Source organism: Streptomyces sp. NPDC044061, from assembly GCF_056434305.1.
This window is the reverse complement of the sequence record NZ_JBWKFL010000048.1, coordinates 12,350-56,140: the sequence shown is the minus strand read 5'-3', so window position 1 is coordinate 56,140 and position 43,791 is coordinate 12,350. Positions and strand designations below refer to the sequence as shown.

Genomic DNA, 43,791 nt, shown 5'->3' with positions numbered 1-43,791 from the left:
CCCCCACCCCCCCCCCCCCCCCCCCCCCCCCCCCCCCCCCCCCCCCCCCCCCCCCCCCCCCCCCCCCCCCCCCCCCCCCCCCCCCCCCCCCCCCCGCCGCATGTCCGCTCAGAGCGCGGTCAGATGCCCGGGCTGCTCCGGTCGCCGTGGCACCAGCGCCGGTTCGGCCGTGGCCGTGCCCGGCTCCAGGGCCAGCACCGCGGCCACGGGGTGGGCGTCGTCCTGGCCGGCGTCGTGCGCCGGCCGCGCCGTGCCCCGGGTCAGCAGGAACACGCCCCGGGCGGCCAGACCCGCCCCGGCGAGCGCCAGCAGCACGCCGCCGGCACCACCCTGCAGGCCCTGCCCGAGCAGCGTGAGCCCGATGACCGCGGCGGCCACCGGGTTGGCCAGGGTGACCACGGCCAGCGGAGCGCCGAGACCGCCGCGGTAGGCGGTCTGCGACAGCAGCAGCCCACCGGTGGCGAACCCGGCGACGAGGACGGCGACCACGACCACCTCGGCGCTCACCCCCGGCCTCCCGGGGTCCGTGGCCGCCACCGTCACCGTCTGGGTGAGCGCGGAGGCGACACCCGAGGCGAAGCCCGAGGCGGTCGCGTGCCTCAGGCCCGGCCGGGCGCCGGGCCGGGACAGCATGCCGATCAGGGCGGCGGTCGCACCGGCGACCGCCAGCGCCTCGGTCAGGCTGAGCACCCGGTGGGGCGCCGGGCCGGACGCGGTCACCAGCAGCGCGGCGAGTCCGAGCAGCGTGAGGGCCGTTCCCCGCCACTCCGCCGCGCTGACCCGCCGGCCCGCCGCCCGCGCCCCGAGCGGCACGGCCGCGACGAGGGTGAGCGCGCCCAGCGGCTGCACGACCGTCAGCGGGCCGTACTTGAGGGCGACGACGTGCAGCAGCGCGGCGGCCGCGTTCAGGCCGACCGCCGACCACCAGGCGCCGGTGCCCAGCAGCCGTACGAGGCTCGCGCCGGAGCCGCGGGAGGCGAGGCGTTCCTGGGCGACGGCGGCCGTGGCGTAGGCGACGGCCGAGACCAGGGACAGGCCTACGGCGATCAGGGCTGCGATGCTCATCGGGCCGCTCCCACCAGGACGGTCTCCTTCGCGGCGAGCCGCTCGGTGCCCCGTCCCGCCGTGCTCGACGTCCGTCCCGGCGGCGGGACGAGGGCGAGGGCGGCGCCGAGCATGGCGGTCGCCACGACCGCGTCGAGCCAGTAGTGGTTCGCCGTGCCCACGATCACCAGCAGGGTGATCAGCGGGTGCAGCAGCCACAGCGGGCGCCACCGTGAGCGGGTGGCCGCGATCAGGCCGATCGCCACCATCAGGGCCCAGCCGAAGTGCAGCGAGGGCATCGCCGCGAACTGGTTGGAGAGGTGGTCGCTGGAGGGCGGACCGTAGACGGAGGGGCCGTAGACCCGTGCGGTGTCGATCAGGCCGGTGCCGGTCAGCATCCGCGGCGGGGCCAGCGGGAACGTGAACGGCAGCACCAGGGCGGCGGTGGTCACCGCGGCCAGGACCCGGCGGGCCCACACGTAGTGCGCGGGGCGCCTGAGGTACAGCCAGACCAGAAAAGCGAGGGTGGCCGGGAAGTGGACGGTCGCGTAGTAGGTGTTCGCCAGGTGAACGAGGGTGTCGCCGTGCAGCAGTGCGGACTGCACGGCGGTCTCGTGGGGTAGGTGCACGGCCCGTTCGAGGTCCCACACGCGGTGGGCGTTGTGGAAGGCGTCCCCGGTGTGGCCGACGGCCAGCTGCCGCCCGAGCTTGTAGACGAGGAAGAGCCCCGCGACGAGCAGGAACTCACGGAGGAGCGGCGGGCGCGCTGTCGCTATCGCGTCCGGCTCCGCTTCTGCAGGCTCGGTTCGGGCATTCATCCCCCGGCCCCTTCGCTGACGGTCGTGCGTGTGGTGGTGCGTGCGAGCCCGGGCCGGAGCCCGCGCATTCATCGGTACGTCTCCGTACCGATACGCCAGTGTACCGATACGGGAGTGTACCGATACGGGAGTGTACCGATACGCTCAAGTACCGGTACACTGGCGTATCGATTGATGTGCGACACACTGGAGACAGGGTCCGCACTCGTCCTTGAGCGAAGCTGTAGCGGGCCGTAGACGAGAGGAGAGGCAACGCATGACGTCGCAGGCCGCGGACGGACCGGAGACGGTCGCCGCCTCGCGCCGCTCCAAACTCACGCCCGAGCGTGAGCGGGAGTTCTTCGACGCCGTGCTGGAGCAGATCCGCGAATGCGGATACGACTCGGTGACCATGGAGGGTGTCGCCGCCAGCACCCGCTGCAGCAAGTCCACGCTCTACCGGCAGTGGAAGACCAAGCCCCAGTTCGTCGCGGCGGCACTGCGCGCCAGCCGCAAGGTGCGCTTCGCCGGCATCGACACCGGCTCACTCGCCGAGGACCTGCGGGAGGCCGCACGGGTCGCGGGCGACTGGTCCAACAAGGACGCGCGGCTCATGCAGGCGCTCGGCCACGCGGTCACTGCCGACCAGGAACTGGCGCAGGCGCTGCGCGAGGCGCTCGTGCTGCCCGAGATCGCCGCGCTGCAGGAGATGCTGGGGCGGGGCGTGGAGCGGGGCGAGGTGCCCGCCGACCACCCCGCGCTGGAGTACATCCCCGCGATGATGTTCGGCGTCCTGCGGGTGCGCCCGGTGCTGAGCGGCCAGTACGCCGACGGCGACTATCTCGTCCGCTTCGTGGAGGCCACCGTGCTGCCGGCACTCGGACTGACCTGAAGACTCAGGCCGCCGTTCACGGGATGACTGAACGGCGACCTGTCCGCGCCGCACCGTGGGGACGGGGGCGGCGCGCACCCCCCGGCCGGGTGGGGCTCCTCTTGAGCGGAGGGGCGCCCCACCCGGCCGCTTTCCGTCTCAGACGTTCTGGCCGTTCCCGCCGCCCGACGAGACCTTGATGCCCTTGAGGATCTCGTCGATGACGGACACCTTCTGGCCGACGTCCACGCCGAAGCGCACCACGACCATCTGCCCCGCGTCGTTGGGCGAGGGGAAGGCGACGGACTCGACATAGCCGTCGGCGCCCTTGCTGGTGACCGCCTTCCAGCGCACCAGATAGCCCTTCTGCCCGGCCACCGTCACCGCCTTGGCGGCCAGCACCTCGTGCGAGGTGATGCTGCCGTAGGTGGTACCGCCGTACGAGTCCTTGGCGTTGGCCGCGATGTCGGCCTTGGCGACCGCCTCGGCCGTGTCGCCCTTCGCGCCGAGCGAGGCGGCGGGCGCGGTGTAGGCGCCACCCGGGGTGCAGGTCTGGGCGCTGTTGCCGGGGCACTTGTAGGAGTCGTCCGACGTCACCTGCGCGCCGACACTGATCGTCTGCCCGGTCCAGCCGTCCGGCACCGGCAGGCTGATCCCGTTCACCGGATCCGGCACCGTGCCGCCGCCCTTGACCTTGGGCGCCGCGGACTGCCCAGGGGACGGCGACTCGGAACCGCCCGAGCCACCGCCGGGGCCGCCCTGTCCGCCGTTCTGGCCGCCGCTCTGTCCGCCGGGCGCCTGCTGAGAGCCGGCGCGGTCGCCCTCACCGCTCCCGCCGCTGGAGAGGGCGTACACGCCGACCCCGATGCAGGTCAGCACCGCGACCGCCGCCGCGACGGCTATGCCAGTGCGCAGCCCACGCCGGGGCGCGGTCGGCGGCTGGGCGGGATAGCCCGGGTAACCCGAATAACCCGAATAACCCGAATGACCCGGCTGACCCGGATACGCCGCGTACCCCGGCGGAACCGGTTGCGCGCCGCCGACGGGCTGCTGTGGCGGGGGACCCCACGTGGCGGCCGTCCCGGCGGGGCGGGTCTGGTCCGTCCAGGCCTTGCCGTCCCACCAGCGCTCGGTGGGCGGACCGTCATTCGTCTGCCCGGGGTCGGGGTACCACCCGGGAGGAGTCACCTGCGTCATGCCCCCACCGTAAGAGGCATCGGTGAAAGTCGGATGAGAAGATCCGGCCCCAAATCGACGGAACGGAACATTTCACCCCGGATTTCTGTACGGTGCCCTGCGGCGGGTGCCTGTTCCGGCCGGCCGGCGCGCGTCCGGCCGGCGTCTCATGTCTCCACCACCAGTCGCGTCGGACCGCCCCCCGCCCCTCGCAGCGGGGGCGAGCCGGCGCGTCCCGGTGTCACCGAGCCCAGGACGCTCGGATGCCGGGCGCCCGTGCTGCGCGGGTCGGTGCCGGGGAGGCCGTGGGCGGTGAGGAAGCCGAGGACGGCGAAGGCGTACGCCTCCTTCGCGGCGGCGGGCAGGCCCAGTTCGTCCGAGGTGCGCACCGCCGTCTTCGAAAGCAGCCGCCGGAGCAGGGACATGAGGACCGGGTTGCGGGTGCCCCCGCCGGAGGCGATCAACTCCGTCGCGCCGACGGACCGTACCGCGTCGGCGACCGTCCGGGCCGTCAGCAGGGTCAGCGTCGCCAGCACGTCCTCGGCGGACAGGCCGTCCGGCCCGGCCGCCCCCAGGTACCCGGGGTGGAACAGTTCCTTGCCGGTCGTCTTGGGCGGCCGAAGCGCGTAGTACGGCTCCGCGAGCAGCCGGTCGAGCAGCGGCCGGTGCGGCCGGCCCCGGGCGGCCAGCGCCCCGTCGGCGTCGAAGGCCAGGCGCCCGCCGCTGTACTCGCGGGCCGCCGCGTCGAGCAGCGCGCAGCCCGGCCCGGTGTCGAAGGCGGTCCCGTCCGGCGCGGTCAGGTTGGCGATGCCGCCGATGTTCAGCGCGACCGGTGTACCCGGCCTGCCCCGCAGCCACAGCAGGTCCACCAGGCTCACCAGAGGCGCGCCCTGGCCGCCGGCCGCGACGTCCCGGGCGCGGAAGTCGGCGACCACCGGCAGCCCGGTCTCCTCGGCGATCCACGCGGGCTGCCCCAGCTGGAGCGTTCCGTGCACCCGGCCGCCGTCGGCCCAGTGGTAGACGGTCTGGCCGTGCGAGGCCACCAACTCTCCGCGGCCCGCGAAGAGTTCCCGGTCGGCCCGCAGCGCCGCGGCGGCGAACGCCTGCCCGATCCGGGTGTCGAGCCGGCACACCTCGGCGAGCGGGACACGGGCCGGCGGCAGCGCCGCCGCGAGGGCCGCGCGCAGCCCGTCGTCGTACGGTGTGCTCACCATGCCCAGTGGCTTCAGCACCAGCGTCCTGCCGTCCAGGCGCAGTTCGGCGGCCGCCGCGTCCACCGCGTCGTGCGACGTCCCTGACATCAGCCCGATCACCCGCATCGGCCGTACCGCCTTCTGTGTGGAGTTCCCAGCAGCACGAGCGCGCTGACCGCGCACGCGGACGCCGCGTAATAGGCGGGCACGTCCATGTCCCCGGTGCGCCGCACCGCCTCCGTGATGATCAGCCCGGCGCATCCGGAGAACACCGCGTTCGACAGGGAGTAGGCCAGCCCGAGTCCCGTCCAGCGCACCCGCGCCGGGAACATCTCGGCGAGCAGCGCGGGCCCGGGGCCGGCCATGAGGCCCACCACCGCGCCCGCGGCGAACGTGGCCACGCCCCTGGCCACGGCCGAAGTCCCCTCGTTCTGGAGGAGGTTGAGCACAGGCACCGCCAGTCCTACGACCAGCAGTGCCCCCGTCAGCATCACCGGCCGCCGTCCGATCCGGTCGCTGAGCAGGCCCGCCGGGAGGATCGACGCGGCGAATCCCACGTTGGCCGGCACGGTGGCGAGCAGCGCCTGCCGGACGTCGGCGTGCAGCGCGGTCTGCAGATACGACGGGAGGACGACGAGGAACGTGTATCCGGCCGCCGACCACCCCATGACCCGCCCGGCGGCCGACAGTACCGCCGCCGCGACCGCCCCGGCGCCGGCCGGTCGGACGGGACGCCCTCCCCGGAACTCCGGTGTCTCCTCCAGCCCCGTCCGCAGCCACAGCGCCACCAGCCCCAGCGGCAGAGCCAGCAGGAAAGGCAACCGCCATCCCCAGTCGGCCAGTTGCGCCCCGGTGAGCACCGTGGCCGTCGTCGCCGCAACCCCCGCCCCGCCCAGCAGGCCCAGCGCGACCGTGAACGACTGCCACGCGCCGTACAGACCACGCCGGCCCGGCGGGGCGAACTCCGTCAGCAGCGTCACCGAACCGCCGAACTCGCCGCCCGCCGACAGTCCCTGAAGGGCCCTCAGAAAGGTGAGCAGCCAGGGCGCCACGGCACCCGCCGAGGCGTATGTCGGCAGCGCGCCGATCAGCGTCGTCGCGGCCGTCATCAGCGCGATCACCCCGATCAGCACCGGCCGCCGGCCGATCCGGTCGCCCAGCGCGCCGAACAGGGCCGCCCCGAGGGGCCGGAAGAAGAACGCCAGCGCGAAGGAGGCGTAAGTCCGCACCAGACCCTCGGCCGCGCTCCCGCCCGCCGGGGTGAAGAACCGGTCGGCCAGGACGGTGGCGAGATAGCCGTAGACGCCGAACTCGTACCACTCGACGAGGTTGCCCACCGACCCCGCCGCCACCGCCCGCACCGCCGGAGCGCGGGCCGCGGCACCGTCGCGGGTCCCGCGCTCGCCGTGACCTTCCTCGTACTCGAAAATCAGCTTCATTCCCAGCCCTGTTGACGGTCCGTCCGCTGCTCACCGGCTGGTCGGGCGGGGTGCGCGTCGTCCAGCCGCATCCTCTTTCACGCGGCGGGGCAACACGTGCACCGACCAGCCACCACACATCCCACCGGACGGCTAGGCTCGTGGTCTGTACGTCATTCGGGCGACCTGGGGAGGTAACGGGATGACGGAGGGACGGCCGTCGGCGGCCGGCTCGGCTCCCCTGTGGGAGCGGGACGCGGAGATAGCCACGGTCACCCGGGCGCTCGACGTCCTGTGCGCCGATCGGTCCTCCGCGGGGAACCTGCTGGTCTTCCGGGGCGAGGCCGGACTCGGCAAGACCGCGCTGCTGGCCGAGACGCGCCGCATCGCCGAGCGCCGGGGCTGCGCCGTGTGGTGGGCACGCGGTGGCGAGACCCTGAAGTCCGTGCCGTTCAACGTCGTACGGCAGCTGCTGCAGCCCGCCCTGGTCGCCCTGCTGCCGGAGGAGGCCCGGGAGTACCTCGGCGACTGGTACGACATCGCGGGACCCGCCCTCGGCATAGTGGACCCCGGAGAGGGCAGCGTGGACCCGCAGTACGTCTGCGACGGACTCGTCGCGGCCGTGCGCCGGCTCGCCCGCCGCGAATGGCCGCTGGTGCTGCTCGTCGACGACGCGCACTGGGCCGACCAGGAGACCCTGCGCTGGCTCGCCGCGTTCGCCGAACGCCTCGACGACCTCCCCGTGCTGGTCGTGGTCGCCCGCCGCCCCGGTGAGGTGAGCGGCGACAGCGCCCGTCACCTGGACGCGGTCGCGGACGCCGCAGGCCGCCCCGTCAGCAACCTCAGCGCCCTCACCCCGGACGCCGCCGCCGGACTCACCCGCGCCACCGTCGGCCGGCAGGCCGACGACCCCTTCTGCCGCGAGGTCTGGGCCGTCACCGGCGGCAACCCGTACGAGACCGTCGAACTCCTCGCCAAGGTGCAGGACAGCGAACTCCAGCCGGTCGAGGCCCGGGCCGGCGAACTGCGCGCCCTGAACCGCGCCGCGCGCGGCGGCGGCCTCGTCGACCGCCTGAAGGGACTCGGCATCGAGGCCACCCGGTTCGCCTGGGCGGCCGCCATCCTCGGCACCGGCATCTCCGTCGACCTGGTCGCACAGCTCGCCGGGATGCCCACCGACATCGCCGAGCGCTGCGCCGACCTGCTGCGCGGCGCCCGCATCCTCACCGAACCCGACCCGGCGGCCGCCACCGAGATTCCGGACGAGCTGGAGTTCGTCCACCCGCTGATCGCCTCCGCCGTCTACAACTCCATCCCGCCCGGCGTGTGTACCGCCATGCACGGCATCGCCGCGCAGATCGTGACCGAGACCGGGCGCGGCGCCGCCGAGGCCTCCCGGCACCTGCTGAAGGTGCACCCGGACGACGACGAGGAACTCGTCGAGCAGCTGCGCGACGCGGCCCGTGAACACCTCGCCGTCGGCGCGCCCGACGCGGCCCGCCGCTGCCTGGAACGCGCCCTCGCGGAGCCGCCCCGGGCCGAGGTCCACGCCCAGGTGCTCTACGAACTCGGCCAGGCCACCCTGCTCACCGCACCCGCCGTCACCGTGGAGCACCTGCAGAGCGCGCTCGGCATGCCCGGCCTCGACGGCGACCAGCGGGTCGACGCCGTGGTCCGGCTCTCTCAGGCGCTGCTCCACAACGACCAGCTGGAGGAGGCCGTCCGCACGGTCGAGGCCGAGGCCGCCCGGCACGAGGCGGGTCCGGTCCGACTGCGGCTGCAGGCCGTGCAGTTCATGTGGGAGGGCATCCACGGGGAGACCGGCTCCCAGGAACGCTCCCAGCGCCTGGCCGAACTGGCAGCCACCTGCACCGGCCGGGACAACTCCGAACGCGCCCTGCTGATCCTGCGCGGCTTCGACGCGATGACCCACGGCGAGAGCGCCGAGGAGGTCCTCCAGATGTGCGACCGCGCCCTCGTCAACGGCCGTCTCGCGCCCGGTCTCGGCTGGACCGACGAGTGGGGCATCGAACTGCTGATGATGCTCGGCAGCGCGTACACCTACGCCGACCGGCTGGACCGCGCCGAGAGCCTCTTCGCCGAGGCGCTGCGCACCTACACCAGTGCCGGCTGGCGCGGCGGCCACCTCTCCCTGGCCAACGCCTTCCTCGGCCTCGCCTACCGCAGGCAGGGCCGGCTGAAGGACGCCGAGTCCACCCTGCGCGAGGCGCTGGTCCTGGCGGAGCGGGTCGGCCGCGGCCTGCCGCTGTACTGGTCGGCGACCTGCGGACTCGTCGACACCCTGCTGGCCCGCGGGCAGGTCGGCGAGGCCTGGGCGACAGCCGAGCAGTACGGCTTCGCCCCGCCCTACCCGTCCACGATCGTGCTGCCCGACATCCGCTCCGTACGCGGCCGGCTGCTGCTCGCGGTGGGCCGCACCGAGGAGGGCGTCAACGAACTGGAGGCCGCGGAGAAGACCGCCGCCTCCCGCGGTGGCCACAACCCCGTCCTCGCACCCTGGTCCATCGACCTCGCCAAGGCCCTCGCCACCCAGGAGCCCGCCCGCGCGGCCCAGCTCGCGGCGGACGCCCGCGGGCGGGCCGAGCGGTTCGGCACGGACACCGCGATCGGCGAGGCCCTGCGATGCGCCGCCGCCCTGGAGACCGGGCAGCGCGCGGTCGGCCTGGCCGCCCAGGCCGTCGCCTGTCTGGAAGCCTCGCCCTGCCAGTACGAGCACGCGGCGGCCCGGGTCGAGTACGGCATCGCGACCCGCTCGGTCGCCGAACTCAACCGCGGCCTGGCGCTGGCCCGTTCGTGCGGCGCGGACGGGCTGGCGGCGCAGGCACGGGAGATCCTGGAGACGGGCCGGGGGCTGCGGTAGGAGCACGGTCGGCGCACGACGGTGTGCGGCCGCGGGGCTACCGCACGCCGTCTTCCGCCGACCGTGACGGCGGACGGCCGCACTCCGTACGCCTCACACGGCGAGCAGCTGACCGGTGACGGTCTCCAGCCGCTCGCGCACCTCGGCGTCGTACGCCGCCCGGTGCGCCCGCGCCGGCCGGGTCCCGTCGAAGTAGCCACCCGAGCCCGTCTCCCGCGTGGCCAGCGCCAGCACACCGGGCGCACCGTCGGCGACCGAGTTCCACGGGGTGATCCCGCCCTCGCGGACCATCGCCGTGTCCATATAGGTGGCGGGGTGCAGCACGTTCACCACGACGTCCGTGCCCGCCAGCTCCTCCACCAGGGTGAACGTGTGCGCGGCGAGGGCGAACTTGCTGCGGCAGTACGCCGAGACGCCGCTGTAGGCGCGGGTGAGTTCCGGATCGGCGAAGTCCAGCGGCTCCTGGCCGGCCGAGCCGACGTTCACGATCCGGGCGGGCGGGTTGGCGCGCAGGACCGGCAGCAGAGCGCGGGTCAGCACCACGGGTGCCAGATAGTTCACCGCGAGCCGCAGCTCGTGTCCGTCGGCGCTCAGCTCGCGCCCGGAGCCGGGCGAACCGCTGCCGACGCCCGCGTTGTTGATCAGCACGTCCAGCTCGGGACGCGCCTCGGTGACCCGGACGCCCAGCTCACGCACCTCGGCGAGCGAGGCCAGGTCGGCGACGAACCCCTCCGCCCGGCCCTCGGCGCGCAACTCCTCGACGAGCTGTGCGGTGCGCGTCCGGTCGCGACCGTGAGCGAGGACGAAATGGCCGTCCCGGACCAGTTCGAAGGCGAGGTACCGGCCCAGACCTGAGGTGGCGCCGGTGATCAGAACAGTGGACATGCTCCCACCCTAGGCACGGCCCGCCGGCCGGAGGAGGTACTGCCGAAGCTACGACCAGCAGGGTCACCCTCGGCCGGAGCGACCCTGCTCCTCCTCGGCGAGCACTCGCTGGGCCGTCGCGAACGCCGAGTTGGCCGCGGGCACCCCGCAGTACACGGCGGTCTGCAGCAGCACCGCCCCGATCTCCTCCGGGGTCAGCCCGTTGCGCCGCGCCGCCCGGAGGTGCATGGCCAGCTCCTCGTAGTGGCCGTGCGCGACCAGCGCGGTCAGGGTGATCATGCTGCGCTCGCGGCGCGAGAGGGTGGGGTCGGTCCAGATCTCGCCCCAGGCGTAGCGGGAGATGAAGTCCTGGAACCGCGCGGTGAACGGGGTCTGCCGGGCCTGCGCCCGGTCGACGTGCGCCTCGCCCAGCACCTCCCGGCGCACCGCCATCCCGCTGGCCGGGGCCCCGTTCAGCTGGGTCTTCAGGGCGGTCAGGACGGCCTGCGGGCACTGCGCGGGCGCCAGGTGGGAGGCGCCGGGCAGCTCCACCAGCGCGGCCCCGGGCACCGCGTCCGCGATCTCCCGCAGATGCGCGGGCGGCGTCGCGGGATCCTGCCGTCCCGCCACCAGCAGGGTCGGTACGGCGATGTCGGCGAGCCGGTCGCGCAGGTCGAAGGAGGCCAGCGCGTCGCAGCAGGCGGCGTACGCCTCCGGGTCGGCCTCCCGGTGGTCCCGGAGCAGCCGCGGCACGGTGAAGCCGGGCGTGAACCAGCGCGCGTCGGCAGTCTCCAGCAACCACTCCATGCCCTCCCGGCGCACCCGTTCGGCTCGTTCCCGCCAGGCGGCGGCGCCGCCGAAATGGGCGGAGGAGCAGATGACGGCCAGGGAGGTGAGCCGTTCGGGGTGGTGCACGGCCAGGTGCAGGCCGACCGCGCCGCCCAGGGACACGCCCGCGTAGGCGAACCGGTCGATGCCGAGCGCGTCGGCGAGCGCCAGCACCCGCGCGGCGAGGTCGCCGACGGTGGCGCCGGGTCCGATCAGGTCGGCCGCCGATCCGCCGTGTCCCGGCAGGTCCCAGCGCACCACCCGGTGGGTGATCGACAGCTCGGGCGCGACCCCGTCCCACAGGGCGTACGAGGTGCCGAGCGACGGGCCGAGCAGCAGCGGAGAAGCAGAGGCCGGGCCTTCTTCCAGGTGGTTGAGGAGTTTCACGGTCAACGTCGCTCCAGGGCACGGTCGGTGAGGGAACCGGCGAAGCCGGTGTAGTGGGCGGGGTCGGTCAGGTCGTCCAGGTCGATTTCCTTCAACACCGGTTCCTCGGCCAGGAGTTCATGCAGCGTGCGATCCTCGGCGTGGGCGCGGCGGGCCAGCCGGGTCAGCAGCTCCTTCGCCCGGGCCCGGCCGAGCAGGGGCGCCAGTTCGGCCGACAGCCGCTCGGAGACGATCAGACCCCGGGTGAGGTCGAGGTCGCGGCGCATCGCGGCGGGGTGCACCCGCAGGCCCTCGGCCAGCTCGGCCGCGTGGGCGGCCGCACCGCCCACCAGCCGGAGCAGGTCGCGCAGCGGCTCCCACTCGGCGTGCCAGGCACCGGCCGGCCGCTCGTCCTCGGCGACGAGTGAGCCGTACAGGGTGGCCGCCAGCTGCGGGGCGCGCCGGGCGGCGGCCGCGAGCAGCGTGGACCGGACCGGGTTCGCCTTGTGCGGCATGGCCGACGAGCCGCCGCCGCTGCCCTCGCTCACCTCGCCGAACTCGGTGCGTGACAGCGTCAGTACGTCCACGGCGAGCTTGCCCAGCGCGCCGGCCGTGAAGGCCAGGCACCCGGCCAGGTCCGCGATCGGCGTGCGGAGCGTGTGCCACGGCAACGCCGGTGCGGCGAGCCCGACCTCGCGGGCGTACGCCCGCGTCAGCGCCTGCGCGTCCTCGGCGCCGTACGCCCGGAAGGCCGCCAGGGTCCCGGCCGCACCGCCGAGTTGGGCGGGGAGCGAGTCCCGCACCCGGGCCACGCGGTCGCGGGCGTCCAGGACCAGGGATCGCCAGCCGGCCGCCTTCAGGCCGAACGTGGTCGGCACGGCGTGCTGGGTGAGCGTCCGCCCGGGCATCGCCGTGTCGCGGTGCCCGGCGGCGAGCCCGGCCAGCGCCCGCTCGGTCCGGTCGAGGTCGGCGAGGACCGGCTCCAGGGTGTGTACGGCGACCAGCATTGTCGCCGTGTCCATGATGTCCTGGCTGGTCGCACCCCGGTGGACGTAGGGGCCGTACTCCGCACCGACCGCCTCGGTGAGGTCGGCGACCAGCGGGATGACGGGGTTGCCGCCGGCCGCGGTACGCGCAGCGAGGGAGCGGATGCCGAAGTTCGCCGGTACGGCCGCCTCGGTCACCGCCGCCGCCGCCTCGGCCGGGGCGAGGCCCAGCACGGCCTGCGCCCTCGTCAGCGCGGCCTCGGCGTCCAGCAGCGCCCGCAGGTACGCGTGGTCGCCGGTCGCGGAGGCGGCACCTGTCTGTGCCCACTCGGGAGCGAGCAGGCCGGTGTCGGCGTACGGAGGGGACGCAGATGTCACTGGAACTCCAGGAAGACCGTCTCGCCTTCGCCCTGAAGGCGGATGTCGAAACGGTAGGTGCCGGCGCCCTCGTCCCCGGCGATCAGCGTGTCGCGCCGGTCGCCCACCTGGGCGAGCAGCGGATCGGCGGCGAGCGCTGCGGCGTCGCCCGGCAGGTAGATCCGGGTGAACAGATGCACCAGCAGGCCGCGCGCGAAGACGCAGACGCTCAGGTAGGGCGCGCTGTTCCCGCGTGCGCCGGGCCGCAGCGTCCGCGCGTACCAGTGGCCGTTCGTGTCCGTCTGGATGCGGCCCCAGCCGGTGAACTCCACGCCGTTGCGGCCCAGACAGCCGCCGGTCGCCGGGTCTCGCCGGATGGATCCGTCCACCTGCGGGACGGTGCCGTCGGGGCGCGGCCCCCACACCTCGACGAGGGCGTCCGGCAGCGGCCTGCCCTCGCCGTCCAGGACGTACCCGTGCACGGTGATCGTGTCGGGGTGTCCCAGGGGCGCGATCTCCTCGCCGCCGCGGAACGGCAGCGCGTACCCGTAGAAGGGGCCGACCGTGTGGGAGGGGGTGGGCAGCACGTTCTCCGGGCTGCTCGTGTCGATCTTCGTCATGGCCTGCGTCAGCGTCCTTCCTCGATCCAGGTGGCGGCCGGGCCGTCCAGCACGATGTCCCAGTGGTAGCCGAGGGAGAACTCCGGCACCGACAGGCCGTGGTCGTAGGTGGCGACCAGCCGCTGCCGGGCCGCGTCGTCCGTCACGGACTGCAGGATCGGGTCGTACGGGAAGAGCGGGTCGTTCGGGAAGTACATCTGCGTCACCAGCCGCTGGGTGAACGCCGAACCGAAGACCGAGAAGTGGATGTGGGCCGGCCGCCAGGCGTTGACGTGGTTGCGCCACGGGTAGGGGCCCGGCTGGATGGTGGTGAACCGGTAGCGGCCCTCGGCGTCCGTGAGGGTGCGGCCCACGCCGGTGAAGTTCGGGTCCAGCGGGGCGTCGTGCTGCTCGCGCTGGTGGGCGTAGCGGCCGGCCGAGTTGGCCTGCCAGATCTCGACCAGCTGGCCGCGGACCGGGCGCCCGGACCCGTCCAGCAGCCGTCCGGACACGGTGATCCGCTCGCCGACCGGCTCGCCGGTGTGCTGCCGGGTGAGGTCGTTGTCGATCTCGGTGATGTCGCGCTCCCCGAAGGCGGGGGAGTGCAGTTCCACCAGTTCGGGGTCCTTGGCGGTGTCGATGGCGACCAGGGGCTGCTTCGGGTGGCGGAGCACCGAGGAGCGGTACGGCGCGTAGTCGCGGCGCGGGTGGTGCTCGACGGGAGCGCCGTCGGCGAGCCGCTTCTCGTACGCCGCGTGCTCGGCCGCGATCTCCTGGTCGATGTCCTGCTGCGTGAGAGTCATGGGGTGTACCTGCCGCTTCCTTATCGTTCGAGGACCAAGGCGAGGCCCTGGCCCACGCCGATGCAGAGGGTGGCCACGCCGGTGCCGGAGCCACGGCGGGCGAGCTGGTGGGCGACGGTTCCGGCGAGCCGCGCGCCGGAGGCGCCGAGCGGGTGGCCGAGCGCGATCGCGCCGCCCTGGGGGTTGAGGACCGCCGGGTCGAACTCGGGCCATTCGGCCAGACAGCCGAGCACCTGCGCGGCGAACGCCTCGTTCAGCTCCAGCACCGACAGATCGGCGAAGTCCTTGCCCGCCTTGGCCAGTGCGCGGTTGACGGCCTCGACGGGAGCGAGCCCGAAGTACTGCGGATCGATCGCGGACACGCCGGTCGCGCTGATCCGGGCGAGGGGTTCACGGCCGATGGCCCGCAGGCCCTCCTCGTCGGTGAGGAGCACGGCCGCGGCGCCGTCGTTGAGCGGGGAGGCGTTGCCCGCGGTGACCGTCCCGCCGTCACGCCGGAACGAGGGCTTGAGCTTCGCCATCGCTTCGAGGGAGGCGTCGGGCCGTACACACTCGTCGGCGGCGAAGTCGACCGGGTCACCCTTGCGCCGAGGCACCGGTACGGGCGCCAGCTCGGCGTCGAACAGGCCCTGTTCCTGTGCGGCGGCCGCCTTGCGGTGCGAGGCGAGCGCGAACTCGTCCTGCTGCTCGCGGCCGATCTTGTGCTTGTCGGCGATCAGTTCCGCACTCTCCCCGAGCGGGATGGTCCACTGCGGGTCCATCCGCGGGTTGACCATGCGCCAGCCCAGCGTCGTCGAGTACAGCTCGGTGTGGGCGGCGGGGAAGGGCCGGTCCGACTTCGGCAGGACGTACGGCGCCCGGGTCATCGACTCCACACCGCCGGCCACGGCGATGGACGCGTCGCCCACCGCGATGGCGCGGGCCGCCTGGATCACCGCCTCGAGGCCGGAGGCGCACAGCCGGTTGACGGTCACGCCCGGTACCGAGGTCGGCAGGCCCGCGAGCAGCGCGGCCATGCGGGCGACGTTGCGGTTCTCCTCACCGGCACCGTTGGCGTTGCCGAAGTAGACGTCCGCGACCCGTGCCGGGTCCAGCCCGGGGGTGCGGGCGAGGAGTTCACGGATCGCGTGGGCGGCGAGGTCGTCGGGGCGCACGGCGGACAGTCCGCCGTTGTAGCGGCCGATCGGGGTGCGTACGGCGTCGACGAGGTACACAGGGTTCACAGCACGTTCTCCCCGATGGTCAGTTCGGCGTCGGTCCCGGCGACGACGTCCTCGACGGTCACGCCCGGCGCGGTCTCCACCAGGACGAGCCCCTCGTCCGCGACGTCCAGCACCGCCAGATCCGTGATGATCCGGTTCACACACGCCTTGCCCGTGAGCGGCAGCGTGCACTGCTTCAGGATCTTCGGCGAGCCGTCCTTGGCGGTGTGCGTCATGACGACGACGACCGTACGGGCGCCGTGCACCAGGTCCATCGCGCCGCCGATCCCGGTGACCAGCTTGCCCGGCACGGCCCAGTTGGCGAGGTCGCCGCCCGCGGACACCTGCATCGCGCCGAGTACGGCGACGTCGATGTGGCCGCCCCGGATCATCGCGAAGGACAGCGCCGAGTCGAAGAAGGAAGCGCCCGGCAGGACCGTCACGGTCTCCTTGCCGGCGTTGATGAGGTCCGGGTCGACCTCGTCGTCGAGGGGGTAGGGGCCGGTGCCCAGGATGCCGTTCTCCGACTCCAGGACCACCTCGACGCCCGGCGGCAGATGGTTCGGGATCAGCGTCGGCAGGCCGATGCCGAGGTTGACGTACTGCCCGTCCCTCAGTTCGCGGGCCGCGCGGGCGGCCATCTCCTCGCGTGTCCGGGCCATCAGGACCTCACCGTCCGCTGCTCGATCTTCTTGTCCGCCGCCTGCTCCGGGGTCAGCGCCACCACGCACTGCACGAAGACGCCGGGCAGGTGCACCGCGTCCGGGTCCAGCTCGCCGGGCTCGACGAGCTCCTCCACCTCGGCGATCGTGATCCGCCCGGCCATGGCGGCCAGGGGGTTGAAGTTCCGGGAGGACTTGTTGAAGACGAGGTTGCCGTGCCGGTCGCCCCTGGCGGCGCGGACCAGCGCGAAGTCGGTGCGGATGCCCCGCTCCAGGACGTACTCGGTGCCGTCGAACTCCCGCACCTCCTTCGGCGGAGAGGCCAGCGCGACCCCGCCCGAGCCGTCGTAGCGCCACGGCAGCCCGCCCTCGGCGACCTGAGTGCCCACGCCCGCCGGGGTGTAGAACGCGGGGATCCCGGCGCCGCCCGCGCGCAGCCGCTCGGCCAGCGTGCCCTGCGGGATCAGCTCCACCTCCAGCTCGCCGGCCAGGTACTGGCGGGCGAACTCCTTGTTCGCGCCGATGTAGGAGCCGGTCACCCGGGCGATGCGGCCGGATGCCAGCAGCACCGCGAGCCCGGACTCCATCGCACCGCAGTTGTTCGACACCACGCTCAGACCGGTCGTCCCGCGCTCGTACAGCGCCTGGATCAGTACGTTCGGCACACCGCTCAGCCCGAAGCCGCCGACCGCGAGCGACGCGCCGTCCGGCACATCGGCCACCGCCTCGACGGCCGTGGCGACCACCTTGTCCATTCGTGAAGCCTCATCTCTGCAATTAATCAGCACACTGAGTATTTGGGCGAGGTGTTCCTCACGCTGCCACTGGACATCGAAACCGTCAAGACCTCGGATTACTCGTGCCCCAGCAGGCAGACAGTCGGCCTGCGGCCCAGGTAATGTTCAGTACACCAACGATTTCATCAAGGGAGCGCACATGGCCGCCGTGGACCTCGCCACCCATCCCGGGCACCTGGCCCGGCGGCTCCAGCAGGCGCACTACCTGCTGTGGAACACCATGGTCTCGGAGGAGATCACCTCGCCTCAGTTCGCCGTCCTGAACGCGCTCGTCGCCGAGCCGGGTCTCGACCAGCGGACCGTGGGGGAGCGGGTGGGCCTGGACCGGTCGACCATCGCCGAGGTCATCAGCCGGCTCGGCCGGCGCGGGCTGCTGGACAAGGTGCGCGACCCGCAGGACGGCCGCCGCTTCCTGCTTCGCCTCACCGACGAGGGGACGCGTACCCACCGCAAGCTGACCGTGCGCACCGCCCGGATGAACCAGGTCTTCCTCGCCCCGCTCTCCACCGAGGAGCAGACCGTCTTCTTCGACCTGATCCGCCGGGTCGCGGACGGCGCCGAGGGCCTGCGCAACCCTGCCGAGCCACTGGCCGCCCAGCAGGGCTGAACGGGCCGGATCAGGCAGACCGAGCCGCGTCCCGGTCAGGACGGCGCCGCGGCGAACACCACCCACACCTGGCCGTCGGCGAAGTTCATCCGGCCGCCGTCCACTGCCGTGAACGTCGTACCGCCCGTAGCGGCCGGCCGGGACCAGGTGGCGTCGTAGGACCGCCCGTCCCGCAGCACCTCGGCCTTTCCCGAGCCGACCGTCTCGGTGTACGGCGTGTGGTTGCCGAGCTTGTCGTGGTACCGGGACGAGCGGATCTTCACGTACTGCACGACGACCGTCGCCGCCGTCACCCGCTCGCCGTCGGTCGTCACCGTGGGCGTGCCGTCCATCGTGACCAGCCAGCCGCCCTGCCGTGCGGACCAGGTGAAGGTGAAGCGCGCCGAGGGGTAGCGCACCGTGCGCGAGGACTCGGGGTCGCCGCCGGAGGGTGCCGGGCCGTAGCGGAAACCTGTGGTCAGCGCGCCCTTGCCGGGAGCGGAGGGCAGCAGCCGGGCGGGGTGCAGATAGAGGTTGTGCGGTGCGGACCGGTCGGTTCCGCGGTAGTAGGCGTCGGCGGCCTCGTCGGGGGACTCCGCCCGCAGGGGAGCCCGGTGGATCAGCGGCAGCAGCTTGCTCTGTGCTCCGGAGAAGGCCAGCGTCGGCTCCTGGAACTGGCGCAGCAGTTCCAGGTCGGACTCACGGGCGCTGCGCACCGGCCCGACCGACTTCGGGAGCTTGCCGGCGTACACCGCCATCAGACGGCTCAGGCCGCCCTCGACCTGCTCGGCGTAGACGACGTCCGCCGCGTCGAGCCCCGTCTGCGGACGGGCCGCGGGCACGTTGTCGATCTTCACGGCGAGCGGTGAGCCGGGTGCGGCCGAACTGGTCGGCGTCGGTGTGGGGGTCCGGTGCGGCGCGCGGGCGTCGTCGGGCGGGCCGTGCCGGGTGCAGCCCGCGATGAGGGAGACCGTCATCATGGCGGCGACCAGTGCCGCCGCCGGCGCCGCGCGTCGCGTGCGCGCTCTGTGTGCCATGCCCACCGTTGTCACCCCGTTCGTATATGTCGATTGTGTGCTCATTCAGTGACCTCGGGCCATACCTCGTCGGCCATACCCGGTCGGTTCCTGTCGCGCGCGTTCAGTGGGCCGATCGGACCCCACCGCGGTGGGACGCGCGGCAGAGGGGGGCGGGGTTCGCCGGGGGTGTGCGCGGGTACCCGGGCGCCACCGCAAACCGGACGCGCCAGGGCGAACCGGCGCGCACATGACCGAGGGAGCGCGACCCCATGAAGGCAGTCACCTGGCAGGGCAGGCGCGATGTGCGGGTGGAGGACATGCCCGACCCGCGGATCGAGGAGCCCACCGACGCCGTCATCCGCATCACGTCCACCGGACTGTGCGGTTCGGACCTGCATCTCTACGAGGTACTCACGCCGTTCATGACCCCGGGTGACATCCTCGGCCACGAACCGATGGGCATCGTCGAGGAAGTCGGCCCCGGAGTGCCGGACCTCGCGGCGGGCGACCGGGTCGTGGTGCCGTTCCAGATCGCCTGCGGAAACTGCTGGATGTGCCTGACCGGACTGCCCACCCAGTGCGAGACCACCCAGGTCACCGGCGAGGGCATGGGCGCCGCCCTGTTCGGCTACACCCGCCTGTACGGTGCCGTGCCCGGCGCCCAGGCCGAGTACCTGCGCGTCCCGCAGGCGCAGTTCGGTCCGATCAAGGTGCCCGAGGGCCCGCCCGACGACCGCTTCGTCTACCTCTCCGACGTGCTCCCCACCGCCTGGCAGGCCGTCGAGTACGCCTCCGTCCCGCCCGGCGGCAGCCTCGCCGTCCTCGGCCTCGGACCGATCGGCGACATGGCCTGCCGCATCGCGCTGGCCCGGGGCGCCGAACAGGTGTTCGGCGTCGACCTGGTGCCCGAGCGGCTCGCCCGGGCGAACCGGCGCGGTGTGCGGACGTACGACCTCAGGGCCTTCGACGACGAGAAGGAGCTGGTCAGGGCGATCCACGACGAGACCAGCGGGCGAGGTCCGGACGCCGTGATCGACGCCGTCGGCACCGAGGCGCACGGCAGCCACGCCGCCAAGCTCGCCCAGCAGGCCACCGCGCTCATGCCCCGCAAGATCAGCGGCCCGCTCGCCGAACGCTTCAGCATCGACCGGATGGGCGCTCTCTACATGGCCATCGACCTGGTCCGCCGCGGCGGCACGATCTCGCTCAGCGGCGTGTACGGCGGCATGGCCGACCCGATGCCCATGCTCACCCTCTTCGACAAGCAGATCCAGCTGCGGATGGGCCAGGCGAACGTCCGCCGGTGGAGCGACGAGATCATCCCCTACCTCACGGACGAGGACCCCCTCGGCGTCGAGGACTTCGCCACCCACCGCCTCCCGCTCGCCGAGGCGCCGCACGCGTACGACATGTTCCAGCACAAGCAGGACGGCGCGATCAAGGTCCTGATGCGGCCCTAGGTTCTCGCGAGCAAGGCCCCCGTGCGGCACCGGGGTCCGGTGGGCCGGTGGCCCACGCGGCCGACCGGGTGCGGGCCGTCCGGGCGAGGCGCCGGGGGGCCTACGGCATGGTGCCCGGGGCCGCCGCGCCCCGCGGCGGATGCTGATGCCTCCCGCGCAGGAGAGGCCCGTGACTGATCCCAGCCCCCGAGTGACCCCGCGGCCGGCATCCGTCGCAGCAGGCGACGACGCTCCCGCCCCCGGGGTCATCGGCATCGGACTCGCCGCGGTGCTGACGTTCGCGCTCGCAGAGGGTTCGTGGCAGTGGTTCGCCACGTTCATCGGGGTGACGCTGCTCGCGGTGATGCTCGCCTTCCAACGACGGGCGCGGTGGACCCCGGACATGCGCTCGCCGTACATGCGCGGCCTGGTCGCGTACGCGCTGGTCGTCGGCCTGTGCGTGGCGATCGCACTCGCACCCCTGCTGCAGCGCCGGGCCTGGCTGTTCCCGATGCCGGGCACGCGCAGTGAGTGCCTGCTGATGGGCAGGTACGAGGCCCTCCAGGTGAAGGCCACGCTGGGGGACCTGGCCGGCAGTGACGCCGCCGCCCTGGCTTTCGCGCAGGACACCCAGGCCCGCAAGGCCGTTGCCGAGTGCCTTTCGGCCACGACGACTCTGTGGCTGCCCCTGTACGGGATCGGGGCGGCAGTGCTGGTGGGGACGGTGGTGTGGTTCCGCGACCGGGCCCGGGCCCGGCTCGGCCCCGTCGGGTACTGAGGTTCCCGCCGACTGTTCTTCAGCTGCTCCGGCCCTGGCCCTCCTTGGCGCCCAGGATCTCCCCGAGGTCGTAGCGCACCGGTTCCTCCAGCTGGGCGTAGGTGCAGCTGTCCGGAGTCCGGTCCGGGCGCCAGCGGCGGAAGCGGGCCGTGTGCCGGAAGCGGGCGCCGTTCTCCATGTGGTCGTAGGCCACCTCGGCCACCCGCTCCGGCCGCAGCGGCACCCAGGACAGGTCCTTCTTCCCCGACCAACGGCTCGGCGCCCCCGGCAGCCGGGCCGTCTCGTGCGCCGCCTCGTCGCCCCAGGCCGCCCACGGATGCCCGCTCACATCCTCCATCCGCAGCGGCTCCAGCTCCTCGACCAGCTCGGCGCGGCGCTTCATCGCGAAGGCCGCCGACACGCCCACGTGCTGCAGGGCGCCCCGGTCGTCGTACAGGCCGAGCAGCAGCGAGCCGACCACCGGACCGCTCTTGTGGAACCGGTAGCCCGCCACCACGACGTCCGCCGTCCGCTCGTGCTTGATCTTGAACATGGCCCGCTCGTCCTGCAGATAGCGCAGGGTGAGCGGCTTGGCGACGACACCGTCCAGACCGGCTCCCTCGTACTGCTCGAACCACTGGTGCGCGACTTCCACATCGGTCGTCGCCGGCGCCAGATGAACCGGCGCGCCCACCCCGGACAGCGCGCCCTCCAGCAGGGCCCGCCGGTCCGTCAGCGGCATCTCCACCAGGGAGCGGTCGTCCAGCGCCAGCAGGTCGAACGCGACGAAGGAGGCAGGGGTCCGCTCGGCCAGGGTCCGCACCCGGGAGTCGGCGGGATGGATCCGCTCGGTCAGTGCGTCGAAGTCCAGCCGCCCGGCACGCGCGATCACGATCTCACCGTCCAGCACGCACCGCGTCGGCACCCGCTCCTTCAGCGCCGCGACCAGCTCCGGGAAGTAACGGGTCAACGGCTTGCCGGTGCGGCTGCCCAGCTCGACCTCGTCCCCGTCGCGGAACACGATCGCCCGGAACCCGTCCCACTTCGCCTCGTAGTGCATGCCCGGCGGGATCTTCGCCACCGACTTGGCGAGCATCGGCTTCACGGGCGGCATCACCGGCAGATCCATGCGTCCGATTCTGCGCGCATACCCCGGCTGCCGCCCGGTGTGCGGGCTGTGCGGGGTGCGCCTACCGTGGCCGCATGGGTGATGCGGTGCAACTGGAGGTGGCCGGCCGGACCGTACGGCTGTCCAGCCCGGACAAGGTCTTCTTCCCGGAACGCGGATTCACCAAGCTGGACCTCGCCCAGTACTACGCCGCCGTCGGCCCCGGCATCCTGCGCGCCCTGCGCGACCGCCCCACCACCCTCGAACGCTACCCGGACGGCGTCGGCGGCGAGTGGTTCTACCAGAAGCGCGCCCCCAAGGGCATGCCCGACTGGATTCCCACCGCCCACATCACCTTCCCCAGCGGCCGCAGCGCCGACGAGATGTGCCCCACGGAGGAGGCCGCCGTCGTGTGGGCCGCCCAGTACGGCACGCTCACCTTCCACCCCTGGCCCGTGCGCCGCGCCCTCGTCGACCAGCCCGACGAACTCCGCATCGACCTCGACCCGCAGCCCGGCACCGACTACGACGACGCCGTCCGCGCCGCCCACGAACTGCGCGCCGTCCTCGAAGAGTTCGGCGGCCTGCGCGGCTGGCCCAAGACCTCCGGCGGCCGCGGCCTGCACGTCTTCGTCCCCATCGAACCGCGCTGGACCTTCACCCAGGTGCGGCGCGCGGCGATCGCGGTCGGCCGGGAGATGGAACGCCGGATGCCCGAGCAGGTCACCATCAAGTGGTGGAAGGAGGAGCGCGGCGAGCGCATCTTCCTGGACTACAACCAGACCGCGCGCGACCGCACCATCGCCTCCGCCTACTCCGTACGACCCCGCGCGCACGCCCCCGTCTCCGCACCCCTGCGGTGGGAGGAGGTAGGCGTGGCCCACCCCAGGGACTTCGACCTCGCCACCATGCCGCCCCGCTTCGCCGAACTCGGCGACGTCCATGCCGACATGGACGAGCAGGCCTACTCCCTCGAGGCCCTCCTGGAACTCGCCCGTCGCGACGAACACGACCACGGCCTCGGTGACCTGCCCTATCCCCCGGAGTACCCGAAGATGCCGGGCGAGCCGAAACGGGTCCAGCCGAGCAGGGCGCGGCGGGACGGGACGGCCTGACGGTCGCCGGATCCAGGTGTGTCGAAAGGCTCTAGCCGACGGCGGCACCGGCGTGCTCGCCGAACCCCGCCAATATCCGGCCGCAGTCCGCCAGAAGACCCACGTCCGCGGCGACGTCGTAGCGCATGTTGCCTCTGGAGCCGTTGTTGTTGTGGCGGCGGGGGGAGTTCAGTTCCGTGCGTATCAGCGGGAGGGCCGGGGCCGCGGCGGGGCCCATGGCGGCCAGGCAGGCGGCCATGGCGGGGCGTTCCGTAGGGATGGCCGACCACTGGCCGAGGAGCACGGGCAGCACCTCCTCCGGGTCTCCGGTGACCCGCCACAGGGCGACGGCCGCCCGGGCGGGGGTGTGATCGGCCGCGATCAGCTCGCGCAACCGGGCTGCGAGCGCAGCGCCCGACCGGCCGAGCGCTTCGGTCACGCGTATCGCGGCGGACCACTGCCACCAGGTCGGCGCACGCAGGCTGTCGTCGACCACCGGCAGCACCGCCGCGGCGTCCCCGGTCAGCGACCACAGGGCCTCGGCGACATGAATCCGGTGCTCGTCCGCGACAGCGCCGTCCTCCCACAACCGGCGGACCAGGGGCGTAGCTTCGGCCGCTCGTGAGCCGTATCGGGACAGGGCCCGCAGCACTTCCTCCGTCGTGCGGAAGTGCTCGGCGTCGCCCAGGACGCTGGTGAGCAGGGGCAGCGAGTCGGCGTGCCCGAGGACGGCCAGGGCCTGGACGAGACGGTCCAGGCCGGCACCTGGTGTGCGGTGGTCCAGCTCGGCCAGCCGGTCGTGCAGTACCGGGACGAGCGGAGCCGCCGCCTCCGGGCCGAGCGCCTCGAGCCAGCGTGGCAGTCTCTCGGGGATCTCGACCACTTCCAGGATGTGTGCGAGCGCCGGCACGATCCGGTCGTCGCCCTGCAGGGCCAGCACCTCGAAGGCCATGCCGACGGCCAGGTCCCGGAACGGTGTGCCGGTCTCCAGCGGCCGCTGCTCCCAGCTCTCCAGGTAGGCCGCCACTCCCTCGGAGATCCGGTGTGCGGCAGGTGCCAGATACCGCAGTTCGGACAGCACCGCTTTCTGCAGGCGCAGATCGTCGTCGGCGAGCAGCCGGGCCAGTGCGAGCAGCGGCTCGTCGTCGGGGGCCCGCCAACCGGTCAGCAGCCGCCCCGCCGTGCCGACGGCATGCCGGCGCTGTCGAGGGCTCGGGCTGCCCAACTGTCCGACGAGGAGCGGAAAGCGTATGTCGACGCGGTCGCGCAGCTCCGTGTGCAGCTCTTCGAGCAGGTCCGCCGCGTCGTCCAGGTCGAGGTTGCGGCGGTGCTCCGCGTGCAGCTCGCGCACGCGGGAGATGAGGGTGTCGGTGCGGGGCCGGTCCGGGGCGGCCGGCGGCGGGCCCAGTTCGTCCGTCTCCCGAGCCAGCCGCATCACGTCCAGCGCGATCTCGGCCGTGTCCGGGGGCAGTTCGCCGGGTGCGCAGCGCCCCAGCCGGGCCAGTGCCGTCATCCGCAGCTGGGGATCGGGGGTGCCGGACACCAGATCCCGCAGCACCCGGACCGCCTCGGCGCCCGGGTCGGCCGGGTGCCGCACGGCCAGCGTGCCGAGGGCACGCGCCAGCGACCGGGCGGCCTCGGGGTCGGTCTCCGCGGGCACGCGGTCGCGCAGGACGTCGAACACCCGTACGGGGTCCGGGTGCAGCCGGGCGAGCGCACCCGGTACGGCGGCGCGCACCCCGGGATCCGGATCGCCGAGCAGCCCGAGGAAGGCCCCGGCGCGCTCGCGGACCATGTCCCGCGCCACGAAGAAGTGCCTCAGCCACTCCTCGTGCTGGTCCGCGTCGAACTCCGCGAAGTCCTCCTCCTCGGTGTCCTCGGTGTCTTCGTCCTCCTCCGAGGCGTGGGCGATGCTGCACAGCAGCCCGATCACGGCACCCCGGTCGGCGACCGACGGGTTCGCGATCAGCTCGAAGAGGAAGGGGACGCAGGCGACCGTGCTGTCGTAGACATCCCCCTGGTGGTGCACCGCGCCGTACATGCCGTCCAGCGCGATCTCCCGGCGCTCCGGGTCGTTTGACGCCAGCCCCCACAGCAGCTCCGGCACATCGGTCGCCGACTCCGTGTACGCATGTCCCATCGACGCCCAGTCGACGTCGTCGATCCCCCTGAACACCTTGCCTCCCCGTGGTCCATGGCGCGTGTTCCGCCACTGATCACAGGATGCAGCACGCCACTGACAACGGGCCGGGCCTGTGGATGACCGGCCTGTGGATGACCGGCTGTGCACAATCCTCACGCGAGGTCGAGCACGTTCCACTCGGTGAGTGGTTCGGTCTGGACGTAGATCCGGGAGCCACGGGAGACGACCCGGCGCCGGCCGATCCGGCCGCCGCCGGGGCGGACCAGGCGGCCCTCGCCCACCGGCTCCACGGACGTCCCCGTCAGTCGGCAGTCGACCAACCGGTCGCGGTCGTCGCCGTACCCACCGAAGAACACGGTCCGTTCACCGTGCACGGCCAGGCCGCCGGCGCCCCGCACCGGGTTCTGCCGCACCCGTACGGTCCGGTCCTCGCCGACCTCGAGAAGCGGGAAGTCCATGTAGGGGCACGCCCACGCGGTACGGCCGGCCACGTTCAGGGCATAGCAGTCGTCGATCCAGCGCGCGCCGGGCACCGGACCGTAGGCCCACAGGGGTTCGCCCGTGACGCTCCAGCGGCGCAGGCCCGCCGCGCTCAGCTCGTCGTCGCCGTAGATGCCCTCGTCGAAGTAGGCGAGCCAGAGTTCTCCCACGCGATCCGCCAGGAGGTGTTCGATCCCGTCTCCCACACGGAACGTACGGGTCGCCCGTCCCAGTGCGTCGAACACCTGGACCTGCTGCCCGTCGTCCTTGGCCGCGCGGGCTGCCGCCAGCACGAACCCGCCGTCGGGCAGCGCCTCCAGGCGGGGACGCCAGGGCAGCACCGCGCTCAGCCAGGTCTCGTGGCACGCGCCGTCGTCCAGGGTCACCACCAGCGCGTCGTACGGATCGGCTCCCTGCCGCTCGGGCGGGAGTTCGGTGAGCAGCCAGTGCGCCCGGCCGAAGGCGTCGACCGAGCTGTGGACGATCGACCGGTCGTGGTAGCTGCGCGGCAGCCGTGCGTAGGGCGCGAGCCGCGTCTCGGGGCGCTCAGCCGGCATGAGCCTTTCTCGTCGTCATGCGGCGATGGTCACCGGGCCGCACGCTCCGGCGCAACCCCTTTTCCGAGCCCCTACGACCCGGCCCGGCACGGTTATCCTGATCGCCAGCCGCCGATGAGGAGTCCCGAAGTGACCGAGGCAGTGTCGCGTCCCACGCTGGAGGCCGTGGCAGCGCGGGCCGGGGTGTCCCGGGCCACCGTTTCACGGGTCGTCAACGGCGGGGACGGCGTCAGGGAGCCCCTGGTCGAACGGGTCCGGCAGGCGGTCGAGGAACTCGGGTACGTACCCAACCAGGCCGCCCGCAGCCTGGTGACCAAGCGGCACGACGCCGTCGCCGTCGTCATCGCCGAACCAGAGGCCCGGGTCTTCGCCGACCCCTTCTTCGCGCTGCAGCTGCGCGGCATCAGCAAGGAGCTGACCGCACACGACAACCAGCTCGTGCTGCTGCTGACCGAGGGCCGCGCCGACCACGCCCGTGTGGCCCGCTACCTCGCCGGAGGCCATGTCGACGGCGCGCTCGTCTTCTCCCTCCACCTCGACGACCCGCTGCCCGGCCTGATCCGCAACGCGGGCGTGCCCACCGTGTTCGGCGGCCGCCCCGACTGGAACGACGGCACTCCCGGCCCGGTCTACGTCGACAGCGACAACCGGGGCGGCGCCCGCGAGGCCGTACGCCATCTCGTGGGCCTCGGCCGGCGGCGGATCGCCCACATCACCGGCGCGCTGGACCAGACCTCGGCGGTGGACCGGCTCGACGGCTACCGGGACGTCATGGGCGACGCCGATCCCCGGCTCGTCGTGGAGAGCGACTTCACCCCGGGCGGCGGTGAACGCGCCATGCGGGAGCTGCTCGACCGCTGCCCGGACGTGGACGCGGTGTTCGCGGCCAACGACCTCACCGCGCTCGGCGCCCTGCGCGTGCTGCGCGAGCGGGGCCGCCGCGTGCCCGAGGACGTGGCCGTGATCGGCTTCGACGACGTACTGCCCGTCGCGGAACAGTCCGACCCGCCCCTCACCACGGTCCGTCAGGACATCGAGGAGATGGGCCGGCTGATGGCCCGCCTGCTGCTGCGCGGCCAGGCCGGCCGGGCGCGTGACGCGGCGCCGTCGGACGCGGCCGCCTCCGGCGTCGTCCTGCCGACGACCCTGATACGACGCGCGTCCGCCTAGGCGTCCCGCGGCGGGTGACGGTTCAGCCCTGCGGCGGCTCGCTCCTGATCACCGCGAAACGGACCCCGTACGGGTCGGCGAGCTTGGCCATGCGGCCCACGCCCTCCAGCGTCGTCGCAGGCATACGCACCGTGCCGCCCAGCCGTTGTGCCTTCTCGACCACGGCGTCGGTGTCCTCGACCTCGAAGTACGGCAGCCAGTACGGGCCGGCCTCCGCCTCCTTCGGGTCGTCGGCCAGCGGCACCATGCCGCCGAACATCGCGTCCTCGCCCGCGCCGCTCGGGTTGACACACGTGTACGTGCCGCCCGGGAACGGCACGCCCGAGGTCTCGAGGCCCAGGACCTGGTGGTAGAACGCCGCGGCCGCCGCGATGTCCGGCGTGTACAGCTCCACCCAGCACAGCGCGCCCGGTTCGTTCGCCACGTCCACGCCCTTGGTCTGCCCGGGTTGCCAGAGCCCGAACGGAACGCCCGCCGGGTCGGCGAGGACCGCCATGTGCCCCTGGCCCATCACGTCCATGGGCTGGAACAGCACGCGGCCGTGCGCCTGTTCGGCCGCCTTGGCGGTGGCCTGTGCGTCCTCGCTCTGGAAGTACACCGTCCAGGCCGGCGGTCCCTGCTCCGGGCCGGTCTGCATGCCGCCGGCGACGGTCCTGCCGTCCAGCTGGAAGAAGCCGTAGCCGCCGGCGTCCGGTCCCGCCGACTGGAACTGCCAGCCGAAGAGACCGCCGTAGAAGGAAAGGGCGCCGTCGAGGTCGGGGGTGCCGACGTCGATCCAGTTGGGCGCGCCGTTGACGAAACGGGTGGTGAGCATCTTCGCCCTCCTTGAAAGGGGGCCCGTGAAAGGGGTCCGGTCCTCTGCACTGCCGAGTCTGGCACCGCCCACTGACAACCGCTGCCGGGACACGGCCGCGCGCCGGAACCACGCCTGCCGTCACCCTGGGTGCCCCGCCGGGTTCTCCGGGTCTTCACACCGCTGCCGCGCGCCGCCGTGCGCGGGCATGTCCGGGGGGAGCATCATCGGGGCGGACCGCAGCTCCGGAGGGAGCGTCGACGGGCGGAAGGGGCCCCGGCCGCGCCGTTGACCGCGCGTTGATCGAACGTTTTTCGCCGCACGGCACGATCCTGGCCATGCACATCGAAACGATCACCCCGGCCGACACCGCCTGGCAGTCGCAGGCCCTGTGCGCGCAGACCGGGGCGGACTTCTTCTTCCCCGAGCCCGGCAGCTCGGTGCGCGAGGCGAAGCGCATCTGCGGCATGTGCGAGATGCGTTCCGCCTGCCTCGACTACGCGCTCGACAACGACGAACGCTTCGGCGTCTGGGGCGGCCTCTCCGAGAAGGAGCGGCTCGCCCTGCGGCGCACGTCCCGCTGACAGCGGCCACCGGGGAGCCGCCGGGCTCGGCCCGGCACGGGGTGTGACCGCTCCCTGCCGAGGGCGTGCGCGCGCGTGCGCCCTCGGCGCCACAGAGGCGGCTCGGACCGACGGCCCACGCCGCGTCGCGCGGGTGGGCCGTTCCGGTTCAGCGGGCAAGGCCCGTTCAGGCTCCTGCCCGCGCCGCCATCCGCGCCCTGCGGGCCGCCAGCCTCTCGTCGAACTTGGCGGCCTCCGTGTCCAGGCCGCCCATGAACAGGCCCAGTTCCTCCTGCGCCTGGCGGCCCTCCGGGCCGAGGCCGTCGATCTCCATGATCTTCAGGAAGCGCAGCACGGGCTGCAGGACGTCGTCGTGGTGGATGCGCAGGTTGTAGACCTCGCCGATCGCCATCTGCGCGGCGGCACGCTCGAAGCCGGGGATTCCGTGGCCGGGCATACGGAAGTTGACCACGACGTCGCGGACCGCCTGCATCGTCAGGTCGGGGGCGAGTTCGAAGGCGGCCTTCAGGAGGTTGCGGTAGAAGACCATGTGCAGGTTCTCGTCGGTCGCGATGCGGGCCAGCATGCGGTCGCAGACCGGGTCACCGGACTGGTGGCCGGTGTTGCGGTGCGAGATCCGCGTCGCCAGCTCCTGGAAGGCGACGTAGGCGATCGAGTGCAGCATCGAGTGCCGGTTGTCGGACTCGAACCCCTCGCTCATGTGCGCCATGCGGAACTGCTCCAGCTTGTCCGGGTCCACCGCGCGCGAGGTGAGCAGGTAGTCGCGCATCACGATGCCGTGCCGGCCCTCCTCGGCGGTCCAGCGGTGCACCCAGGTGCCCCATGCCCCGTCGCGGCCGAAGAGCGAGGCGATCTCGTGGTGGTAGCTGGGCAGGTTGTCCTCGGTCAGCAGGTTGACCACGAGGGCGATGCGGCCGATCTCCGTCACCTTGGACTGTTCCTTGTCCCAGGCCTCGCCGTCCTCGAACTGGCCGGGGAAGTTGCGGCCGTCGCTCCACGGCACGAACTCGTGCGGCATCCAGTCCTTGGCGACCTTCAGATGCCGGTTCAGCTCCTTCTCGACCACTTCCTCCAGCGCGTACAGCAGCCGCGCGTCGGTCCACACGGACGGGCTGCCGAGGTGAGGGGAGGTGATCGTCACGGGAACTCCAGGGGGACGCCGAACAGAAGGGGGAGAGAAAGGGGACGGTCCGGCGAGCGGTGCCGGGAAACCTACGAGATCGTAGGCTACGAAGCCGTAGGTTACGAAGCCGTAGGTTAAGGCCGCTGTAAAGATCGCTGATCAGCGGGTACGGACCGGCTTCTGGACAGCATGCCGAACAGCCCCGGGACCCGCAGGTCCCGGGGCTGTCGGAGGGACGGGACCACCCGGTCAGGCGTACAACTCCCGCAGGCGCACCGAGAGACACGTCACACAACCCTCGAGCTTCTCGAACTCGCCGATGTCCACCGTGACCACCTCGTGGCCGAGGTCGGTCAGCAGCTCCGCCGTCTTCGGGGCGCTCGCCGCCATGAGCAGCTTGTGGCCGCCGAGCAGCACCACGTGCGCGCCCGACTCCTCCGGCACCGCCAGGAAGCCCGGGAACAGCGACGGCCGGTCGACCTGCGGAATGTGCCCGATGACGGTTCCGTCCGGCAGCGCGGTGACCGCCGACTTCAGGTGCAGCACCTTGCTCACCGGAACGGCCACGACGCGCGCGCCCAGAGGCTCGAAGGCGGCCCGCAGCTGCTGCACGCCGGCCGCGTTGGTGCGCCCGCCCCGGCCGACGTAGACGGTGTCGCCCACCTTCAGGACGTCACCGCCGTCCAGGGTGCCCGGCTCCCATATCCAGTTCACCGAGCAGCCGAGCCGCGCGACCGCCTCCTCGACACCGGCGGTCTCCGCGCGCCGGGACTCGGCACCGGGCCGGGTGATCAACGCCACGTTCTTGTACATCACGACGGTGTCCTCGACGAACACCGAGTCCGGGCAGTCGTCCTCCGGGTCGACCTCGATCGTGTCCCAGCCGTGCGCGCCGAGCGCCTCGACATAGGCCTCCCACTGCTCGACGGCGAGGTCCGCGTCGACCTTCTCCCGCTCGATGTGCGTCACCAGGCCTTCGGCGAGGCGCGGGCTGGGGCGGCGGACGAGGGCCTTCTTGCTGGGCACGAGGGGCCTTTCGAATCGGCGGTGCGGTTCCGGCGCCCGTGAAGGGCGCCGGTCCGCCATCATGCAGGGCGCTCCGGCCTGGACAAAACCCTCGTTGTCAGGCTGTGCCCCTCCTGAGACTCCCCGTCGCGCCGGTCAGGCCGGATCCGCGAAAGCCTCGGGCGTGGTCTCCTTCAGTCCTCCGTCCTCCATCAGCAGCCACCGGGTGATGCCGATCGACTCCAGGAACGGCAGGTCGTGGCTGGCGACGAGCAGGGCACCCTCGTACGACTCCAGGGCCGAGGTCAGCTGCCGGACGCTCGCCATGTCCAGGTTGTTGGTCGGCTCGTCCAGCAGGAGCAACTGGGGTGCGGGCTCGGCGAGCATCAGAGCGGCCAGGGCCGCCCGGAAGCGTTCGCCGCCGGAGAGCGTCCCTGCCTTCTGGTCGGCCCGTGCGCCCCGGAACAGGAAGCGGGCCAGCCGCGCCCGGATCCGGTTGTTGGTGGCGCCGGGCGCGAACCGGGCCACGTTCTCGGCGACCGTCAGCTCGTCGTCCAGCACGTCCAGGCGCTGCGGCAGGAATCGCAGCGGGACGTGCGCCCGCGCCTCGCCGGCCACCGCCGCCAGATCCCCGGCGACGGTCCGCAGCAGGGTCGTCTTGCCGGCGCCGTTGCGTCCGACGAGCGCGATCCGCTCCGGGCCGCGCAGGTCGAGGATCCCCTCGACGCGCGCCCCGTAGGCCGTCTCCAGGTTCTCCAGGGTGAGCACCTCCCGGCCGGGCGGCACGGCCGTGTACGGCAGGTCGACACGGATCTCGTCGTCGTCGCGCACGGCGTCCACCGCGTCGTCCAGACGCTCCCTCGCCCCGGCGAGCCGCTCCTCGTGCATGAGGCGGTGCTTGCCCGCGGACTCCTGGGCGGCGCGCCTGCGAGCCCCCATGACGATCTTCGGTTCGCGCTTCTGCTCGAACATCTTCTGCCCGTACCGCCTGCGGCGGGCCAGCTTGACCTGGGCGTCGGCGAGTTCACGCTTCTGCTTGCGCACGTCCGCCTCGGCGACGCGCACCATCCGTTCGGCCGCCTCCTGCTCCACGGCGAGTGCCTCCTCGTAGGCCGAGAAGTTGCCGCCGTACCAGGCGACCTCACCGGAGCGCAGCTCGGCGATCTGGTCGACGAGGTCCAGGAGTTCGCGGTCGTGACTGACCACGACGAGCACGCCGGGCCAGGAGGCGACGGCCGCGTACAGCCGCCGGCGCGCGTACACGTCGAGGTTGTTGGTGGGCTCGTCCAGGAGCAGGACGTCCGGGCGGTGCAGCAGCAGCGCGGCCAGGCGCAGCAGCACCGACTCGCCGCCGGACACCTCGCCGACGGTACGGTCCAGGCCGATGTGGCCGAGGCCGAGTTCGCCGAGGGTGACCAGGGCCCGCTCCTCGACGTCCCAGTCGTCGCCGACGGTCTCGAAGTGCTCCTCGGACACGTCGCCCGCCTCGATGGCGTGCAGGGCGACCCGCCGGGCGGCGATGCCGAGGGCCTCGTCGACCCGGAGCGTGGTGTCGAGCGTGACGTTCTGCGGCAGGTGGCCGACCTCGCCGGTCACCCTGACGGTGCCGTCGGCCGGAGTGAGCTCGCCTGCGAGCAGCTTCAACAGGGTGGACTTCCCCGATCCGTTGACGCCGACGAGGCCGGTCCGGCCGGGGCCGAACGCGATGTCGAGGCCGTCGAACACGGGGGTGCCGTCGGGCCAGGCGAAGGACAGGGACGTGCAGGTGAGAGAAGTAGACATGAGGCCTCGCGGTTGCTGGGTGCGGTCTGGGCGGGCGCTTGTCGAGACACCGCGAGGCGGAAGCCGAAGGGCCTGGGGCACGGGGGGCCATGAAAAAAGGCCTGTGCCGGAGGACGGCTCGGACGCCGAGGTCGAACGCCACGCACACCTCACCGGTGTGAGCGCGGTGTCTCAGGACCTCAGACGAGCAACGTCCTTCTCCAATCGACGGCAACAGGACCTCGTACACCGTAAGAGCGGCGCGGAAAGGGTGTCAACGCAATTAGTCGCGAGCCGCCGGACCGGGCCCACGTTCGCGTCGGATTCCTGCCAGCGGCCGCCCCGCCCCGGCTGGTTGGCTTGCCCCCATGACACTTCGGTACCCGCTGCACGACCTCGCCCTGTCCTTCCGCGCCCTGCACGTGCCCGGCCGTCCGCTCGTCCTGCCGAACGCCTGGGACCCGGTGAGCGCCGCCGTCGTCGTGGAGGCCGGCGCGCCCGCCGTGGCGACCACCAGCGCGGGGCTCGCCTGGGCGCTCGGCACGGCCGACGGGGACCGGCTCGACCGGGACCGCGCTATCGAGGCCGTCGCCCGGATCGCGGACGCCGTACGCGGAGTCCCGGTCACCGCCGACATCGAGGGCGGCTACGCCGAGGACGCCGCAGGGGTGGCCGAAACCGTGCGGGCGGCGATCGTCGCGGGGGCGGTCGGCGTCAACATCGAGGACGGCCGCCACGAGGCGGGCGGTGAGCCCCTGAGGCCGGTCGCCGAACAGGCGGAGCGGATCGCCGCCGCCCGAGCGACCGCCGACAGCGCGCGCGTGCCGCTGTTCGTCAACGCGCGGATCGACACCTTCCTGCGCGGTGCCGGGGGAGTGGACGTCACCCTGGAGCGGGCCGCGGCCTTCCTGGCCGCAGGCGCAGACGGGATCTTCGTCCCCGGGGCCGTCGACCCGGAGACGGTCGAGGCTCTCGTCGCGGGCATCGACGGACCCGTCAATGTGCTGGTGGGCCCCGGCGCGCCGACGGTCGCCGAGCTGGCCGCGCTCGGCGTCGCCCGGATCAGCGCCGGCTCGGGCATCGCCGAGGCCGCCCACGCCCTGGTCCGCCGCGCCGCGCGGGAGCTGCTGCGGGAGGGGACGTACGGGACGCTGGCCGGCGGGTTCGACTACGGCGAACTGAACGCGCTCCTCACGCGCGCGTAGAGCGTCGCGGGTGGGTCAGCAGGCGTCCCGCATCAGCTCGTCCAGGTCGTTGTCGAGGTCCAGCTGGAGGTGCTCGAGACCGACCGGCACCAGGTCGCCGGTCGCCTCGAGGAACCGCCGGATCTCTCCGGACCGCACGTGCACGATCGCGGTGCCCTCGGGCGCGTGGAACTCCAGGACGGTGCGGTCGTAGCCGTACGGCCGCACCCGCACGTCCCCGAAGCCCTCCGCGCCGTGCAGCCCGGCCGCGAGGAGTTCGCGGGAGAAGGTCCAGCAGACCTCTACACCCTCCAGCGTGGCCGGGGCTGGGAAGGTCATGCGGACGGCGAACGGATCGCGCCGGTCGTAGCACAGCGTCGCGGGGATGCTCGGCATGCGTGGTGCGGCGGCGACGAGGCGTGCCTCTACGGGCTGCTCGATGACGGTGGACAACGCCTTGCTCCCTCGTGACGGCTGGATGTACTTCCGGGTGTGTGACCTGGCACTGGAAGAGACGATGGAATCGGCCGATCCGTGCACACCGGGAACGAGTGACCTCGGTCACCGCGTTCATGCATGGTCACGCGGCCGCGAAGGTCCTCTGGACGGCGGCGGGCCGGTGGGCTAGCTTCGCCCGCCATGAGGCGCTTGGGGAGCACGCGACGCAGGGGACGGACGGCCCGGCTGGTGGCGGCGGGGGTGGCGTGCGGAGCGGCGCTGGCCGCGCTGACGGCACCGGTCGCGGAGGCGGGGCAGCGCGGGCACGGGGCCGTGCACTGGGAGGCGAAGAACAGCGGCGCCCCGCAGACGCGCTTCCGCGGGCTGGCAGCCGTGAACCGCGACACCGCCTGGCTGGCCGGTACCGGAGGCACCGTACTGCGCACCACCGACGGCGGGGCGAGCTGGCGGAACGTCTCTCCGCCCGGCGCGGCCGACCTGCAGTTCCGGGACGTCGAGGCGTTCGACGCGCGGCGCGCCGTGGTGCTCGCCATCGGCGAGGGCGAGGCCTCCCGTGTCTACCGCACCGACGACGGCGGCGCGACCTGGACCGAGTCCTTCCGCAACTCCGACCCGAAGGCGTTCTACGACTGCCTCGCCTTCTTCGACCGCCGGCACGGTCTCGCCATGAGCGACCCGGTGGACGGCAGGTTCCGCATCCTGTCCACCGGTGACGGCGGCCGCTCCTGGCGGGTGCTGCCCGCCGACGGCATGCCGGCCGCCCTCGACGGCGAGGCCGGCTTCGCGGCGAGCGGCCAGTGCCTGGTCACCTCCGGGCCGAAGGACGTCTGGCTGGCGACCGGCGGCGGCGCGCACGCGCGCGTGCTGCACTCCGCCGACCGCGGACTGACCTGGACGGCCGCCGACACCCCTGTTCCCGCGGGCGATTCGGCCAAGGGCGTCTTCGCGCTGGCCTTCCGCGACCGCACCCACGGCATCGCGGTCGGCGGCGACTACCGCGCGGACCAGCCCTCGCCGCAGGCCGCCGCGGTCACCGCCGACGGCGGCCGCACCTGGCGCCCCGCCGCCACCCCGCCGCCCGCCTACCGCTCCGGCGCCGCCTGGCTGCCGCACAGCCGTGGCGCCGCGCTCGCCGTGGGGCCCACCGGCACCGACCTGACCACCGACGGCGGCCGGACCTGGCGGACCATCGACACCGGCTCGTACGACACCGTGGACTGCACCCCGGACCTGAGCTGCTGGGCGGCCGGGGAACACGGACGGGTGGCCCGGCTGGAGCACTGACGTAAACGCGTGGAACCCGGGTACTCGTCCGCCACCAGAAGGAGGAAGGGAGCGATCATGCCTGCCGGTTCAAGCTCCAAGCGGGAGCGACAGTACGAGCACATCAAGGAAAGCGCGCAGGACCGGGGCGAGAGCACCAAGCGCGCCGAGGAGATCGCCGCCCGGACCGTGAACAAGGAACGCGCCCGCTCCGGCGAGTCCAAGTCCGCGAGCCGCAGTTCGACGCAGGACATGTCGTCCAGCAAGCGCGGTGGACAGCGCTCCGGCAACCGGACCGGCTCCCAGGGCCCGACCCGTGACCAGCTGTACAACGAGGCCAAGCAGCGCGGCATCGAGGGCCGTTCGAACATGAACAAGGACCAGCTGCAGCGCGCGCTGAACGCCAAGAAGAGCTGACCCCGACGGGTCAGCTCAGGGTCTGCCGGTGCTGTGCCAGCTCGGGGACCGTCTTCGTGGCGACGAACTCCGTGATGCGGTAGGCGCACACCCCGGCGGCGACGAACGGGTCGCCCGCGGCGACCTCCTCGATACGGGCGCGGTCCTCCGCGACGGCCAGGATCACTCCTCCGTCGCGGGGGTTCTTGCGTCCGGAGGCGAGGAAGAAACCCTTCTCGTACTGCTCGTCGAGCCATGCCGAGTGCGCCGGAAGCACGGCGTCCACGGCGTCGAGCGGGGCGGTGTAGGACAGCTCCAGTACGAACATGATCACGAGCCTACCCCCGCGGACCGACAGGGCGTCCGCTGACCGTACAGTCTTGGCCATCATGACGACCGTAGGCGTACCCGCGGGCTGGCCCGCGACCGAGGACGAGGCCCGCGCCGTACAGGACGAACTGCGCGGGCGGGTGGTGCTCGACGAGCCGGGACCGCCCCCGGGGACGGGCCATGTCACCGGTGTGGACGTCGCATACGACGACGAACTGGACCTCGTCGCCGCGGCGGCCGTCGTCCTGGACGCGGCCACCCTGCGGGTCGTCGCCGAGACCACGGCCGTCGGCCGGATCTCCTTCCCGTACGTTCCCGGGCTGCTCGCCTTCCGCGAACTGCCGACCGTACGGGCCGCCCTGGACGCCCTGCCCTGCCCGCCGGGCCTTGTCGTGTGCGACGGCTACGGCCTCGCCCACCCGCGCCGCTTCGGCCTCGCCAGCCACCTCGGCGTGCTCACGGACCTGCCGACCATCGGCGTCGCCAAGAACCCGTTCACCTTCGCGTACGACGACCCCGGGCCCGCCCGGGGCAGTGCCGTACCGCTTCTTGCGGGCGCCGAGGAGGTCGGCCGCGCCCTGCGCACCCGGGACGGCGTCAAACCGGTCTTCGTCTCCGTCGGCCACCGGGTCGGCCTGGACAACGCACTCGCGCACACGCTGTCGCTGACCCCGAAGTACCGGCTGCCGGAGACGACGCGCCGGGCGGACTCGCTGTGCAGGCGGGCGTTGAAGGAGGCGACCCGTCCCAGGAGCCCCCTCGCCGAGCGGGCGGCGGCGGACCCGGACCGCAGCTGGGGCCGCACCCTGTACGAGCGCCGACGCGACCCGGTGACCTGGGCGGGCCGGGTGCTCGGGGCCGCGGCCGAGGGGCTGGGCCGGACAGCGGAGATCGAGGCGGCCCTGGAACTGGCCGCCGACCGCGACCGGTGGATCCGGGGGCGTGAGGTGTTCGAACTGATCCGACGTGGCACGCCCCTGCCCGAGGAACAGCCCACGGCCGAGCGGCTGCTGCTGTTCCGCCTCGCGGAACAGGTCGCCAAGGTCGCCCACAACGCGGCCGGGCCCCCGCCGTTCTTCGACCACCACGCCGGCTGGGACATCGGCCCCCTCGCACACCGGCTCGCCGTGCTCACGCAGGACGCCGCCGTGCGGGACCGGATCGCGGACGCGCTGGGGGACTGGCCCACGCCCGGCTCCGGCGACGACGCTCCCCGGGCGGCGGAGCGGCACCGGTCGACGGGCGGCTGAGCACCCGGCCGTCGGCCGGCGGCTGAGTACCCGGACTGAGTATCCCTACGGATGTGTGCGCCCTGGGGCGGTCGGCAGGCTGTGCCGCATGACGACGCACCGTGCACCCAAGCCCCTCGCCGACCCGAACCGGCCTGTCGAGCGTGCCGTGAACGCCGCGCTCGCACTCGCCGTCCTCGCGGGCTTCGGTTGGATCTGCGGGATGATATACACCCTGGTGCAGTGGCCCCTGTAGGACCGCTCAGCGGCTTGCCGCCACCCGGAAGACGATCCCCGCGGCACGCAGCCGCTCGATCAGCGCGTCGCCCATCGCGGCGGCCGTGGTGACCTGCCCGGCGGTCGGCGGCAGCTCGTCGAAGGCCAGGCTGAGGGCCGCCTCGGCGAACATCTTCGCCGTCTCGTCGTAGCCCGGGTCGCCGCCCGCGACCTCGGTGAAGACACGCCGTCCGCCGCCCTCGCCGACGAAGCGCACCCTGAACCAGCTCTTCGCCCGCTTCTCGGCGCTGGGCCCGTCACCGGGTTCGAGGCGCTCGGACAACCAGCGCCGGGCGGCCGGCAGCTGGGCGGCGGCCGCGACGGCGCCCACGGCCGCGACCCCGCCCGCGGCGACCGGGAGATGCCGGACCGCCGCGTAGTGCCGGTAGCGGAAGTCCGGGCCGTACCGGTCCAGGGCCCTCGCCGAGCGGCGCACGATCTGCGGGTCGATGGTCGGCAGCGGCAGCGCCCAGGCGCCGACCTCCCTGGCGAACCGCGGCAGGCCCGTCGGTGCGGCCACCCGGCGCTCGAACAGGCGCGGCTCGTGCCGGTGGCGTTCGCGGGCCGCGGCCAGCAGCTGCCGGCCGCGCGCGAACTGGTTCAGGGCCGAGGCCAGGGTGCCTCCGGAGAAGGTCGCGTCGGCGGTCACGAACCCGTCCACCGTCAGCGGTACGCCCTCCGGCAGTTGCCGGACCGTGAAGTACACGCCCAGGTCGTGCGGTACGGAGTCGAAGCCGCAGGCGTGCAGGAGACGCGCGCCGGTCTCACGCGCGCGTGCGTCGTGCCGGACGTACATCAGGTCCACGAACTCGGGCTCGCCGGTCAGGTCGAGGTAGTCGGTCCCGGTGTCCGCGCAGGCGGCGACGAGTTCCTCGCCGTAGGTGACGTAGGGACCCACGGTCGTGGCCACCACGCGCGCCTGCTCGGCGAGCGCGCGCAGGCCGGCCGGCTCGTTCACGTCGGCCCGCAGCACCCCGATGCCGGAGCCGCCGGGGAGCCGTTCGCGCAGCCGCCGCAGCTTCTTCTCGTCCCGGCCCGCGATCGCCCAGCGCAGGTCCGCGGGGGCGTGCGCGGCGAGGTACTCCGCCGTGAGCGTGCCGACGAAGCCGGTGGCTCCGAAGAGCACGATGTCGTAGGGACGGTCCGTCCTGTTCAGCCTGCTCATGACACCCCTTGGTCTCCAGCCGCGCCGCTGTCGGTGGCTGAGGTTAGCGTGAGGGGTGCGGTCCCGTTGATGCGGCCTCCGGTGGGGCCGGCCGGGCACTTGGCTAAGCGCTTGCTCGTTCAGGTCTTGTGTCCGGTGGAACGTGTTCTTAGCATCACTGGTGTTACATCATTGGTGTCACATGTGCTTGGGGGCAGGACGGCATGACGACGGCGAAGACGCCGAAGCCACCGGAGACGGGGCGGACGTCGGGAGACGGCCCGCTCTGCGGCGTGCGCGTGGTGGAGCTGGCCGGCATCGGGCCGGGCCCGTTCGCCGCCATGCTCCTCGCCGACCTCGGCGCCGACGTCGTCCGGGTGGACCGCCCCGACGGCCCGGGCCTCGCGATCGACCCCGCGTACGACGTGACCAACCGCAACAAGCGATCGGTGGTCGTCGACCTCAAGGCGCCCGACGGCCCCGCGCGCGTCCTGGACCTCGCCGAACGGGCCGACATCCTCATCGAGGGATACCGGCCCCGAGTGGCCGAGCGGCTCGGCGTCGGCCCGGATGCCTGCCACGCCCGCAACCCCCGTCTGGTCTACGGCCGGATGACCGGCTGGGGCCAGGAAGGCCCCCTCGCGGACCGCGCCGGGCACGACGTGGCGTACATCGCCCTCACCGGCACCCTCGGCATGATCGGCCGGCCGGACGAGCCCCCGGCCGTCCCCGCCAACCTGCTCGGCGACTACGCGGGCGGCTCGCTCTACCTCGTCGTCGGCGTCCTCGCCGCCCTCCACCACGCGCGTGCGACCGGCGCGGGCCAGGTCGTGGACGCGGCCATCGTGGACGGCACGGCTCACCTGTCCGCCATGATCCACGGCATGCTGGCCGCCGGCGGCTGGCAGGACCGGCGCGGTGCCAACCTCCTGGACGGCGGCTGCCCGTACTACGGCACCTACGAGACCGCCGACGGCGGGTACATGGCGGTCGGCGCCCTGGAGGCGCGGTTCTACGAGGAGTTCCTGCGCCTGCTCGACCTGGACGACCTGGCCCCCGCCCGCAAGGACTGGACCCGCTGGGGCGAGCTGCGCGAACGCGTCGCCGCCCGCTTCAAGTCCCGTACCCGCGACGAGTGGACGGTCGTCTTCGAGGGCTCCGACGCCTGCGTGGCGCCCGTGCTCTCCCTGCGCGAGGCCCCGCACCACCCGCACCTCGCCGCCCGCGGCACCTTCACCGACCACACCGGCATCACCCAGCCGGCCCCCGCCCCCCGCTTCTCCGCGACCCCCACCACCGTGCGCACCGGGCCGGCCCTGCCGGGCGCCGACACGGAGACGGTGGCGCGGGACTGGGGCATACCTGACCTCGTGAACGACGAGCTCGTCGCCGACGGCGACTGACCCCGGCACCTCGACGACCCTCCGCCCTCGGCGACCGACCCCGCTCGGCCCACCCTCCCGAAAGGCACACCAGTGAGCACCGAAGCGTACGTGTACGACGCGATCCGCACCCCGCGCGGCCGCGGCAAGGCGAACGGCGCCCTGCACGGAACGAAGCCCATCGACCTGGTCGTCGGCCTCATCCACGAGATCCGCGACCGCTTCCCGGGCCTCGACCCCGCGGCGATCGACGACATCGTGCTCGGCGTCGTCGGCCCCGTCGGCGACCAGGGCTCCGACATCGCCCGGATCGCCGCGATCGCCGCCGGACTGCCGGACACGGTCGCGGGCGTCCAGGAGAACCGCTTCTGTGCCTCGGGCCTGGAGGCCGTCAACCTGGCCGCCATGAAGGTCCGCTCGGGCTGGGAGGACCTGGTGCTGGCCGGCGGCGTGGAGTCCATGTCGCGCGTGCCGATGGCCTCGGACGGCGGCGCCTGGTTCAACGACCCGATGACCAACCTGGCCGTCAACTTCGTGCCGCAGGGCATCGGCGCCGACCTCATCGCCACCATCGAGGGCTTCTCCCGCCGGGACGTCGACGAGTACGCCGCCCTGTCCCAGGAGCGCGCCGCGACCGCCTGGAAGGAGGGCCGCTTCGACCGCTCCGTGGTCCCGGTCAAGGACCGCAGCGGCCTGGTCGTCCTCGACCACGACGAGCACCCGCGACCCGGCACCACCGCCGACTCCCTCGCCAAGCTCAAGCCGTCCTTCGCGGACATCGGCGAGCTGGGCGGCTTCGACGCGGTCGCCCTGCAGAAGTACCACTGGGTGGAGAAGATCGACCACGTGCACCACGCGGGCAACTCCTCCGGCATCGTGGACGGCGCCTCGCTGGTCGCTATCGGCTCCAAGGAGGTCGGTGAGCGCCACGGCCTCACCCCGCGCGCGCGGATCGTCTCCGCCGCCGTCTCCGGCTCCGAGCCGACCATCATGCTCACCGGCCCCGCCCCCGCCACGCGCAAGGCGCTCGCCAAGGCCGGCCTGACCATCGACGACATCGACCTGGTCGAGATCAACGAGGCGTTCGCCGCGGTCGTGCTGCGCTTCGTGAAGGACATGGGCCTGTCCCTGGACAAGGTCAACGTCAACGGCGGCGCCATCGCCCTCGGCCACCCGCTCGGCGCGACCGGCGCGATGATCCTCGGCTCGCTCATCGACGAACTGGAGCGCCAGGACAAGCGCTACGGCCTCGCCACCCTGTGCGTGGGCGGCGGCATGGGCATCGCCACCATCGTCGAACGCATCTGAACTCCCCGCGGAATCACGAGACCTCAACGGAGACGACTGTCATGACCGAGAGCACCACCATCCGCTGGGAGCAGGACGACACCGGTGTCGTCACCCTCGTCCTCGACGACCCCAACCAGTCCGCGAACACCATGAACCAGGCGTTCCGCGACTCCCTCGCCGCGATCACCGACCGGCTCGAGGCCGAGCGGGAGTCGATCCGCGGCGTCATCTTCACCTCGGCGAAGAAGACCTTCTTCGCGGGCGGCGACCTGCGCGACCTGATCCGGGTCACGCCCGAGACCGCCCAGGACCTGTTCGACGGCGGCCTCGCCATCAAGCGCAACCTGCGCCGCATCGAGACCCTCGGCAAGCCGGTCGTCGCGGCGATCAACGGCGCGGCCCTCGGCGGCGGTTTCGAACTCGCCCTCGCCTGCCATCACCGCGTCGCCCTCGACACCTCGGGGACGAAGATCGGCTGCCCCGAGGTCACCCTCGGCCTGCTCCCCGGCGGCGGCGGAGTCGTCCGCACGGTACGGCTGCTGGGCATCGCGGACGCCCTGCTGAAGGTGCTCCTCCAGGGCACGCAGTACAACGCGCGACGCGCCCAGGAGAACGGTCTCGTCCACGAGGTCGCGGCCACCCCGGAGGAACTGCTCGCCAAGGCCCGCGCCTTCATCGACGCCAACCCCGAGTCCCAGCAGCCCTGGGACAGGCCCGGCTACAGGATCCCCGGCGGCACCCCGGCCAACCCCAAGTTCGCCGCCAACCTGCCGGCCTTCCCGGCCACGCTGCGCAAGCAGACCAACGGCGCCCCGTACCCGGCGCCGCGCAACATCCTCGCGGCGGCCGTCGAGGGCTCCCAGGTCGACTTCGAGACCGCCCAGGTCATCGAGGCCCGCTACTTCGTCGAGCTGGCCGCCGGGCAGACCTCGAAGAACATGATCCAGGCGTTCTTCTTCGACCTCCAGGCCGTCAACTCCGGCGCCAACCGCCCGAAGGGCATCGAGCGCCGCCAGGCCCGCAAGGTCGCCGTCCTCGGCGCCGGCATGATGGGCGCCGGCATCGCCTACTCGTGCGCCCGCGCGGGCATCGACGTCGTCCTGAAGGACGTCGCCCTGGAGGCGGCCGTCAAGGGCAAGGGCTACTCCGAGAAGCTGTGCGCCAAGGCCGTCGCCAAGGGCCGCACCAGCCAGGAGAAGGCCGACGCGCTCCTCGCCCGCATCACCCCCACCGCCGACGTGGCCGACCTCGTCGGCTGCGACGCGGTCATCGAGGCCGTCTTCGAGGACACGGCGCTCAAGCACAAGGTGTTCCAGGAGATCGAGTCCGTCGTCGACCCCGACGCGCTGCTGTGCTCCAACACCTCCACCCTGCCCATCACCGCACTCGCCGAGGGCGTGCAGCGCCAGACCGACTTCATCGGGCTGCACTTCTTCTCGCCGGTCGACAAGATGCCGCTGGTCGAGATCATCAAGGGCGAGCGCACCGGCGACGAGGCCCTCGCGCGGGCCTTCGACCTGGTCCGGCAGATCAACAAGACGCCGATCGTCGTCAACGACTCCCGCGGCTTCTTCACCTCCCGGGTGATCGGCCACTTCATCAACGAGGGCGTCGCGATGGTCGGCGAGGGCGTCGAGCCCGCCTCCGTGGAGCAGGCCGCCGCGCAGGCCGGCTACCCGGCCAAGGTGCTCTCCCTCATGGACGAGCTGACCCTCACCCTGCCCCGCAAGATCCGCAACGAGTCGAGGCGTGCCGTCGAGGAAGCGGGCGGCACCTGGGAGGCGCACCCGGCAGAGGCGGTCATCGACCGCCTGGTCGACGAGTTCGGCCGCCCCGGCCGCAGCGGCGGCGGCGGCTTCTACGACTACGCGGAGGACGGGAAGCGGGCCGGGCTCTGGCCGGGCCTGCGTGAGCACTTCACCAAGCCCGGGTACGAGATCCCGTTCCGGGACATGCAGGAGCGGATGCTCTTCTCCGAGGCGCTCGACACCGTCCGCCTGCTCGAAGAGGGCGTCCTGACCTCCGTCGCCGACGCCAACATCGGCTCGATCTTCGGCATCGGCTTCCCCGGCTGGACCGGCGGCATCCTGCAGTACATCAACGGCTACGAGGGCGGACTGCCGGGCTTCGTGGCACGCGCGCGTGAACTCGCCGACCGCTACGGCGACCGGTTCACCCCGCCGGCGCTGCTGGTGGAGAAGGCCGAGAAGGGGGAGACCTTCACCGACGCCCGCTGAGCCCGGCGCCCGACGCCGGGCCGCCGTCGCCCCCGGTGGGGGGGGGGGGGGGGGAACACTCTCCGTTCTGGGGACCGGGTGGGGTTCGGGGAGGGCACTACGGGGGGGGGGAGCGGGCCACGGGGGGAGAGAGACGAA

39 protein-coding genes and 1 pseudogene are annotated in these 43,791 nt (G+C 72.9%); 16 read left to right on the top strand and 24 right to left on the bottom strand.

Annotation, left to right across the window (positions count from 1 at the left end; all coding sequences use genetic code 11):
• Positions 1-108: 108 nt before the first annotated feature.
• Positions 109-1,065, bottom strand: coding sequence for a hypothetical protein (locus AC07CM_RS42425; protein WP_478881891.1), 957 nt, complete (start codon positions 1,063-1,065; stop codon positions 109-111).
• The gene (locus AC07CM_RS42420) at positions 1,062-1,862 is read right to left on the bottom strand and encodes a phosphatase PAP2 family protein (RefSeq protein ID WP_478881890.1); all 801 of its coding nucleotides are present in this window, start codon (positions 1,860-1,862) and stop codon (positions 1,062-1,064) included. The genes AC07CM_RS42425 and AC07CM_RS42420 overlap by 4 nt, the downstream gene beginning before the upstream one ends.
• 256 nt (positions 1,863-2,118) lie before the next feature.
• Between AC07CM_RS42420 and AC07CM_RS42415 the strand changes: the two genes are divergently transcribed.
• The gene (locus tag AC07CM_RS42415) at positions 2,119-2,733 is read left to right on the top strand and encodes a TetR/AcrR family transcriptional regulator (RefSeq protein WP_478881889.1); all 615 of its coding nucleotides are present in this window, start codon (positions 2,119-2,121) and stop codon (positions 2,731-2,733) included.
• A gap of 138 nt (positions 2,734-2,871) precedes the next feature.
• On the opposite strand, the gene AC07CM_RS42410 is transcribed toward AC07CM_RS42415, so the two are convergent.
• From AC07CM_RS42410 to AC07CM_RS42400, 3 genes are all read right to left on the bottom strand, one after another.
• Positions 2,872-3,909 carry a DUF2510 domain-containing protein gene (locus AC07CM_RS42410; protein WP_478881888.1) on the bottom strand — a complete coding sequence of 346 codons (1,038 nt, stop codon included), beginning with the start codon at positions 3,907-3,909 and terminating at the stop codon, positions 2,872-2,874.
• 146 nt (positions 3,910-4,055) lie between these two features.
• Positions 4,056-5,207, bottom strand: coding sequence for an anhydro-N-acetylmuramic acid kinase (locus AC07CM_RS42405; RefSeq protein ID WP_478881887.1), 1,152 nt, complete (start codon positions 5,205-5,207; stop codon positions 4,056-4,058).
• Positions 5,198-6,520, bottom strand: a complete 1,323-nt coding sequence (locus AC07CM_RS42400) for an MFS transporter (protein ID WP_478881886.1) — start codon at positions 6,518-6,520, stop codon at positions 5,198-5,200. The genes AC07CM_RS42405 and AC07CM_RS42400 overlap by 10 nt, the downstream gene beginning before the upstream one ends.
• A gap of 181 nt (positions 6,521-6,701) precedes the next feature.
• On the opposite strand from AC07CM_RS42400, the gene AC07CM_RS42395 reads away from it, so the two are divergent.
• A complete protein-coding gene (locus AC07CM_RS42395; RefSeq protein WP_478881885.1) occupies positions 6,702-9,380 on the top strand; it encodes an ATP-binding protein in 2,679 nt (892 codons plus the stop codon).
• 93 nt (positions 9,381-9,473) lie between these two features.
• Here the strand turns inward: AC07CM_RS42395 and AC07CM_RS42390 are convergent, their stop codons facing one another.
• The 8 genes from AC07CM_RS42390 to AC07CM_RS42355 form a co-directional block, all read right to left on the bottom strand.
• The gene (locus tag AC07CM_RS42390; RefSeq protein WP_478881884.1) at positions 9,474-10,265 is read right to left on the bottom strand and encodes an SDR family NAD(P)-dependent oxidoreductase; all 792 of its coding nucleotides are present in this window, start codon (positions 10,263-10,265) and stop codon (positions 9,474-9,476) included.
• 63 nt (positions 10,266-10,328) lie between these two features.
• On the bottom strand, positions 10,329-11,465 hold the full coding sequence (gene pcaDC / locus AC07CM_RS42385; RefSeq protein ID WP_478881883.1) for a bifunctional 3-oxoadipate enol-lactonase/4-carboxymuconolactone decarboxylase PcaDC: 1,137 nt from the start codon (positions 11,463-11,465) through the stop codon (positions 10,329-10,331).
• Positions 11,462-12,802 carry a 3-carboxy-cis,cis-muconate cycloisomerase gene (pcaB, locus tag AC07CM_RS42380; RefSeq protein WP_478881882.1) on the bottom strand — a complete coding sequence of 447 codons (1,341 nt, stop codon included), beginning with the start codon at positions 12,800-12,802 and terminating at the stop codon, positions 11,462-11,464. The genes pcaDC and pcaB overlap by 4 nt, the downstream gene beginning before the upstream one ends.
• Entirely contained in the window at positions 12,799-13,401 is a 603-nt protein-coding gene (gene pcaG, locus AC07CM_RS42375) for a protocatechuate 3,4-dioxygenase subunit alpha (protein ID WP_478881881.1), read from the bottom strand. The genes pcaB and pcaG overlap by 4 nt, the downstream gene beginning before the upstream one ends.
• 8 nt (positions 13,402-13,409) lie before the next feature.
• The gene (gene pcaH, locus AC07CM_RS42370; RefSeq protein WP_478881880.1) at positions 13,410-14,183 is read right to left on the bottom strand and encodes a protocatechuate 3,4-dioxygenase subunit beta; all 774 of its coding nucleotides are present in this window, start codon (positions 14,181-14,183) and stop codon (positions 13,410-13,412) included.
• Between the two features lie 20 nt (positions 14,184-14,203).
• A complete protein-coding gene (locus tag AC07CM_RS42365) occupies positions 14,204-15,406 on the bottom strand; it encodes a thiolase family protein (protein WP_478881879.1) in 1,203 nt (400 codons plus the stop codon).
• Positions 15,403-16,047, bottom strand: a complete 645-nt coding sequence (locus tag AC07CM_RS42360) for a CoA transferase subunit B (RefSeq protein WP_478881878.1) — start codon at positions 16,045-16,047, stop codon at positions 15,403-15,405. The genes AC07CM_RS42365 and AC07CM_RS42360 overlap by 4 nt, the downstream gene beginning before the upstream one ends.
• Positions 16,047-16,802, bottom strand: a complete 756-nt coding sequence (locus AC07CM_RS42355) for a CoA transferase subunit A (RefSeq protein ID WP_478881877.1) — start codon at positions 16,800-16,802, stop codon at positions 16,047-16,049. Before AC07CM_RS42355 ends, AC07CM_RS42360 begins: the two co-directional genes overlap by 1 nt.
• Before the next feature lie 181 nt (positions 16,803-16,983).
• Here AC07CM_RS42355 and AC07CM_RS42350 point away from each other — a divergent pair, with 181 nt between their 5' ends.
• Positions 16,984-17,451, top strand: coding sequence for a MarR family winged helix-turn-helix transcriptional regulator (locus tag AC07CM_RS42350; RefSeq protein ID WP_478881876.1), 468 nt, complete (start codon positions 16,984-16,986; stop codon positions 17,449-17,451).
• A 35-nt stretch (positions 17,452-17,486) separates the two neighbouring features.
• Here the strand turns inward: AC07CM_RS42350 and AC07CM_RS42345 are convergent, their stop codons facing one another.
• Positions 17,487-18,467, bottom strand: coding sequence for a DUF3048 domain-containing protein (locus AC07CM_RS42345; protein ID WP_478881875.1), 981 nt, complete (start codon positions 18,465-18,467; stop codon positions 17,487-17,489).
• A 251-nt stretch (positions 18,468-18,718) separates the two neighbouring features.
• On the opposite strand from AC07CM_RS42345, the gene AC07CM_RS42340 reads away from it, so the two are divergent.
• Together AC07CM_RS42340 and AC07CM_RS42335 are read left to right on the top strand one after the other, a co-directional pair.
• Positions 18,719-19,909 carry a zinc-dependent alcohol dehydrogenase gene (locus AC07CM_RS42340; RefSeq protein ID WP_478881874.1) on the top strand — a complete coding sequence of 397 codons (1,191 nt, stop codon included), beginning with the start codon at positions 18,719-18,721 and terminating at the stop codon, positions 19,907-19,909.
• A 169-nt stretch (positions 19,910-20,078) separates the two neighbouring features.
• On the top strand, positions 20,079-20,666 hold the full coding sequence (locus tag AC07CM_RS42335) for a hypothetical protein (protein WP_478881873.1): 588 nt from the start codon (positions 20,079-20,081) through the stop codon (positions 20,664-20,666).
• 19 nt (positions 20,667-20,685) lie between these two features.
• Here the strand turns inward: AC07CM_RS42335 and AC07CM_RS42330 are convergent, their stop codons facing one another.
• Positions 20,686-21,774 carry an ATP-dependent DNA ligase gene (locus AC07CM_RS42330; protein WP_478881872.1) on the bottom strand — a complete coding sequence of 363 codons (1,089 nt, stop codon included), beginning with the start codon at positions 21,772-21,774 and terminating at the stop codon, positions 20,686-20,688.
• Between the two features lie 74 nt (positions 21,775-21,848).
• Here AC07CM_RS42330 and ligD point away from each other — a divergent pair, with 74 nt between their 5' ends.
• The gene (gene ligD, locus AC07CM_RS42325) at positions 21,849-22,868 is read left to right on the top strand and encodes a non-homologous end-joining DNA ligase (protein WP_478881871.1); all 1,020 of its coding nucleotides are present in this window, start codon (positions 21,849-21,851) and stop codon (positions 22,866-22,868) included.
• A gap of 31 nt (positions 22,869-22,899) precedes the next feature.
• Here the strand turns inward: ligD and AC07CM_RS42320 are convergent, their stop codons facing one another.
• Both AC07CM_RS42320 and AC07CM_RS42315 read right to left on the bottom strand, forming a co-directional pair.
• Positions 22,900-25,023, bottom strand: coding sequence for a HEAT repeat domain-containing protein (locus tag AC07CM_RS42320; RefSeq protein ID WP_478881870.1), 2,124 nt, complete (start codon positions 25,021-25,023; stop codon positions 22,900-22,902).
• Positions 25,024-25,142: 119 nt separating this feature from the next.
• Positions 25,143-26,027: a hypothetical protein gene (locus AC07CM_RS42315; protein ID WP_478881869.1), complete on the bottom strand. Its 885-nt coding sequence runs from the start codon at positions 26,025-26,027 to the stop codon at positions 25,143-25,145.
• A 129-nt stretch (positions 26,028-26,156) separates the two neighbouring features.
• Here AC07CM_RS42315 and AC07CM_RS42310 point away from each other — a divergent pair, with 129 nt between their 5' ends.
• Positions 26,157-27,197, top strand: a complete 1,041-nt coding sequence (locus tag AC07CM_RS42310; protein WP_478881868.1) for a LacI family DNA-binding transcriptional regulator — start codon at positions 26,157-26,159, stop codon at positions 27,195-27,197.
• Positions 27,198-27,219: 22 nt separating this feature from the next.
• Here the strand turns inward: AC07CM_RS42310 and AC07CM_RS42305 are convergent, their stop codons facing one another.
• Positions 27,220-28,011 carry a VOC family protein gene (locus tag AC07CM_RS42305; protein WP_478881867.1) on the bottom strand — a complete coding sequence of 264 codons (792 nt, stop codon included), beginning with the start codon at positions 28,009-28,011 and terminating at the stop codon, positions 27,220-27,222.
• 317 nt (positions 28,012-28,328) lie between these two features.
• On the opposite strand from AC07CM_RS42305, the gene AC07CM_RS42300 reads away from it, so the two are divergent.
• Entirely contained in the window at positions 28,329-28,574 is a 246-nt protein-coding gene (locus AC07CM_RS42300; RefSeq protein WP_478881866.1) for a WhiB family transcriptional regulator, read from the top strand.
• 166 nt (positions 28,575-28,740) lie between these two features.
• Here AC07CM_RS42300 and AC07CM_RS42295 read toward each other — a convergent pair whose 3' ends face one another.
• The 3 genes from AC07CM_RS42295 to AC07CM_RS42285 all read right to left on the bottom strand — a co-directional run bounded on the left by AC07CM_RS42295 (position 28,741) and on the right by AC07CM_RS42285 (position 32,484).
• Positions 28,741-29,715 (bottom strand): acyl-ACP desaturase, encoded by a 975-nt coding sequence (locus AC07CM_RS42295; RefSeq protein ID WP_478881865.1) that lies wholly within the window; start codon positions 29,713-29,715, stop codon positions 28,741-28,743.
• Positions 29,716-29,946: 231 nt separating this feature from the next.
• Positions 29,947-30,723, bottom strand: a complete 777-nt coding sequence (gene ddaH, locus AC07CM_RS42290; protein ID WP_478881864.1) for a dimethylargininase — start codon at positions 30,721-30,723, stop codon at positions 29,947-29,949.
• A gap of 135 nt (positions 30,724-30,858) precedes the next feature.
• On the bottom strand, positions 30,859-32,484 hold the full coding sequence (locus AC07CM_RS42285; RefSeq protein WP_478881863.1) for an ABC-F family ATP-binding cassette domain-containing protein: 1,626 nt from the start codon (positions 32,482-32,484) through the stop codon (positions 30,859-30,861).
• Positions 32,485-32,831: 347 nt separating this feature from the next.
• Here AC07CM_RS42285 and AC07CM_RS42280 point away from each other — a divergent pair, with 347 nt between their 5' ends.
• Positions 32,832-33,668: an isocitrate lyase/PEP mutase family protein gene (locus AC07CM_RS42280; protein WP_478881862.1), complete on the top strand. Its 837-nt coding sequence runs from the start codon at positions 32,832-32,834 to the stop codon at positions 33,666-33,668.
• 15 nt (positions 33,669-33,683) lie between these two features.
• On the opposite strand, the gene ssgD is transcribed toward AC07CM_RS42280, so the two are convergent.
• A complete protein-coding gene (gene ssgD, locus AC07CM_RS42275) occupies positions 33,684-34,100 on the bottom strand; it encodes a spore wall synthesis regulator SsgD (RefSeq protein WP_478881861.1) in 417 nt (138 codons plus the stop codon).
• A gap of 186 nt (positions 34,101-34,286) precedes the next feature.
• Here ssgD and AC07CM_RS42270 point away from each other — a divergent pair, with 186 nt between their 5' ends.
• Together AC07CM_RS42270 and AC07CM_RS42265 are read left to right on the top strand one after the other, a co-directional pair.
• Positions 34,287-35,390 carry a WD40/YVTN/BNR-like repeat-containing protein gene (locus tag AC07CM_RS42270; protein WP_478881860.1) on the top strand — a complete coding sequence of 368 codons (1,104 nt, stop codon included), beginning with the start codon at positions 34,287-34,289 and terminating at the stop codon, positions 35,388-35,390.
• A gap of 57 nt (positions 35,391-35,447) precedes the next feature.
• Complete coding sequence (locus AC07CM_RS42265) at positions 35,448-35,786, top strand: plasmid stabilization protein (protein ID WP_478881859.1); 339 nt, start codon at positions 35,448-35,450, stop codon at positions 35,784-35,786.
• A gap of 10 nt (positions 35,787-35,796) precedes the next feature.
• Here the strand turns inward: AC07CM_RS42265 and AC07CM_RS42260 are convergent, their stop codons facing one another.
• Positions 35,797-36,093, bottom strand: coding sequence for a YciI family protein (locus AC07CM_RS42260; protein ID WP_478881858.1), 297 nt, complete (start codon positions 36,091-36,093; stop codon positions 35,797-35,799).
• Positions 36,094-36,154: 61 nt separating this feature from the next.
• Between AC07CM_RS42260 and AC07CM_RS42255 the strand changes: the two are divergent.
• A pseudogene (locus AC07CM_RS42255) lies at positions 36,155-36,838 on the top strand (endonuclease V); the annotation flags it as partial.
• Between the two features lie 595 nt (positions 36,839-37,433).
• Entirely contained in the window at positions 37,434-37,580 is a 147-nt protein-coding gene (mmpA, locus tag AC07CM_RS42250) for a morphogenic membrane protein MmpA (protein ID WP_478881857.1), read from the top strand.
• Between the two features lie 6 nt (positions 37,581-37,586).
• Here mmpA and AC07CM_RS42245 read toward each other — a convergent pair whose 3' ends face one another.
• Positions 37,587-38,765, bottom strand: coding sequence for a saccharopine dehydrogenase family protein (locus tag AC07CM_RS42245; protein ID WP_478881856.1), 1,179 nt, complete (start codon positions 38,763-38,765; stop codon positions 37,587-37,589).
• A 203-nt stretch (positions 38,766-38,968) separates the two neighbouring features.
• Here AC07CM_RS42245 and AC07CM_RS42240 point away from each other — a divergent pair, with 203 nt between their 5' ends.
• From AC07CM_RS42240 to AC07CM_RS42230, 3 genes are all read left to right on the top strand, one after another.
• Positions 38,969-40,147, top strand: coding sequence for a CaiB/BaiF CoA transferase family protein (locus tag AC07CM_RS42240; RefSeq protein ID WP_478881855.1), 1,179 nt, complete (start codon positions 38,969-38,971; stop codon positions 40,145-40,147).
• A 72-nt stretch (positions 40,148-40,219) separates the two neighbouring features.
• Complete coding sequence (locus AC07CM_RS42235; protein ID WP_478881854.1) at positions 40,220-41,434, top strand: acetyl-CoA C-acetyltransferase; 1,215 nt, start codon at positions 40,220-40,222, stop codon at positions 41,432-41,434.
• Between the two features lie 41 nt (positions 41,435-41,475).
• Positions 41,476-43,653: a 3-hydroxyacyl-CoA dehydrogenase NAD-binding domain-containing protein gene (locus tag AC07CM_RS42230; protein ID WP_478881853.1), complete on the top strand. Its 2,178-nt coding sequence runs from the start codon at positions 41,476-41,478 to the stop codon at positions 43,651-43,653.
• Positions 43,654-43,791: the final 138 nt, after the last annotated feature.

Bases quoted from the DNA above. Each gene is read 5' to 3' on its own strand.
- AC07CM_RS42345 (WP_478881875.1), bottom strand. From the start codon at position 18,467: ATGGCACACAGAGCGCGCACGCGACGCGCGGCGCCGGCGGCGGCACTG.
- AC07CM_RS42260 (WP_478881858.1), bottom strand. From the start codon at position 36,093: ATGTTCGTACTGGAGCTGTCCTACACCGCCCCGCTCGACGCCGTGGAC.
- AC07CM_RS42245 (WP_478881856.1), bottom strand. From the start codon at position 38,765: ATGAGCAGGCTGAACAGGACGGACCGTCCCTACGACATCGTGCTCTTC.
- ligD (WP_478881871.1), top strand. From the start codon at position 21,849: ATGGGTGATGCGGTGCAACTGGAGGTGGCCGGCCGGACCGTACGGCTG.
- AC07CM_RS42395 (WP_478881885.1), top strand. From the start codon at position 6,702: ATGACGGAGGGACGGCCGTCGGCGGCCGGCTCGGCTCCCCTGTGGGAG.
- mmpA (WP_478881857.1), top strand. From the start codon at position 37,434: ATGACGACGCACCGTGCACCCAAGCCCCTCGCCGACCCGAACCGGCCT.
- AC07CM_RS42340 (WP_478881874.1), top strand. From the start codon at position 18,719: ATGAAGGCAGTCACCTGGCAGGGCAGGCGCGATGTGCGGGTGGAGGAC.
- AC07CM_RS42270 (WP_478881860.1), top strand. From the start codon at position 34,287: ATGAGGCGCTTGGGGAGCACGCGACGCAGGGGACGGACGGCCCGGCTG.
- AC07CM_RS42400 (WP_478881886.1), bottom strand. From the start codon at position 6,520: ATGAAGCTGATTTTCGAGTACGAGGAAGGTCACGGCGAGCGCGGGACC.
- AC07CM_RS42240 (WP_478881855.1), top strand. From the start codon at position 38,969: ATGACGACGGCGAAGACGCCGAAGCCACCGGAGACGGGGCGGACGTCG.
- AC07CM_RS42410 (WP_478881888.1), bottom strand. From the start codon at position 3,909: ATGACGCAGGTGACTCCTCCCGGGTGGTACCCCGACCCCGGGCAGACG.
- AC07CM_RS42425 (WP_478881891.1), bottom strand. From the start codon at position 1,065: ATGAGCATCGCAGCCCTGATCGCCGTAGGCCTGTCCCTGGTCTCGGCC.
- AC07CM_RS42360 (WP_478881878.1), bottom strand. From the start codon at position 16,047: ATGGCCCGGACACGCGAGGAGATGGCCGCCCGCGCGGCCCGCGAACTG.
- pcaG (WP_478881881.1), bottom strand. From the start codon at position 13,401: ATGACGAAGATCGACACGAGCAGCCCGGAGAACGTGCTGCCCACCCCC.
- AC07CM_RS42415 (WP_478881889.1), top strand. From the start codon at position 2,119: ATGACGTCGCAGGCCGCGGACGGACCGGAGACGGTCGCCGCCTCGCGC.
- AC07CM_RS42355 (WP_478881877.1), bottom strand. From the start codon at position 16,802: ATGGACAAGGTGGTCGCCACGGCCGTCGAGGCGGTGGCCGATGTGCCG.
- pcaH (WP_478881880.1), bottom strand. From the start codon at position 14,183: ATGACTCTCACGCAGCAGGACATCGACCAGGAGATCGCGGCCGAGCAC.
- AC07CM_RS42420 (WP_478881890.1), bottom strand. From the start codon at position 1,862: ATGAATGCCCGAACCGAGCCTGCAGAAGCGGAGCCGGACGCGATAGCG.
- AC07CM_RS42305 (WP_478881867.1), bottom strand. From the start codon at position 28,011: ATGCTCACCACCCGTTTCGTCAACGGCGCGCCCAACTGGATCGACGTC.
- AC07CM_RS42350 (WP_478881876.1), top strand. From the start codon at position 16,984: ATGGCCGCCGTGGACCTCGCCACCCATCCCGGGCACCTGGCCCGGCGG.
- AC07CM_RS42230 (WP_478881853.1), top strand. From the start codon at position 41,476: ATGACCGAGAGCACCACCATCCGCTGGGAGCAGGACGACACCGGTGTC.
- AC07CM_RS42330 (WP_478881872.1), bottom strand. From the start codon at position 21,774: ATGGATCTGCCGGTGATGCCGCCCGTGAAGCCGATGCTCGCCAAGTCG.
- AC07CM_RS42315 (WP_478881869.1), bottom strand. From the start codon at position 26,027: ATGCCGGCTGAGCGCCCCGAGACGCGGCTCGCGCCCTACGCACGGCTG.
- AC07CM_RS42280 (WP_478881862.1), top strand. From the start codon at position 32,832: ATGACACTTCGGTACCCGCTGCACGACCTCGCCCTGTCCTTCCGCGCC.
- AC07CM_RS42300 (WP_478881866.1), top strand. From the start codon at position 28,329: ATGCACATCGAAACGATCACCCCGGCCGACACCGCCTGGCAGTCGCAG.
- AC07CM_RS42285 (WP_478881863.1), bottom strand. From the start codon at position 32,484: ATGTCTACTTCTCTCACCTGCACGTCCCTGTCCTTCGCCTGGCCCGAC.
- AC07CM_RS42405 (WP_478881887.1), bottom strand. From the start codon at position 5,207: ATGCGGGTGATCGGGCTGATGTCAGGGACGTCGCACGACGCGGTGGAC.
- AC07CM_RS42265 (WP_478881859.1), top strand. From the start codon at position 35,448: ATGCCTGCCGGTTCAAGCTCCAAGCGGGAGCGACAGTACGAGCACATC.
- AC07CM_RS42390 (WP_478881884.1), bottom strand. From the start codon at position 10,265: ATGTCCACTGTTCTGATCACCGGCGCCACCTCAGGTCTGGGCCGGTAC.